Source organism: Burkholderia sp. AU32262, assembly GCF_020419985.1.
GTDB classification, from domain to species: Bacteria; Pseudomonadota; Gammaproteobacteria; order Burkholderiales; family Burkholderiaceae; genus Burkholderia; species Burkholderia semiarida.
The window spans coordinates 1-55,794 of sequence record NZ_JAIZRS010000036.1 but is presented as its reverse complement, the minus strand read 5'-3'; the positions used below and the strand labels follow the sequence as shown (position 1 = coordinate 55,794).

The following is a 55,794-nucleotide window of genomic DNA, read 5'->3' as shown; positions in this document are numbered from 1 at the left end:
GGAGCGGACGGCACGACGCGCTTCGCGGCGCGGTTGAAACGGGAAGTCAGACGGAATGGCATGTGAACGATGCTTCGCTTGTATGGATGGCGCCCTGCAGAGCGCACTGGTATGAACGGCCTCGGAGGACGCAACGGATCTTACCGAAACCCGTTGCGCGCCGCGCCCGCCAGAATTGACAGGCCGCGTCAGGCTACAGGGGATTCGTGACGGGCAAAAGTCGCGATAAACCCTTGTGCCGCAACGCGTGTGCCGCATACCGCCTGTCGCTCAGGCAGGTGCCGTGCCGCACAGTTCCCTTGCGCTGGATCAAATCCGCGATTGGCATGCCCCTGCGCACGACAATGGCGCTGTTCGCGGTATCCGGCGCCGATTTACAATCGTCACATTCACACAATAAACGTCTGGCATCCCATGTCGTCTCCATTGCAGTCGGAATCGATCCGCGCGCAAGTCGCGGAATTGCGCGAGCGCGGCTTCGTCGTCGCGCGCGGCCTCGTCGGCGAAGCGCAGTGCGCGACGCTCAGGCAGATCGCGGAGCGCCAGTTGCGGGAGGCCGCCGAGCCGATCGAATTCGAGGCCGACCTGCGCTACCCGGGCGCGCCCGAATCGAAGCATGCGCCGGGCGGGCATACGGTGCGGCGCCTGCTCGATGCGTACGCGCGCGATCCGGCATTCGCCGAGCGTGCGATCGCGCCCGAAATCGGCGCGTGGATGCGCGAGTATTTCGGTGAGCAACCGGTGCTGTCGCGCGCGCATCACAACTGCATGATGACGAAGCACCCGGCGTACGGGAGCCTGACCGGCTGGCATCGCGATTTCCGCTACTGGGCGTTCGAGCGCCCGGACATGGTGTCGGTGTGGCTCGCGCTCGGGCCGGAAACCAACGAGAACGGCGCGTTGTGGCTGGTGCCCGGCTCACATACGGCCGAATTCGGGCCGGAAGCGTTCGATGACGCGAAGTTCTTCCGCGGCGATTTGCCGGAAAATCGCAGGATGATCGACGCGGCCACGTGCCCGTCGCTGCAGACGGGCGACGTCGTGTTCTTCCACTGCAACACGCTGCATTCGGCCGGGCAGAACCGTTCCGACCAGGTGAAGTTCTCGCTCGTGTACACGTACCACGGTGCAAGCAACCGGCCGGTGCCCGGCACGCGCTCGGCGTCGAAGCCGGAAGTGCAGTTCTAGGCGCGGATCTGGCGGCCGGTGAAGCCGCCGCGGCCACGCGATGCGGCGCATCGCGAGCGGATGAAACGACGGGCGGCCTGGCCGCCCGTTTCGTTTGGCGCGGCCCCCGCGCGTGACGCGAGCCGCGGATGCGTCGCGATCAGCGCTTGCCGCCCGGCATCGCGAGGCCGATCAGGCCGATGAACGACGCGACGGCGCCGCCGACGATCAGCAGGATCGTCTTCGTCGCGGGCGAGCCGGTGAAGAAGCGCGACACGTTGTCGTTGATCGAATGGAACGACTGGCCGCCGAAATACAGCAGCACGATGCCGCCGACGAGCAGTGCAACCGAGATGACCCGGGACATACCAACCTCGCTGAAACGGTGATTCGAGACGCCGCAGTGTAGGCGAGCGCCGCGGTCGCGTCCATCGCCGTGCCGCCGTGCGCGATTCGGCCGCTTTCGCTACCATAGTCGTCGTATGACTCCTTCGCCGCCGTCGCGCCATCGGCGCGGCCGGCGCGCGTCCCTTCCCCCGATGTCCTGACGGAACAGACTCATGGCCTACGAAGCAGCTTCCGAACGTTATGCCGACATGCAATACCGTACCTGCGGCAAATCAGGGCTCAAACTGCCCGCCCTGTCGCTCGGCCTGTGGCACAACTTCGGCGATTCGACGCCGATCTCGACGCAGCGCGAGATCCTGCGCACCGCGTTCGATCTCGGCATCAACCATTTCGACCTCGCGAACAACTACGGGCCGCCGTACGGCAGCGCCGAAACCAACTTCGGCCGGCTGCTGAAGGAGGATTTCCGGCCGTATCGCGACGAGCTGCTGATCTCGACGAAAGCCGGCTGGGACATGTGGCCGGGCCCGTACGGCAGCGGCGGCGGCTCGCGCAAGTACGTGCTCGCGAGCCTCGATCAGAGTCTGCAGCGGATGGGGCTCGACTACGTCGACATCTTCTATTCGCACCGTTTCGACGCGCATACGCCGCTCGAGGAAACGGCGGGCGCGCTGGCATCGGCCGTGCAGCAGGGCAAGGCGCTCTACATCGGCATCTCGTCGTATTCGGCCGCGAAGACGCGCGAGATGGCCGACCTGCTCGCGCAGTACAAGGTGCCGCTGCTGATTCACCAGCCGTCGTACAACCTGCTGAACCGCTGGATCGAGCGCGACCTGCTCGGCACGCTCGACGACGTCGGCGCGGGCAGCATCGCGTTCACGCCGCTCGCGCAGGGCTTGCTCACGTCGAAGTACCTGAACGGCGTGCCGGCCGACGCGCGCGTGAACAAGCCGGGTGGCGGCTCGCTGAAGCAGGAGCACCTGAGCGCGGACAACCTCGAGCATGTACGCAAGCTCAACGCAATCGCCGAACGGCGCGGGCAGAGCCTCGCGCAGATGGCGCTGGCGTGGGTGCTGCGTGACGGCCGCGTGACGTCCGCGCTGATCGGCGCGAGCCGGGCGGAGCAGGTGCGCGAGAACGTCGGTGCGTTGAAGAACCTCGAATTCTCGGCGGAGGAGCTCGCGGAGATCGATCGCTACGCGACGGAAGGCGGCATCAATCTGTGGGAAAAGCCGTCCACCGATCAGGCGATCTGACCGGAACTCGATACGGCATGCGAAACATCGCGCGCCGTATCGTCGACGCGCAGGCAGTGCGTCACCTCGCTGCCGTGCAGCGAGGTGTGTCGCGCACGGCGGTGGCGCTAGATCAGCGCGGGCAGGCCTTCAACGAGCAATACCGCGACGCCGACGCCGAGAATGACGCCGAGTACGCGCAGCAGGTTGTGACGGAACTGGGTGGCGCACGGCACCGCGCCGAGAAATAGCGCTCCGGCCAGCGCCATCGGAATCAACAGGATGAAGTCGCCGATCGTGAAATAGGTCGTCATGCGTGTCTCCAGTGTCGGCCGAAGTGAGCGCTTCAGTGCGTGCCTTGGCGGCTCCATCCCTGCGGGATATCGGCCGAAGCCGGCACGCGCGCGCTCACCCCGGCCCCATGCCGGGTGTTTCTAATTGGTCCGGCCCGTTACGAGCAGGCCGGTCCATTCGAGTATAGGCAACCGGCGGCGTTTTTCGCTATCCGAACCATTAAAAATCAGCGGAAAGCCCCGGGAATCCCGCATTTTTCGTGCGAACAAGACGAACGCCTTGCACGCATCTTTCCCGTTCCTTTCGATTTTCGCGGAATCGTCGTATGTGTCCGATACGGGCCGCCGCACCCGCGGGCGCGGCGGCCGGCCCGCTCACGCGCGGTCGGATTGCGGGCGGCCGGCCGGCGCGCGGAACACGAGCGCGAGCCCGGCGATGATCGCGCCCATGCCGGCGAGCGCGAGCGGCTCGGGCCGGTTGCCGAGCCACGCGGCATCCATCAGCGTGGTGACGACCGGCACGAGATAGAACAGGCTCGTCACGTTCACGAGATCGGCGCGCTGCATCAATCGGTAGAACAGCAGTTGCGCGATCACCGAAATCACGATGCCGAGCCACAGCAGCGGCACGACGAACGCCCAGTTCAGCTCGAACGACACCGGCCGGAACGGCACGATCGCGACGCACAGCGCGAGGCCGATCGCGTTCTGCATCGGCAGCACGTCGGCGGGCGCCGCGCGCACGCGCTTTTGCAGCAGCGAGCCGACGGTCAGCGCGACGAGCGCCGTGAGCGCGCACGCGATGCCGGCCGCCGACAGGCCGCCCGTCCCGCCGCTCACGCCGCGACCGACGACGAGCGCGAGGCCCGCGAGCGACAGCGCGAGCCCCGCGATGCGCGCCGGCTGCCAGCGCCGCTCGACGATCGCGAGCGTGAGGATCGGCTGCACGCCGAGGATCGTCGCGAGCACGCCGGGCGCGATGCCGCGCTCGAGCGCGAGCAGATAGAAGATCGAATAGCCGCCCATCATCAGCAATCCGGTCAGCGCGGCCATGCGCCGCTCGCCGCGCGGCGGCAGCCAGCGTTTGCGCATGAACGCCAGCACGAGCAGGACGAGCGAGGCGAGCGCGAAACGGGCAGTGAGAAAGGCGAACGCGGAGGCGTGCCGCAAACCGAGTTCAGCGAAGATCGCGCCGCTGCTCCACAGCAGCACGAAGAGCGACGTCGCGCCATGCGCGGCAAGCGCACGTTTGAACGAAACCATGTGAATCCACCTGTCGAACGGATCGAAACGTTCCATCCGCGCGCGGCAACGTGCCGTGCGTCATGGCGCACGCACGTGCAGACAACGGGGCGAATGGAAGACGAAGAAGCCGGCGAGTCAGCCGGCGCGTGCCACCGGCGGGGGCGGCGCGGCGCAGACGCGCGGCGGTGCGACAGGAGGAGGAAGGACCGACGGATGCACGCACGCCCGCGGCCGCGAGTCGAACTGCGGCCGGGATGTTGCGCGGGCGGACGTGAGCGGATGCATCGTGTCGGAATGCGATTGAACGCGAATGAAAGCCAAAGGTACCGCAAGGCAGCCGTCGAACGCAACTGCTGTCGGCGGCGGCGCATCGCGGGTGGGGCGATGCAAGACGGCGCCGGCTCGCTGGCCGATGCGCATGCAAGCTTTCGACGACCGGAAGAAGGCGATCGGCAAGCGACGCGCGCGAGGTGATGTCAGCGCCGATCGCGGGCGTGTTCCGACGATCCCGCGCGGCGCAAGCGAAACGGGACGCGCGTTGCGTCGATCGCGCGTGCGCGGCGGCGCCGGACGGTTTCGGTAGGCAGCCGCATTCGACAGGGTATGATGGGGGTAACCGGGCGGGCAAGTGCGTGCCCGGCGCAGTGGTTGATTGGAGACATTCGACGAATTCGCGGCACTTCGCCCGCTTCTTCTTCTTTTCGCGCTTCGATAAACCGTGAACAATGGGATCACGCGCAACGCTCCGCCGAGAGCGGCGCGGATCGTGCATTTGCCGGCTCGCCAGCGGGCCGGGTTTCAAGATTCAAGAGTGGGGAACCATCATGCATATCGGGTCGATCGTCTGCACTACCCATATCGCGGTGCCGAAGGGCGCGCGCGGCATCGTCCAGCGCATCCTGGGCGACATGGCCATGGTGACCTGGTACGCGGGCGTGCCGGGTGAGTCGAAAGAACTCAACACCGAGCCGTTCTTTCTCGAGGACCTGATCGATACCGGCGAATCCGTCTTGCCGGCCGGCGCGGCGCTTCACTAAGGACGCTCGTACCGGACGCTCGTCTTTCGGTCCGGCTGGCGGCACAATGCGGGGCATGACCGACACCACTTCCGCTCCCGCTTCTCCCGCCAGCCCGCCGTTCGCCGGCCTCACGCCCGAGTGCGTGCTCGACGCGCTCGACAGCGTGCTGATGCCGGCCGGCCTGCGCACCGACGGGCGCCTGCTCGCCCTCAACAGCTACGAAAACCGCGTCTACCAGGTCGGTATCGAAGACGGCCCGCCGGTCGTCGCGAAGTTCTATCGCCCGGCGCGCTGGTCGGACGACGCGATCCTCGAAGAGCATGCGTTCGTCGCCGAACTCGCCGCGCGCGAGATTCCGGCGGTGCCCGCGCGAGCCTTCGACGGCCGCACGCTGCACGCGTTCGACGGCTTCCGCTTCTCGATCTTCGAGCGGCGCGGCGGCCGCGCACCCGATCTCGACCGCAGCGACACGCTCGAATGGCTCGGCCGCTTCATCGGCCGCATTCATGCGGTCGGCGCGACGCAGCCGTATGTCGCGCGTCCCGTGCTCGACATCGGTACGTTCGGCTACGAGCCGCGCGACTACCTGCTCGCGCACGATTTCATTCCGGATGACGTAAGGCCGGCGTACGAGACCGCGGTCGCACTCGCGCTCGAAGGCGTCGAGGCCGCGTTCGAGCGCGCGGGCGAGATCCGCCTGCTGCGCACGCACGGCGACTGTCATCCGAGCAACGTGCTGTGGACCGATGCCGGCCCGCATTTCGTCGACTTCGACGACAGCCGGATGGCGCCGGCCGTTCAGGATCTGTGGCTGCTGCTGCCGGGCGATCGCGAAGGCGCGTCGCGCGCGCTGGCGGACCTGCTCGCCGGCTACGAGGATTTCTGCGAATTCGACCCGCGCGAGCTGCATCTGGTCGAAGCGCTGCGGACGCTGCGGCTGATCCACTACGCGGCGTGGCTCGCGCGGCGCTGGGACGACCCGGCGTTTCCGGCCGCGTTCCCGTGGTTCAACACGCATCGTTACTGGGAAGCGCGCGTGCTCGAATTGCGCGAGCAGATCGGCGCGATGCAGGAAGGGCCGCTCTGGCCCGTGTGATGGACGACGGCTGCGTGCGCGGCATCCCATGCCGTGCGGCAAGGGCCGCGGCGCGACGCGCGCGGCCCGTCTACCTCAGAACTTCAGCATCAGCTTGATCAGCGCGGCGAAGCGCTTGCCGTATGGCGGCGCGAGCAGGTTGCGCGCGTTCAGCCGCGCCTGCGTGAGCACGGGCTTCATCTTCGAGAACGTCACGAAGCCGTCGTAGCCGTGATACGCGCCCATGCCGCTCGCGCCGACGCCGCCGAACGGCAAGCTGCCGCACGCGATGTGCATCAGCGTTTCGTTGACCGTTACGCCGCCGGAGATCGTTTCGTGCATCACGCGGTCGATCGTGCCGCCATCCTCGTCGAACAGGTACAGCGCAAGCGGACGCGGGCGCGCGTTGACGTATGCGATCGCTTCGTCGAGCCGTTCGTACGGCACGAGCGGCAGCAGCGGCCCGAAGATTTCCTCCTGCATCAGTTGCGATGCGGCCGGCACCCGCGTGAGCGCGCACGGCACGAAGCGGCGCGACACGGGATCGGACTGCGCGTCGGACAGCGGATGCAACTGCGCGCCGCCCGCCTGCGCGTCGCTCGCGAGTTGCTGCAGGCGTGCGTAGTGGCGCGGCGACACGATCGTCGTGTAGTCGCCGTTGGCCGACAGATCCGGATACAGCTTCGCGAAGCGGGTTCGCGCGCGTTCGATGAACGCGCCTTCCATCCCGCGCGGCAGCAGCACGTAGTCGGGCGCGATGCAGGTCTGGCCGGCGTTCAGCGTCTTGCCGGCGACGATCGCGTCGACGGCCGCGTCGAAGCGCGCATTCGGGCCGATGATCGCCGGCGACTTGCCGCCGAGCTCGAGCGTGACGGGCGTGAGGTTGTCGGCGGCCGCGCGCATCACGTGGCGGCCGACCTGCGTGGAGCCGGTAAACAGCAGATGGTCGAACGGCAGCGCGCTGAATGCGGCGCCGACCTCCGCGTCGCCGTTGACGACCGCGACGTGGTCGCGCGTGAAGGTCTTGCCGATGAGCTGCTCGAACAGCGCCGACGTGCGCGGCGTCAGTTCGGACATCTTGATGATCGCGCGGTTGCCGGCGGCGAGCGCGCAGATCAGCGGGCCGGCCGCGAGCAGCACCGGGTAGTTCCACGGCACGACGATGCCGACCACGCCGAGCGGCTGCGGCACGACCTTCGCGCGCGCCGGGCGCAGCCATTTGTTCATCGGCTTGCGGATCGGCTTCATCCAGCGCTTGCCGTGCTTCAGCGCGTCGTCGATCTCTTCCTTCGCCATCCAGATTTCCGACAGCAGCACTTCCTGCTTTGCGCGATGGCCGAAATCGGCGCTGATCGCGTCGGCGAGCGCATCCGCGTGGTCGATCAGCATCGTGCGCAGCGCGCGCAGGTGCTGCGCACGCGTGTCCCACGCCGGGTACGGTGCGCGCAGGTACGCCGCGCGCTGGTCGTGCAGCAGCGACGTCAGCGCATCGACCGACGGGCGTGCTTGCGGAGCCAGTTCGGGCAGGTCGTTCTTCATGTCGTCTCCTCCAGTTGGGCCTGGCTGGTCGGCCGGCCGTCACGCCTCACGCTCGGCGAGCGCGGCGACGCGGATCGGGTGATGCGTGTCGCGCGGCACGGGGCCGGATGCGACGGGTGCTCGAAAACCGGTTGATGCATGCGGCCGGCGTCGTATCCGCGCGACGGTGTCCGTGTCCGAAAGTCGTGCCGCACGGCACGCGCGCACGGCCCGATGCGGTGACGCGCGGGCACGCGACGCCGTCTTGCGAGCGTGTGCCGGTGCACCGCGGCAGCGTCGCGCGACGGGGCCGTGACGGCGTGTCGCCGCGCATCGTGCGACGGCGCCGAGACACCGTCCAAACGGTCGGCGACGACACGCGCCGTTCGATTTCGACCGAGGGCGCGCATCACGCCGCGCAGCGTCGCGCGGGCCGCCGTTTGAAATGAAATGCGGGCCGCGCGCTTGACCTCTGGATCACCCGGTCGGCACGCGGCCTGCAGGATCTGGCGCTGCATCGTCATTCCTCCCGTTTCGCGACGAATCGGCTTCTCGTGGCCGGTGCATCGCGCGAAGCGCATCGACACATCTTAAATTTAGTTCACGCGGGCGTTTAGAGGAATCGCTCTTGAATCGGCGCGCCGCGCACGGGACGGCCATTCCTACAATGCCCCGAGGGTCTGTTTGCAGATGGAACACGCATGCGTTGCCGCGAGAACGGCCGCTCGCGGCGTCGCGCGCCTCGCGAGCGGCCGTTCTCGTGGCAACTCCAAATTAAAAAAATCATGTCACGGGAATGCCCGAAATCGCCCATCCCCCAAGGGGACTTCCTTCGGGGCGTATGGCGGCGTCGCTCGTCGCTCCTTGCCCTACGAGCGATTTCGGGCATTCGCATGCGTGCTCCATCTGCAAACAGACCCTCCAAAGAGGAGACACGGTCGCGCGGCAGTGCCGGGCGACCTCCATGACACGACGGAGACGTGACATGCAATACGACTACATCATCGTGGGCGGAGGTTCGGGCGGAGCGAGCCTTGCCGGCCGTCTCGCCGATGCCTGCCCCGATGCGACGATCGCGCTGATCGAGGCCGGCTCGCATACGGAGCGCAACCTGCTCGTCAACATGCCGGTCGGCATCGCGGCGCTGGTGCCGTTCAAGCTCGGCACGAACTACGGCTACGAGACGGTGCCGCAGCCGGGCCTCGGCGGGCGGCGCGGTTACCAGCCGCGCGGGCGCGGGATGGGCGGCTCGAGCGCGATCAACGCGATGATCTATACGCGCGGCCACCCGGGCGACTACGACGAGTGGGCGCAACTGGGCGCGACGGGCTGGGGCTGGCAGGACGTGCTGCCGTATTTCCGCCGCGCGGAAGGCAACGAGCGCGGCGCGGATGCATGGCACGGCGCGGACGGCCCGCTCACGGTGTCGGATCTGCGCTTTCGCAATCCGTTCTCCGAACGATTCATCCAGGCCGCGCATGCGGCCGGCTATCCGCTGAACGACGATTTCAACGGCGCGACGCAGGAAGGCGTCGGCTTCTATCAGGTCACGCATCGCGACGGCGCGCGCTGCAGCGTGGCGCGCGCGTATATCTACGGCCGCAACCGGCCGAACCTGCACGTGATCACCGATGCGACGGTGCTGCGCGTCGGCTTCGACGGCAAGCGCGCGGTCGGCGTCGTCGTGTCGCGCAACGGGCGGGTCGAGACGCTCGGCGCGCGCGCGGAAGTGATCCTGTCGGCCGGCGCGTTCAATTCGCCGCAACTGCTGATGTGTTCGGGGATCGGCCCGGCCGAGCAGTTGCGCCGGCACGGGATCGCGGTCGTGCACGATGCGCCGGACGTCGGCGCGAACCTGATCGACCACATCGACTTCATCATCAACACGCGCGTGAATTCGTCGGAGCTGGTCGGCGTGTGCCTGCGCGGCATCGCGAAGATGACGCCGGCGCTCGTGCGCTATTTCTCGCGCCGCACGGGGATGATGACGAGCAACGTCGCGGAGGCCGGCGGCTTCATCAAGAGCGACCCGTCGCTCGAGCGTCCCGACCTGCAACTGCATTTCTGCACGGCGCTCGTCGACGATCACAACCGCAAGATGCACTGGGGCTTCGGCTATTCGCTGCACGTGTGCGCACTGCGGCCGTTCAGCCGCGGCACGGTCGCGCTCGCGAGCGGCGATGCGCGCGATGCGCCGCTGATCGATCCGCGCTTCTTCAGCGATTCACGCGACCTCGACCTGCTGGTGCGCGGCACGCAGGCGATGCGCCGCATCCTGTCGCAGGCGCCGCTGGCGTCGCAGGGCGGGCGCGAGCTGTACACGCGGCCGGACCAGAGCGAAGCGGAGCTGCGCGCGACGATCGTCGCGCATGCGGACACGATCTATCACCCGGTCGGCACCTGCCGGATGGGCTCGGATGCGCGCGCGGTCGTCGATCCGCAACTGCGCGTGCGCGGCGTCGACGGATTGCGCGTGGTGGATGCGTCGGTGATGCCGACGCTGGTCGGCGGGAACACGAATGCGCCGTCGGTGATGATCGGCGAACGCGCGGCGGACTTCATCGCCGCGGCGCGCAAGGGCGGCGTGCCGCGCGGCGAGGCGGCCGCGGCGGTGCACGGTTGCTAGACGCGGCGCGCGCACGGCAGCGACCATGCTCAGGCAAACGTATCGACGAGGCCGGCGCGGCTCACGGGTGCGGCGACCGGTGCGGATCGCGCGGCGTCGACGGGTGCATCGACGGCTGACGGTCCGCCGTTCCCGCGTCGCGACGGCTGGCCGCCGGCGAAGGTCTGCTGCGGGTTTTGCTGCTGTTGCTGCGACGCGAGGCCGCCGTCGCTGACGGTCGCGCTGCCGAGCCCGAGCCCGCCCGCTTCCATCGCCTCGCGCAGCTTCGGCAGCGCGGCTTCGACCGCGTCGCGCACCTGCGCGTGCTGCGACACGAACAGCGCGTGCGCGTGATTGTCCGCGACGCGCAGCACGACCTGCAGTGGCCCGAGATCGGGCGGGTTGAGCGTCAGCTCGGCGCTCTGCTGGTGCGCATTCGACAGGAACACGACCTTCTGGCTCAGCGCATCCGTCCAGTCGGCCGTGCCGACGTGCGGCGCGAGCGCGTGCGCGTTCGCGGCGGCGATCGCACCGGCAGCCGGCGACAGTTGCAGGTTCGCCTGCGCGCCGGCGGTGGCCGCCGCGCCTGCCGCGAGCGTCGCGCTGGCGGCCGGGTCGGTTGCGTTGCCGGCTGCCGCGAGCGCGTGCTGTGCGCCGGATTGCGCGTTCGCGTCGGCCTGCAGCGTCTGCGGCGTGACCTGGGCCGGCGCCTGCTGGGTGGCGAGCGCGCCTTTCGCGTCGGCGAGCGTACGGTCGAAGGTCGGCACTTTCGGCGTGAGCGGCGCGGCGGCGTTCGACGTGGTCGCGGCCGGCGCCGTCGGCGTGGCGGCGGCGCTCGTGCCGGTCGCAGGCATCGCAATCGCGTTCGCACCACCCGTCAGCTTGGCGAGCGCCGCTTGCAGCGCGTCGCGGCTCGATGCCGGGTCGGTTGGCAGGGCGGCTGCGTCCTGGGTCGCATGGTCGGCGAGCGTGGCCGCGGCGTCCGGCTGGCCCGGCATGGCCGTCTTTTGCGCGGCGGCAGCGCCAGCCGCCGCGGCGGCGGTCGTCGCGTCGGCCGGCGTCGCGGTGTCCGGACGCGCCTGCAGTTGCGCCTGCACGGCCGCGGCAGCCGCGAGCGCGGCGGCATCGGGGTTGGCGGTGGCGGTGGCGTTCGCGGCCGTGGCGTCGGTTGCGTCGTCGTCCTCCGTGCCGGACGGCTTCGCACCGGCGGCCGGCTTCGACGCAGCCTGTTTGGCCGGCACGTCCGGCGTACCGGTGCTGGGCGTGTCGCCGCGCGTGGTGACGCTTTGCTTCAGCGTCTGCGCGAACGGCACGGCGCTCGCGGCAGCCGACGCATCGTTGGCAGTGGCGGACGCGCCCGGGCCGCGGGTGGCCTTGAGTGCGGCGCCGGCGGTGTCGAGCAGCGCGCCGAGCAGGGGCAGGGGAGGCATGACGGTTCTCTCGTTCGAATGCGGTGGTCGGTTACGACGAGCGGGCCGCGTCGGCCCGCATGCGCAGGATCTTCGCGGCATGTTCGTCGGCGTCGCGCTGTTCGCGCCGGGCGTCGCGCTTCGCTTCCTGCGCGACGCCGCGCGCCTGCAGGATTTCATACGAGCCGACGGTCCGTTTCTTCTGCTGCCAGTTCGGGCGCGCCTCGTCGATGCGGACGTCGGCCGCGGCGAGCACGGTGCGCTGCTGCGCGATCGCCGCATCGAGCGTGTCGATGAACGCCTGGAAATTGCGCCAGTTGCCGGCCGGCATCCCGCTCTGCGCGGATTGCGCGAAGCGCGCGTGATATTCGTCGCGGTAGCGCAGCAGCGCGTCGAGCTGTTCGGCCGCCGCGGTGCGGTCGCGCTGCGCGGTGCCGAGCTGCTTCGCGGCCGAGTCGAGGTCTTCCTGCGCACGGTCGAGCAGCAACTGAAGGGGAAAGCCGTGGGCCATCGGGATCAGCCTCCGTAAGCGTCGAACAGCGCATCGAGCGCGGTGAGGCTCGATGCGAACGGCGCGCATTCGCGAAAGCCCTGCTGCAGGAAGGCCTCGATGCGCGGGTAAAGCGCGATCGCGCGGTCGAGCTGCGCGTCGCGGCCGGGTGCGTAGGCGCCGACCGCGATCAGGTCGCGATTGCGCTGGTAGCGCGACAGCATCTGCTTGAACTGCCGCACGTGGTCGAGATGCGTTTCGTCGATCAGCGCGGTCATCGCGCGGCTGATCGACGCCTCGATGTCGATTGCCGGATAGTGGCCGGCCTCGGCGAGCGCGCGCGACAGCACGATGTGGCCGTCGAGGATCGCGCGCGCCGAATCGGCGATCGGGTCCTGCTGGTCGTCGCCTTCGGTCAGCACCGTGTAGAACGCGGTGATCGAGCCGCCGCCTTCGGGCCCGTTGCCGGTGCGCTCGACGAGCGCGGGCAGCTTCGCGAACACCGACGGCGGATAGCCCTTCGTCGCGGGCGGCTCGCCGATCGCCAGCGCGATCTCGCGCTGCGCCATCGCGTAGCGCGTCAGCGAATCCATCAGCAGCAGCACGTGCTTGCCCTGGTCGCGGAAGTACTCGGCGAGCGACGTCGCGTACGCAGCGCCCTGCATCCGCAGCAGCGGCGACACGTCGGCCGGCGCGGCGACGACGACCGAGCGCGCGAGCCCGTCCTCGCCGAGGATCTGTTCGATGAATTCCTTCACTTCGCGGCCGCGTTCGCCGATCAGCCCGATCACGATCACTTCCGCGCTCGTGTAGCGCGCCATCGTGCCGAGCAGCACCGACTTGCCGACGCCGGAGCCGGCGAACAGGCCCATCCGCTGGCCGCGGCCGACGGTGAGCAGCGCGTTGATCGCGCGCACGCCGACGTCGAGCACATGGTGGATCGGCTCGCGATCGAGCGGGTTGATCGACGGCGCCGACAGCGGCGCGTCGACTTTCGACGCGAGCGGGCCGAGGCCGTCGAGCGGGCGGCCCGATGCGTCGACGACGCGCCCGAGCATTTCCCAGCCGACCGGCAGCCGCTTCGCGCCCGCGAGCGGATCGGCGACGGGCGCGGCCTCGAGCGGCCACACGCGCGCGCCGGGCAGCACGCCGGCGACGTCGGTGGTCGGCATCAGGAACAGGCGGTCGCCGGCGAAGCCGACGACTTCGGCTTGCGCGTGCGGCAGCGTGCTGCCGGGCGGCAGTTCGATCGTGCATTCGGCGCCGACCGACAGGCGCAGCCCGATCGCCTCCAGCACGAGGCCGGCCGCGCGCGTGAGGCGGCCGCACGGCCGCAGCGGCAGCGCGCGGTGGCTGCGCGCGGCGAGCCCGTTCAGGTGCGTGCGCCAGTGCGCGAGGTGCGGATTGTGCGGCGCGCGCGGGGCGGCGCCGGCGGCCTCGGATGCCGCGTGCGGCGAGGCGTCGAATGCGGGATCGTGCGGGGCAGCCGGCCCGAACGACGCGAGCGCGAGCTCGCGTTCGAGCGGCGTCATGCCGTCGTGCGCGAGCGCGTCGGGCGAGCGCGTCACCACGTGCTCACCTTGCCGATCGCGGCGGCGACGCGCTGCCAGCGCGTGGGCAGCGTCGCGTCGACCTCGCCGGTCGCGGCGTGCGCGCGGCAGCCGCCGCGCTCGATCGACGCGTCGGTGCGCACGTTCCAGCCGAGCGTGTCGAGGTCGTCCTGCAGATACGCCTCGACGACGGGCAGGTCGGCCGGATTCACCGCGAGATGCGGCGCGCCGGCGAGCGCCGGTTCGGCCGCGAGCACGTCGCGCACGGCGGCGACCAGCGCGGCCGGGTCGTGCTTCACGTGCTGGCGCACGACCTGCTGCGCGATGTCGAGGGCGAGCTGCGCGAGGTCGGATGCGAGATCGTGTTCGACGGCCGAGACGGCTTCGCGAAACGACGCGGCGAGCGCCGCCAGTTGCGCGGCCTGCTCGCGCGCTTCGGCCTGGCCGGCCTCGAAACCCTGTTCGCGGCCCTGTTCGAAACCGGCCTGGTAGCCGCGCGCCTGGCCTTCGACGTGGCCGGCCGCATGGCCTTCGGCGTGCGCGGCGTCGCGCACGCGCTGCAACTCCTCGGCGAGCGCGGCCGCAGCGGCCGCCGCGTCGTCGGGCGGCGGCGGGGGCGGCGGCGGGTCGAACGACGCCATCTCCCACCGCTGGTACGCGGTGAGGGTGCCCACGCGATCGCTCGCCGAATCAGACATAGGCGTCTTCCGCCTTGCCGCCGATCGCGATCGCGCCGCTCTCGGCGAGGTTGCGCACGATCTGCAGGATGCGGCGCTGCTGCGTCTCGACGTCGGACACGCGTACCGGGCCGCGCGCGTCGAGATCCTCGGCGAGCAGTTCGGCCGCGCGCTGCGACATGTTCGCGAGGAACTTCTGGCGCAGCGCGGGCGGCGCGCCCTTGAGCGCGATGATCAGCGTTTCGGACTCGACTTCCTTGAGGATCATCTGGATCGCGCGATCCTCGAGGTCGAGCAGGTTCTCGAACACGAACATCTGGTCGATGATCTTCTGCGCGAGATCGGCGTCGTACTGGCGCACGCTTTCGAGTACGCCTTCCTCGTGCACGCTCGTCATGAAGTTCAGGATCTCGGCCGCGGTGCGGATGCCGCCCATCGGGCTGCGCTTCAGGTTGTCGCTGCCGGACAGCAGGCCGGTGAGCACGTCGTCGAGCTCGCGCAGCGCGGCCGGCTGGATGCCGTCGAGCGTCGCGATCCGCAGCAGCACGTCGTTACGCAGCCGTTCGGTGAAGCACGACGCGATTTCCGACGCCTGGTCGCGGTCGAGGTGCACGAGGATCGTCGCGATGATCTGCGGATGCTCGTTCTTGATCAGTTCGGCCACCGCGGCCGAATCCATCCATTTGAGGCCCTCGATGCCGCTCGTGTCGCTACCCTGCAGGATGCGGTCGATCAGCACGCCGGCCTTGTCCTCGCCGAGCGCCTTCGTCAGCACCGAGCGGATGTACTCGTTCGAATCGAGCGACAGCGCGGTGTGCTGCTCGGCTTCCTTCACGAACTCCTGCAGCACGTCCTCGACCTGCTCGCGCGTGACGTTCTTCAGCGCGGCCATCGCCACGCCGATCTTCTGAACCTCGCGCGGCGCGAGGAACTTGAATACCTGCGCGGCCTCTTCCTCGCCGATCGACATCAGCAGCAGCGCGCTCTTGGTCAAGCCTTCAGCGTTCATCGGACACCCAGTTCTTCACGACGGTGGCGACGATCTTCGGATCCTGGCGGGCGATCGTGCGCGCGTAGTCGAGGTTGCGTTCGTAGCGGTTCTTCTCGTTTTCGAAGCCGAGCAGCAGCGGATCGGCTTCCTCCGCCGCCTTCTCCGGCGCGGGCAGGCCGTCGAGCGCGACCGTGTCCTCCGGCGCCGCGAGCGCCGGCGCGGCCGGCTCGGGCGGCGGGAACGCGCGGCGCATCGCCGGGCGCACGAACATGAAGTAGAGCGCCGCCGCGGCCGCCGCGATGCCGAGCCACTTCGCGGCTTCCTTCGCCATCGCGATCACGTCGGGCTGGCGCCACCACGGCAGGTCGGCGTACGGGTCGCTCACGGTCGAGAACGCGCTGTTCACGACGTTCACCGAGTCGCCGCGCTTCGCGTCGTAACCCATCGCGTCCTTCACGAGCTGTTCGACCTGCGCGAGCTTCGCGGGCGGCAGCGGCTGCATCGTCACGTGGCCCTTCGCGTCGGCCACCGGCTGGTAGTTGACGACGACCGCCACCGACAGCCGCTTCACGCTGCCCATCGGCTGTTCGGTATGGCGGATCGTCTTGTCGAGCTCGTAGTTGGTCGTCTGGTCCTTGCGGTCGCTGACCGGCGTGGTCTGCGGCGCGTTCTGGCCGTTGCCGGCGACGATCGGCGCGGAGGCCGGCTGCGGCGGCGTGTTCGACAGCGCGCCCGGCACGCCCGACGCGCCGCCCTGCGCGAGTTCGGTCGCGCTGCTGGTCTGCTGGCTGCGGATCGCGGCCTGCTGCGGCGTGCCGTTCGGGCCGTAGCTTTCCGAGGTCTGCTCGATCTTCGAGAAATCGAGATCCGCGCTGACCTGCGAGCGCGCGTTGCCGGCGCCGAAGATCGGCGCGAGGATCGCGTCGATGCGCTTCTGCGTGTTGTGCTCGACCTGCTGCACGTACTTGAGCTGGCTCGCGTCGAGGCCGGAAGCGGATGCGGTCTGGGTCAGCAGGTTGCCGTCCTGGTCGACGATCGTCACGTTCTTGGCCGGCATGTCGGGCACGCCGGACGACACCATCCGCGTGATCGCCTGCACCTGGCCCTCGTCGAGCACGCGGCCCGGGTAGAGGTCGACGAACACCGACGCGCTCGGCGCTTCCTTGTCGCGCACGAACACCGACGGCTTCGGAATCGCGAGATGCACGCGCGCGCCGCGCACGGCATTGATCGATTCGATGGTGCGCTGCAGCTCGCCTTCGAGCGCGCGCTGGTAGTTGATCTGCTCGGCGAACTGGCTGATGCCGAATTTCTGGTTGTCCATCAGCTCGAAGCCGACCGAGCCGCCCTTGGGCAGCCCCATCGCGGCGAGCTTCAGGCGCGTCTCGTGCACCTGGCTCGACGGCACGAGGATCGCGCCGCCGGCATCGGCGAACTTGTAGGGAACGTTTGCCTGCTGGAGCGCGGCGATGATCGCGCCGCCGTCGCGGTCCGACAGGTTGCTGTACAGCACGCGGTAGTCGGGCGCCCGGCTCCATAGCACGAGCGCGGTGATCGCGGCGATCGCGAACGCGACGGCGATCACGAACGGCAGCTTCGGGTTGCCCTTCATCCGCGAGATGCCGGGAATGCGTTCCGCGAAGCCGCCAAGCCCGAAGTCCGCGCCTGCGCCTGCGCCGCCCGCGCCCGGCAACGCGGCGGCCGCGGCGGCGCCGGGCACCGGGCTGAGGCCCGCGCGGGCGTCTGGGTTGATCAGCGAGTTGGCCTGCGAATCCATGCGTCGAGTTTCTCCGGAGCGGGACGACTGAGCTCGCTCGGACGAGCGGGCGGACAATGACACGATGCGATTATCGGGACCCGCGGCGCACTCCGATCGACCGAAAAGAGCGGGGTTTCCCCCGTACTTTCGCGGCTTTGACGCGCACCGCGCTGCTATCCTTTGTCGCGATCCGGCATGGTGCGCGTGGTGCGGCGCCAGCGGGTCGCCCGGTGTGTCCGGGTCTCTTCTCTATGTCTGGGGACAGCATGACTGCGAACGTCAGCGGAATCGGTTCGGTGTTGCAACAGATGCAGTCGATGGCCGCGCAGGCGTCCGGCGGCGTCGCGAGCCCGACGGCGGCGCTGGCCGGCGCGGGCGCGGCGACGGCCGGCACGTTCGCGAGCGCGATGAAGGCATCGCTCGACAAGATCAGCGGCGACCAGCAGCACGCGCTCGGCGAGGCGAAGGCGTTCGAGGTCGGCGCGCCGAACATCTCGCTGAACGACGTGATGGTCGACATGCAGAAGGCCAATATCGGCTTCCAGTTCGGGCTCCAGGTCCGCAACAAGTTGGTGAGCGCTTACAACGACATCATGCAGATGGCGGTGTGACGGCCATCCGGGGACGGCCGTCCGGCGACGGCTCGGGGCTTGCCGGGTGAGGCGGGCGGCCGGCATCGCTTGCCCGACGGCAGCCTCCGCGCACCTAAAGCTTTTCAAATCCCTTCCGATAACTCCGGTGAAGGCCGTCCCGTGCAACGCACGGCCGCGGCTCCTGACTAGCCAACGCAAATAACAAGGAGAAGCGCATGTTTTCCCCAGGACACGCTGGAGCCAATGCGTACGCGCGTGTCGGCGTCGAGACGGGGGTGATGGGCGCCTCCCCGCACCGGCTGATCGCGATGCTGTACCAGGGCGCACGGCAGGCGATCGCACTGGCGCGCATGCATTTGCAGCAGGACAACGTGTCCGGGCGCGGCGAGGCGATCGGCAAGGCGATCCGGATCGTCGAGAGCGGCCTGCAGGCGTCGCTGAACCGCGACGCGGGCGGCCAGATCGCCGACCGGCTCGATGCGCTGTATGCGTATATCGGCCGGCGCCTGCTCGAAGCGAACACGCAGGCGAGCGACGCGATGCTGGTCGAGGTCGACCGCCTGCTCGCGACGCTCGAGGAAGCATGGACGGGCATCGCCCCGGAAGTCGCGCGGATGGCCGCGCAACAGGTAGCGGAAGCATCACGATGAATCACAAGGCCGAATACTTCGCGCGTTACGAGGCGCTCGCCGCCGTGTCGGGCCGGATGCTGTGCGCCGCGCGCGACGCCGACTGGAGCGCGTTGCCGGAGTTGCAGGCCGAATTCATGCAACTCGTCGACGGGTTGAAGGAGGCCGATCCGGGCGTCGCGCTCGACGAGTCGGATCTCGGCCGCAAGCTCGACCTGATCCGGCGCATCCTGGCCGACGACGCCGCGATCCGCGATCTCGCGAGTCCCGACGTCGCGCGGCTGTCCGCGCTGTTCGAGGCGCGGCGCTCGACCCAGGTATTGACCGATCTGTACCGCGCGCGCGGGTAGGGCCGTGGTCCGGAGGCGGGTGCGGGGCGCCCGGGCCCGGCGCCGCACGCGGCGCGTGCCGGTCCCGCGGGCGGCACCGGCGTGCCGCGCCCCGATTCGCAACGATGTGGCTGATATAGGCAGGCTTCGATCATGACCGGTATCGACTCCGTTGCGGCCGCGCTGCTGGCGAGCCGCCTCGACAGCCTGCTGACCGGCACCGTATCGGCGCCGGCGGGCGGCGGCGCGGCCTCGCAGGTCGGCACGCCCGGCGCCGGCGCGTCGTCCCCGCCGCCGGCCGGCAGCCCGAGCGCCGCGCCGCCGGCTTCCACGCAGACCGCGCTGTCCGACGTCGGGCGCGTGCTCGACGCGATCTCGCGCTCGGGCGGCGACGCGACGCCGGCGATCGTCGGCCGGCTGCCGCTGCTCGCCGATCCCGCCGTGCTGCTCACCGGGACGCCCGTGCCGGCGCGCGCGCCGGCTGCGTCCGGTCCCGCTGCGTCTTCCACGCCGGCTTCCGCTGAAGCGTCGTCCACGGCAGCGACGCGCGATGCGGCCGCGCCGCCGCCGGTCGCGGCGTTGCGGGCGGCGTTGGCGCAGGCCGTGAGCGAAAGCGGCCTCTTCTACGAATCCCATCTCGCGCAATGGCTGGCCGGCCAGCGGCCGCTCGCGGCACTGATGCGCGAGCCGCAGGCGCGCCTCGCGACCGCGCCCGTGCCGGCCGACCCGGAAGCCGTCCCGCGCGAGCCGACCGACGTGCTCGACGAATTGCTCGCACCGCGCCCGCCGCTGCCCGCCGCCGCGCGGGCCACCGCGCAACCGCCGGCCCAGGGCGGCGCGCCTGCACGCGACCCCGCCCAGGCCGCGCCGGCGGCGGCCCGGCCGGGCGCATCGTCGCCGCCCGACGCCGCCGATCCGCTGGCCGCGCACGCCGATACCCACTGGACGCCCGCGCGTGCCGGGCTGGCCGCCGCATCGTCCGACCCGCAGGCGCAGCCGCTCGCGCCCGTGCACCCGGCCGCCGTGCCGCTCGTTCGGCAGCAGCTCGATGCGCTCGCGACCGACCAGTTTCGCTGGACCGGCGAGGCGTGGCCCGGCGCGCGGCTCGACTGGACGATCGAACCCGACGAGCCGGGCCACCGTGCACCGCGCGGCGGCGGTGACGACGACACGGGCGACGGCATCGCGTGGCGCACGCGCCTGACGCTGACGCTGCCGTCGCTCGGCACGGTGGACGCCGAGCTGGTGCTGAACGGCGCACAGCTCGTCGCGCGGCTGCGCGCGAACCAGACGGGCGCCGACCGCCTCACGCGCAACGAAGCCGCGCTGCGGCAGCGGCTCGAGGGTTCGGGGCTCAAGGTGGGCGGGCTGTCGATTCGCGCGGTCGACGACGGGCCGGACGGCTTCGACCTCTTTGCCGCCCAGGCCGCCGCCGCCGCGTACGCGCGCGGCGCGGCCGACGTGCGGGTGCCGGGCGACGACGACGAGGCGCTGTGATGAGCATGACGTCCCGCAAGCGCGCGGCCGCGCTCGTCTACGACCCGAAAGGCGGCGACGCGGCGCCTCGGGTGGTCGCGAAGGGCTACGGCCTGCTCGCCGAGATGATCGTCGCGCGCGCACGATGCGGGGCTCTACGTGCATACGGCGCCGGAGATGGTGTCGCTGCTGATGCAGGTCGATCTCGACGACCGGATCCCGCCGCAGCTCTATCAGGCGGTCGCCGATCTGCTCGCGTGGCTGTACGCGCTCGATCGCACCGAGCCCGCGCCGGACGCGGCCGCGCCGCGCTTCCCGCTGCCGCCGTTGCGCTGAACGGCCTGCCGTCGCGCGGCTTCTTGCGACATGCGGCTCGTGGTCGGCGGGATCATTCCGCCGGCATCGTGCGCCGATCGATTGGCTTCGTGCTGCAACGGACGCCTTTCTTTCGCGTTCCGGCGCGCATGGAACCCGCCGTTCCGCACGCGCACGGATTGAGCCGGCTTTTGATTTATGTAATGATATCCATTCTCATTTTCATGCTGCCCGGGCGGTGCGCACTTCCTGCGCGCCGCCCGTTGTTTTGAACGAATGGAACCTTTCGCGTGAACGCGCCCGAAACGATCGACCCGCCCAAGACGGGCATGCCGCGCGCCGGCGTCACCATGCTGCACCCGGCGGGCCGCCCGCTGAGCGACGACGAACTGGCCGCGCGCCGCCAGCGCTCGCGCCGCGCGACCTTCATCAAGTGGCTGCGCAAGGTGCACGGCTGGGTCGGGCTGTGGGGCGCGGTGCTCGGGCTGCTGTTCGGGGTGACCGGCGTGGTGCTGAATCACCGCGCGCCGCCGCTGAAGATTCCGACCGGCGAGCCGCAGGTCGAGGAGATGCAGGTCGCGCTGCCGGATCCGGTGCCGAAGACGCCCGCCGCGATGACGAAGTGGCTGCAGCAGGAACTGCATTTCGACGGCAAGCCCGGCCGCATGCGCAAGGAGCCGGCGCAGGCCGTCGCGTGGGGCGACAAGCGCGTGATGCAGCCCGAGCACTGGCAATTCGGCGTATTCGGGCCGCACCAGAACCTGCAGGCCGAGTACTGGGTCGGCAACGGCTACGTGTCGGTGAAACGCACGGGCAACACGTTCCTGACGACGCTGAACAACCTGCATCGCGGCGTCGGGATGAACCTCGGCTGGGTGCTGCTGATGGATACGATCGCAGGTTCGTTGATCCTGCTGTCGCTGACGGGCGTGCTGCTGTGGACCGAGCTGAACAAGCGCCGCACGGTCGGCGTCGTGCTGGTGGTCGGTTCGGTTGCCGCCGCGCTGGCCGCCGGCCTGACCTGATCGGCGGTGGCGCCGGCCGGCGCCGGCGCCCGGCGCGAGCACGGCCGCCCGCCGCCGCGGGTCAGAGGCCGCAGGCCGCGCCACTGTTCGCCGCGATTTCGCGCGCGGCCTTCGCGCCTTCGACCTGCAGGATCGTCGGCAGCGACACGTTGTTCTTCGCGGCGGTGATCTCGGCCAGGATCGAGATCGCGATTTCCGGCGGCGTCCGGCTGCCGATGTAGATGCCGGCCGGCCCATGCAGCCGGGCCAGTTCCGCTTCGCTCAGGTCGAATTCGCGCAGCCGCTCGCGCCGCGCCGCGTTGTTGCGCCGCGAGCCGAGCGCGCCCACGTAGAACGCGGGCGTCTTCAGCGCCTCCATCAGTGCGAGATCGTCGAGCTTCGGGTCGTGCGTGAGCGCGATCACGGCCGAACGCGCATCGAGCTTCATGTCGAGCACCGTGTCGTCGGGCATCGAGTGCACGACGCGCGTGCCCGGCACGTCCCACGCATCCGTGTACTCGTCGCGCGGATCGCACACCGTCACCTGGTAGTCGAGCCCGACCGCGATCTGGCACAGATAGCGCGACAACTGGCCGGCGCCGATCACGAGCATCCGGTAGCGCGGCCCGTGGATCGTCACGAGCCGTTCGCCGTCGAACGCGAGCCCGTCGGTCGCCTGCGCGGGCGACAGCGACGCGCGGCCGGTCGCGAGCGTCATCGTGCGCGTGACGAGGTGGCCGGCCTCGACCTGCGCGCACAGCGCGGCGATCCCGCTGTCGCGCGTGAGCGGTTCGAGCACCAGCTGGATCGTGCCGCCGCACGGCAGCCCGAAGCGGTGCGCTTCCTCGGCGGTCACGCCGTACTTGAGCGCTTCCGGGCGCGCATCGGCCGCGATGCCGCTCGCATGCACGCGGGCGATCAGGTCGTCCTCGATGCATCCGCCGGACACGGAGCCGACCACGAGGCCGTCCTCGCGCACCGCGAGCATCGCGCCTTCGGGGCGCGGCGACGAGCCCCACGTTTTCACGACCGTCACGAGCAGCACGCGCCGCCCTTCTTCGAGCCAGCGCGCGCTGGATTTCAGTACATCGAGATCGACGCTTTCCATCGTTTTTCCTGTTGCCGGACGGCCCGCCGCGCGGCGCCGTCGTTCGATGGCGGGATTATGAACCGCCCGGCGCGCGCGTGCAGGCGGCGTGCGGCTCGCGCGGGCAAATCCGGAGGATCGGGCAAGATTTCGCGACGATCGGACAGTGATCGCGCGGGCGCCGAGGGGGCGGGAGAGAAGGGGGCGTGCGGGGCCGGTAGCGGCCCCGCGCGGGAGGCGTCATCGCGCCATGACGGCGCTCAGTGCGCGTCGGGGTGGCCGTGCGCGAGCTTCGAGTGGTGCCGCGAGTACAGGAAGTAGATCACGAGGCCGATCACGAGCCAGATGGCGAACGCGGCCCACGTGACGGCCTGCAGATTCAGCATCAGGAACAGGCACGACGCGACCGCGAGGATCGGCACCACGGGCACGCCCGGGCAGCGGAACGCGCGCGGCAGCTCGGGGTGCGTGCGGCGCAGCACGAGCACGGCGATCGACACCATCGAGAACGCCGCGAGCGTGCCGATGTTGATCGGCTCGGCGAGCACGTTGAGCGGCACGAGCGCGGCGATCAGCCCGAAGAACAGGCCGACCAGCCAGGTGGTCAGGAACGGCGTCGCAAAGCGCGGATGCACGCGCGACAGCGTGGCCGGCAGCAGCCCGTCGCGCGACATCGCGAAGATCACGCGCGTCTGGCCGTAGCTCATCACGAGGATCACGGTCAGCATGCCGAGCACCGCGCCGAGATCGATGAAGCCCGCGACCCACTTCTCGCCGGCGACCTGCAGCGCATACGAGATCGGGTGCGAGATGTTCGCGTACTCGGCCGACGGCACGATGCCGGTCGCGACCGCGGCGACCGTCACGTACAGCACCGCGCACACCGCGAGCGACGCGATGATGCCGATCGGCAGGTCGCGCTTCGGGTTCTTCACTTCCTCGGCCGCCGACGACACCGCGTCGAAGCCGATGAACGCGAAGAACATCACGGCCGCCGCGCCGAACACGCCGTTCCAGCCGTGCGGCATGAACGGTTGCCAGTTCGCGGGCGTCACGTGGAACAGGCCGACCGCGATCACGAGCAGCACGACCGACACCTTGATGAACACCATAATGTTGTTGATGCGGGTCGATTCGCGGATGCCGATCGACAACAGCGTCGTGATCACGATCATCACGAGGAACGCGGGCAGGTTGAACCACGTGGTGACGCCCGGCACCGCGCCCGGCGCGGCCGTCAGCACGGCCGGCAGCGTGAGCCCGAAGCCCTGCAGCAGCGACTGCAGATAGCCCGACCAGCCGACCGACACGGCCGACGACGCGAGGCCGTACTCGAGCATCAGGTCCCAGCCGATGATCCACGCCACCAGCTCGCCGAGCGTCGCGTACGAATACGTGTAGATCGAGCCGGCGACGGGGATCGTCGACGCGAACTCCGCGTACGACAGCGCGGCGAGGCCGCACGCGATCGCGGCGATCACGAACGACAGCATCAGCGCGGGGCCGGCCTGGACGGCGCCGGTGCCCGTCAGCACGAAGATGCCGGTGCCGATGATCGCGCCGATGCCGAGGAAGGTGAGGTCGATCGCGCCGAGCGCTTTCTTGAGCCCGGCGGCTTGCGCGCCGGCGATCATGCGATCGACGTTTTTCTTGCGGAAGAGAGACATTGCGGAGGAATCGCCGGCACGCGCGGGCAGGGCGCGCCGATTGAGTGAAAACCCGTAATTTTAGCCGATTTGGCGTGCAAGCCCTGCTGCGGTGCAGCGGCGCGCCGCGGAATCGGCCGAGAAAACAAGCGCTTGCGTGCGCAACGGGCGCGCCTGGGCGCGGCGCGGCATGCGCCGCGTCGCCGGATCGGACGAATTCGAACTGGCCGGGGGATCAGGCGCCGGCCGTGGGCGCCATGTCGACGAGCTGGTTGCTCATCACGTAGAACGTGAGTTCCGCGTTGTTCGACAGCCGCATCTTCTCGAGCAGCCGCGACCGGTACACGCTCACCGTCTTCACCGACAGCGACAGCGTGTTCGCGATATCGGTGAGCCGCTTGCCCGACGCGAGCATGCAGAGCGTCTGGTATTCGCGATCGGACAGCTTCTCGTGCGGCAGCGGCTCGTTCTCGAACGACACGTATTCGGCGAGCGCCTCGGCCATCGCGGGGCTCACGTACTTGCGGCCGGCCGCGACCTGCTGGATCGCGCCGATCATCTGCGCGGCGTTCACCGTCTTCGACAGGTAGCCGGACGCGCCTGCCTTCAGCGCGCGCACCGCGTACTGGTCCTCGCGGTACATCGAGAACATCAGCACCGGCGTGCGCGACAGCTTGCGCTTCAGGCGCTTGAGCAGCTCGATGCCGTTCGTGTCGGGCAGCGAGATGTCGAGCAGGATCACGTCGAATTCCTGCTTGTCGACGGCGGCCATCGCATCGCCGCCGTTCTCGGCCTCGGTCACGTCGCGCGCGACGCCGCGGTCGATCAGCAACTGGCGGATCCCTTGCCGGACGATCGCGTGATCGTCCACGAGCAGGATGTTCAGGCTCATCGCGGCCTCACGAAAGCGACGTGCGACGTGCCGCGACGGGCACCGCGAGCAGCGAATTCCACGCGAAGCGCGCGATGACGCGCGTGCCGCGGCCGGTTGGCGGCGTGACCGTCTCGAAGCTGCCACCGAACGCCTCGCAGCGCGCGCGCATGCCGGCGAGGCCGTAGCCGTTGCGGCGGTGCCGGGCGAAACCGGTCCCATCGTCGGTGACACTCAGCGACAGATGGGTGCCGTCGGTGACGATCCGGACGTCCACCGACGTCGCGCGGGCGTGCTTCGCGACGTTCGACAGCGCTTCCTGCGCGACGCGGAACACCGCGAGCGCACCGGCGCCGGCGATCTGCGTCAGGCGCGCGTCGGCCGCGCACACGAAGCTCGTGCGCAGGCCCGTGCGCGCCGCATGGGTGTCGATCCACGACGACAGCGCGCCGACCACGCCTGCGTCCAGCGCCGGCGTATCGCGTTCGTCGATGAGCCGGCGATTCGCGTCGGTCGCGGCGTCGAGCGCCTGCTGCGCCAGCGCCAGCGCGCGCAGGCAGCCTTCCGGCGCGTCGGCCGGCAGCCACGTTTGAACGTTTGCGAGCGCGAAGCGGGCCGCGGTCAGTTCGGCGCCGAGCCCGTCGTGCAGCTCGCCGGCCAGATGGCGGCGGGCCGCTTCGTCGGCGGCCAGAAGCTGGGCGGACAGGGCGGCGATCCGTGCGGCGGACGCGTCGCGTGTCGACGCGGCGTCGGCCATGGGCGGAGTAGCAGCGCGGCCAGGCATGCGCTGCCGTGACGGGAACGGGGCGTGGGCGCCCGAGGGCGCGTTAAGCGACGTATCCATGACTCTCCTGCTCTCAGAAAGCGGTTCAGACACCGGCTGGCTGCGTGCGCTGGCTGCCGTTTCGATGACGGTCGCCGCCAGAGAATCGCTCCATGCCGAGGTAACAAAAGTTACATCTTGTAACACATGCATCCGACCCTTCCATGCTCTTCCGAACGGCAACCACGCGCGCCGAATAATATCTCAAAACTACTGAAAACGTCATGTCGGGCGGACATTTAAGGGTAAATGTGAATAATCGGAATGAAGGTGTTGTAGGAAAAACACTGACATCCGACCACCGGGCGATGACGTATCCAAATGTAACTATTTGAGATGGAATGGTCCCAGTTTGTTACGAATTCGCCAAGTGGGGACGAAAAAAACCGGAGCTTTTGCTCCGGTTGTTGATGACGCGCAATGAGGGCCCGATCCCGTTATTGGCGGGAACGGCCCTGCGGGATCGGTCAATCCACGAACGCGCGCTCGATCACGTAGTGGCCCGGCGCGCTGTTCTTGCCTTCGACGAGGCCGGCCTGCTTCAGCAGCTCGGTCGTGTCCTTCAGCATCGCGGTGCTGCCGCACAGCATCACGCGGTCGTTTTCCGGCGAGAACGCCGGCACGCCGAGATCCGTGAACAGCTTGCCCGTCGCGATCAGGTCGGTGATCCGGCCTTCGTTGTCGAACGCTTCGCGCGTGACCGTCGGGTAGTAGACGAGCTTTTCCTTGATGATGTCGCCCAGGTACTCGTGGCCCGGCAGGTCATGCTTGATGTAATCCATGTACGCGAGCTCGCCCTTCAGGCGGCACGTGTGGGTCAGGATCACCTTGTCGAAGCGGTCGTAGATGTCCGGATCGCGGATGATCGACATGAACGGCGCGAGGCCCGTGCCGGTCGACAGCATCCACAGCGTCTTGCCCGGCAGCAGGTTGTCGGCGACCAGCGTGCCCGTCGGCTTCTTGCCGATCAGCACCGTGTCGCCCACCTTCAGGTGCTGCAGGCGCGACGTCAGCGGGCCGTTCTGCACCTTGATGCTGAAGAATTCGAGATGCTCTTCGTAGTTCGGGCTGACGATCGAGTAGGCGCGCGCGAGCGGCTTGCCGTCGACTTCGAGGCCGACCATCGTGAATTCGCCGTTGTTGAAGCGCAGGCTCGGCTCGCGGGTGCAGGTGAAGCTGAAAAGCGTGTCGGTCCAGTGATGGACGGATTGGACGGTGGCGGTGTCGTATTTGCTCATGGCTTTGAAAACGGACGCGCGTAGCGGACGCGTGTAACGGGCCCAAAAACGGGCAAAAAAACCGAGTGCGTCGGCCCGATCGCGGATCGGCCGGCCGGCGCGTCGGACACGCGCCTTCTCGATGACAGACGTTTGAGGAACTCGTTATTTTACCCTGCTTGGGGCAGATGCGGGCTTGACCCGCGCGGCCGCGCGGATTTGGCGCAACGCATCCTTTCAATGGGCTTTCGGCGATCGGCCGCGCTCGACCATGCGTTTCGCGCCGAGGCCGACACGTTCGGGCGGCGCGTTGACGGCAGCGCGCGGCCGCCGGCGCGTTACTGCGGATCGAGGCGCAGCCGCGCGATGTACGGCAGGTGGTCCGACAGCCAGGCGGCTTCGCCGGACGGCGCGCGCCATTCGAGCGGCGTCAGGCCGCGCACGAACATCTTGTCGAGCGCGAGCGCCGGCGAGAACGCGGGGAACGTGCGGCCCGATTCACCGAGCAGCGTCGCGACCTCGGACAGCCCGATCTCGCCGAACAGCGCGACCGAATCGTTGCGCCAGTCGTTGAAGTCGCCGGCGAGCATCAACGGGCCGTCGCCCGCGTTGCGCACGATCCAGTGCGCGATCCAGTGCATCTGGCGCAGCCGCGCGGCGCGCGTGAGCGCGAGGTGCGCGCACAGCAGCGTGACCGGGCGCGCGCCCGCGAGCGTCGCGCGCGCAACCAGCAGCCCGCGCCGCTCGAAGCGGTGCGCGGAGATGTCCCAGCGGCCGCCGAGGTCGAGCGGATGCTGCGACAGGATCGCGTTGCCGTGCCGCCACGACGGCTTGAACACGTTCGGCCCGAGCGCGATCTGCCAGTCGAGCGCCTGCGCGATCTCGGTGGCCTGGCAATGCCACACGTCGTCGACCGCGTCGTCCATCGGCGAGCCGAAGCCCGGTGCGAGCATCGGGCGCGGCATGCGGCGCGCCATCGCTTCCTGCAGAAAATACACGTCGGCGTGCATCGACTGCATCCAGTCGCGCATCGCGTTCCACGCGGTGAAGCCGAGCGGCGAGCGGCCCTTGTGCAGGTTCCAGCTCACGGCGGTGATTTCGTCGGGCGCGGCGTGCGGCTCGGCGAACGGCAGGGACAGGGCGTCGGCGGACATGACGCTCAATCCTTCGCGACGTGCGCACGCACGCGGTACACGAGATGCGGATGCTGCTCGACGAGCGTCCAGTCGGTCCATGCATCGCCCCCGACCGCCAGGCCGGGGTGGCTCGCGACGATCTGCCGCGGCGCCGCGGGCACGCACGCATCGCCATGCGTCGCATTGTCGTCGTCGAGCGTTTCCTGCACGTCGAGCCCGAGCGACACGGTGTGCGCGCTGGCGTCGACGGCGAGCGGGGCGACCGTCACCGAGCGCGAGCGCTCGGTCGGCACGACGCGCGCGGCATTGCCGCAGCCCACCGGCACGGAGGACGGATAGCGATGGGTATCGGTGCGGGACTGCCCCACGGTGGTGTTTTGCTGGAACGTGTCGATCGTCTGACCGTCGCGCACCACCTGGATTTCCCATGCGACGACGGCCGGCGCGGGGCTCTGCGCATGGGCGGCGAGCACGATGCTCGCAAGCAGGACGGCCAGGCCGTGTTTCAGCATGAAACGTCTCCGGAAACGCGCGATAGCGGGGAACGGACGCACATCTTACGCCCGATCGATTTCGGCCGTGATGTGACAGGACGTGCCGCGGCAGGTTCGCAGCACGATGCGGTCCTGCCCGACAAGTGAGGCCGCGTCATGCGTTTTCAAGCGAAAAAGCGCGTGAACTCGGCGACGCTCGCGCGCTCGGTGACGAGGCGGTTCTCGATCGCGTCGGGGTCCGCATGGCCGAGCGCCATGCCGCAGACGAACTGCTCGTTGGCGGGAATGCCGAGGTGTTCGGCGACGATCCGGTGAAACGGCACGAACGCGGCCTGCGGGCAGGTGTCGAGGCCGCGGGCGCGCGCCGCCGTCATCACGCCCTGCAGGAACATCCCGCAGTCGAGCCACGCGCCCTGCGCCATGATGCGCTCGAGCGTGAAGAACAGCGCGACCGGCGCGTCGAAGAAACGGAAATTGCGCGCGTGCTGCGCGTGCATGCGCGCCTTCTCGTCGCGGCGGATGTTCAACAGCCCGTACAGGTCCCAGCCGACCTTGCGGCGCCGGTCGAGATACGGCGACACCCATTCGCGCGGGTAGTAGTCGTATTCGGCGACGTATTTCTCGTCGCGCGCGGGATCGTCGTAGGCCGCGGTGAGCGCGGCCGCGAGCGCGTCGCGCGTCGCGCCCGTGGCGACGTACACGCGCCACGGCTGGATGTTGGTGCCCGACGGCGCGCGGCTCGCGGCTTCGAGGATCGCCTCGATCGTGTCGCGCGGCACGGGCGTCGGCAGGAACGCGCGGACCGCGCGGCGCGACTTGAGCGCGGCGTCGACGGCATCGACCGCATCGACGCAACGGAGCGCGTCGGCGTCGACGCGCGGGGAAGCGGGGACGGACATCGGCAACCCTTCGGGCGAGGTGTCAGGCGAGGTGCGGAGCGGCATGCGCGCGGCCGCGATCGGCGAACCCCGCGCGAGCGTCGTGAATTTCCGATGATACGCCGCGGCGCGCGGCCGTGCAGCGTGCGCGCGCTGTTAGCAGCAGACGCGCCCGGCTGCTTGCTTGCGCGGCGATGCGGGATCGCTACACTGAAATCGTAAGGGTCTGATGCATGTATGACGGCAAGTGCAGCGAGGTGAGTATGACGACGGCGATGGTGAAACATGAACTGGCGGTGGCGTCCTTCAGCACGGTGTACGACCTCGAGCAGGTCGAGACGGCGCTGGGCGACCTGAACGAGAGCGCGAGCGACGCACTGCGCTCGACCTACGAGAAGATGCTCAAGACGGGGAATCTGCGTTTCTGCGTGAAGCCGAACCGGATGCCGTCGTTCGACGCGCTCGGCGAGGCGTTGCCGAATTTCGGCGAGCCGCTCGACGACGTGCGCAAGCAGATCGCGCTGTGCCTCGAAACGGACGACCGGCTCGAACTGATGCCGATCCTGCTGCTCGGGCCGCCCGGGATCGGCAAGACGCATTTCGCGAAGGCGCTCGCGCAGCTGCTCGGCACCGCGTATCACTACGTGCCGATGAGTTCGCTGACGGCCGGCTGGATCCTGTCGGGCGCGTCGTCGCAATGGAAGAACGCGAAGCCCGGCAAGGTGTTCGATGCGCTCGTGAACGGCAGCTACGCGAACCCGGTGATCGCCGTCGACGAGATCGACAAGGCCGGCAGCGATGCGCAATACGATCCGCTCGGCGCGCTGTACGCGTTGCTCGAGCACGACACCGCGCGCGCGTTCGTCGACGAATTCGCGGAAGTGCCGATCAACGCGGGCAACGTGATCTGGATCGCGACCGCGAACGACGCGCAGGCGATTCCGGAGCCGCTGCTCAACCGGATGAACGTGTACGAGATCGCGCCGCCTGATGCGGCCGGCGCGCGCCGGATCGCGCAGACGATCTACGACGAGATCCGCACGTCGCATGCGTGGGGGCGGCGCTTCCCCGAGACGCTCGGCGACGATGCGCTCGACGTGCTGGCCGCGACGCCGCCGCGCACGATGCGCCGCGCGCTGCTGCACGCGTTCGGCGCGGCGCGGCTCGACGGCCGCGATGCGATCGGGCCGGCCGACATCCGCGCCGACGAAGGCGCGGCGAAGCGCCGGCCGATCGGCTTCTGACGCGGCCGGGCGCGCACGGCCGCGGCGCGCGCGCGTGGCGTTCGTGGCGCGCGCGCCCGCATCGTCGGCCTCGTCGCGATGCGCGGGCGTTCGGCAAGCGGGCGAACCGGGACGTACAATCGTCCTCTCTCCCTTCGACGCGCGAGCAGCGCGAAAAGCCATGGAGCAGACGGATTGTGTCGTGATCGGCGCGGGTGTCGTCGGTCTGGCGATTGCACGCGAACTGGCCGCGCGCGGGCGTGAAACGATCGTGCTCGAGGCGGCCGACGCGATCGGCACGGGCACGAGTTCGCGCAACAGCGAGGTGATTCACGCGGGGCTCTACTATCCGCGCGGGTCGCTGAAGGCGACGTCGTGCGTGCATGGGCGCGACCTGCTGTACGAGTTCTGCGACACGCATCACGTGCCGCACCGGCGCACCGGCAAGCTGCTCGTCGCGACGAGCGCCGCGCAGGTGAAGCAGTTGAAGGCGATCGCCGCGCGCGCGGCCGAAAACGGCGTGCTCGACCTGTTGCCGCTCACGCGCGCCGAGGCGCAGACGCTCGAGCCCGCGCTCGAATGCGTCGAGGCGCTGTTCTCGCCGTCGACCGGCATCGTCGACAGCCATCAGCTGATGCTCGCGCTGCTGGGCGACGCGGAACGCGACGGCGCCGTATGCGCGCTGCACGCGCCGGTCGAATCGATCGACGTGCTGCGCGGCGGGCGCTTCGTCGTGCGCACCGGCGGCGCCGTGCCGGCCGAGATCGACGCCGCGTGCGTGATCAACAGCGCGGGGCTCGGCGCGCAGGCGCTCGCGCGCCGTACGCGCGGCCTCGATCCGCGCTGGGTGCCGCCGCTCTATCTCGCGCGCGGCAATTATTTCAGCCTGTCCGGCCGTGCGCCGTTCTCGCACCTGATCTACCCGATGCCCGAGCGCGCGGGGCTCGGCGTGCACCTGACGTTCGATCTCGGCGGGCAGGCGCGCTTCGGCCCGGACGTCGAGTGGTGCGATTCGCTGCGCTACGAAGTCGATCCGGCGCGCGCGGGGGGCGTTCTATGCGTCGATCCGCGCGTTCTGGCCGGGCCTGCCCGACGATGCGCTGCAGCCCGCGTACGCGGGCATCCGGCCGAAGCTCGCGGGGCCCGGCGAGCCGCCGGCCGACTTCATCGTGCAGGGCGCCGCGCAGCACGGCGTGCGCGGGCTCGTGAACCTGTTCGGCATCGAGTCGCCGGGGCTGACCGCGTCGCTCGCGCTCGCGCAGCGCGTGGGCGACATGGTGTCGCGCGCGTGACGCATGGGCCGCCGCCGCGCGGGCCGGCCGCGTGAAGCGCGTGTGAAGCCCGTGTGAAATCCCTTATCTCCGGCATTTCGGCGCGCACATTTATTCGCTTGAGCGTTATTCTGTTGGACGCCGTCGCCAGAACGGCTTTCAAACCGATAACGTTGGAGCGAGTCCCCCATGAAAACATCCCGTCGGAGTTTCCTGATTACGAGCATTGGTGCCGTGTCCGCGCTGGCGCTGTCGCGCGAAGCACTGGCCGATGCGCCGATGCTGTCGGAAACCGATCCGACCGCGGTGGCGCTCGGCTACAAGGCCGATGCCACGAAGGTCGACAAGACGAAGTACCCGAAATACGCCGCGGGCCAGGATTGCGCGGCCTGCATGCTGTACCAGGGCAAGAAGGGCTCGGCTTCGGGCCCGTGCGGCGCATTCCCCGGCAAGCAGGTGTCGGCGAAGGGCTGGTGCAGCGCCTTCTCGAAGATGGGTTGAGGCCCGTGCGGCATCGTGCGATGCCGCAATGCGGCGAAAACCGCAAACGCCCGCCGTCGTTCGATGGCGGGCGTTTTTTTAATGCTTGAAAACGGTTCCGTCGCTTTCTACACTCGCTGCACGCCAGCGCGCCGCGGCACCCCGCGCGCCGAACCGCCCGATACGGCGAATCCACGAGGACGAGGCACGCATGGCGACGATTGCGAATTCAACGAAAACGACCCGGCCCGAGCGCGCGCTGAACCGGCGTGCCGTCGTGGCGGCCGTGATCGGCAATGCGCTCGAGTGGTACGACTTCACGGTGTTCGGCTTCATGACGGTCGTGATCGCCGAGCTGTTCTTCCCCACCTCCAGCGAATACTCGTCGCTGCTGCTCACCACCGCGACGTTCGGCGTCGCATTCTTCATGCGCCCGATCGGTGGCATCGTGTTCGGCCTGTACGCGGACCGCGCGGGCCGCAAGGCCGCGCTGTCGCTCGTGATCCTGCTGATGACGGCCGGCATCTTCCTGCTCGCGATCGCGCCGCCGTATGCGGCGATCGGCATCGGCGGCCCGCTCCTGATCGTGCTCGGCCGCCTGCTGCAGGGCTTCTCCGCGGGCGGCGAATTCGGCAGCGCGACGGCGCTGCTGATCGAGGCCGCGCCGTTCTCGAAACGCGGCTTTTACGGCAGCTGGCAGATGGCGAGCCAGGCGGCCGCGCTGCTGATCGGCGCGCTCGTCGGCGCGGCCGTCACGCGCGGGCTGTCGCCCGACGCGCTGCGCAGCTGGGGCTGGCGCGTGCCGTTCGTCCTCGGGCTCGTGATCGGCCCGATCGGCTTCTACATCCGCCGCCATCTCGCGGATTCCGAAGCATTCCTGCATGCGCAGCAAAGCGCGCGCCGCGCGACGCTCGGCGAAGTGTTCACGCGCCACCCGCGCGAGGTGCTGTGCGGGCTCGGCTCGGTGATCGCGCTCACCGTGACGATCTACGTACTGATCAGCTATCTGCCGACGTTCGCGGTGAAGCAGCTGAAGCTGCCCTATGCGGAATCGTTCTACGCGGTGATCGCGGGCAACCTGCTGCTGATGGTGCTGTCGCCGGTCGCGGGCGCATGGTCGGACCGCATCGGCCGCAAGGGGCTGTCGCTGTGGTCGCTCGTGCTGACGCTCGCGCTGATGTATCCGCTGTTCGCGTGGCTCGACGCGGCGCCGAGCATCGGGCGGCTGATCGCGGTGCAGGCCGTGCTGTCGGTGACGCTCGCGGGCTACTACGGGCCGTTCGGCGCGATGATCGCCGAGCTGTTCCCGGCCAACGTGCGCTCGACCGGGCTGTCGATTGCGTACAACGTCGCGGTGATGCTGTTCGGCGGCTTCGGGCAGTTCATCGTCACGTGGCTGATCAAGGTCACGGGCACGCCGCTCGCGCCCACCTACTACGTGATGGCGGGCATCGCGCTGTCGATCGTCGCGGTCGCGTTCGTGCCCGCGCGCAGCGCCGACCTCGATGCGCCGGCGTGAGCGCGTGACGGATCGAATGCCGTCATTACATCGTTTCGCAAAACGCAACGATCGGCGGCCGAACGACGAAGATCGCGTGTCGCACCTTCGTGTTCGCGTCCGGATTGTTTAGTCGCCGAACGAAACACGCGCGAAATGAACGGAATCGCCGCTCACGCGCGCTGTCGCATTTTTTACCCACACTAAACATCGGCAAAAACCCGGCGGGCGTCTAGAAGAGTTTTTTCTCCAGCTTGTTGCAGAATCGCTAGCTCAAGTAATATCCGCGTACGCCGGCTCCCTGGCGGGACCGGTTCCGATCTGGAGACCTGGAGGAAACATGGAATACAACCGTCTGTTGCACACCCTGCGTGTTACCGCCATGGCAGGCGTGGCAGCGGCATCGCTCGGCGTCGCGGGTTCTGCATTCGCACAGATCCCGAACAAAACGCTCGTCTACTGCTCAGAAGGCAGCCCGGCGGGTTTCGATTCCGCGCAATTCACGACCGGCGTCGATTTCACCGCCGCCACGTTCACCGTCTACAACCGCCTCGTCGAATTCGAGCGCGGCGGCACGAAGGTCGAGCCCGGCCTCGCCGAGAAGTGGGACGTCTCGTCCGACGGCAAGGTGTACACGTTCCACCTGCGCCATGGCGTGAAGTTCCACACGACCGACTTCTTCAAGCCGACGCGCGAATTCAATGCGGACGACGTGCTGTTCACGTTCCAGCGCATGCTCGACCCGAACAATGCGTTCCGCAAGGCGTACCCGGTGTCGTTCCCGTACTTCACCGACATGGGCCTCGACAAGCTGATCACGAAGATCGAGAAGGTCGATCCGTACACCGTGAAGTTCACGCTGGCCGAGCCGAACGCGCCGTTCATCCAGAACATGGCGATGGAATTCGCGTCGATCCTGTCGGCCGAATACGGCGACCAGCTGATGAAGGCCGGCAAGGCCGCCGACATCAACCAGAAGCCGGTCGGCACGGGCCCGTTCATCTTCCGCAGCTATACGAAGGACGCGACGATCCGCTTCGACGGGAATCCTGATTACTGGAAGAAGGGCGAAGTGAAGCTGTCGAAGCTGATCTTCTCGATCACGCCGGATCCGGGCGTGCGCGTGCAGAAGATCAAGCGCAACGAATGCCAGGTGATGAGCTATCCGCGCCCGGCCGACATCGCGACGCTGAAGGCCGACTCGGGCATCGACATGCCGTCGCAGCCGGGCTTCAACCTCGGCTACCTCGCGTACAACGTCGAGCACAAGCCGGTCGACAAGCTCGAAGTGCGTCAGGCGCTCGACATGGCGATCAACAAGAAGGCGATCCTCGATTCGGTCTACCAGGGCGCCGGCCAGGCCGCGACCGCGCCGATGCCGCCGACCCAATGGTCGTACGACAAGAACCTGAAGATGGCCGCCTACGACACCGCGAAAGCGAAGGCGCTGCTCGCGAAGGCCGGCTTCCCGAACGGTTTCGAGATCACGCTGTGGGCGATGCCGGTGCAGCGCGCGTACAACCCGAACGCCCGCCTGATGGCCGAGATGATCCAGGCCGACTGGGCGAAGATCGGCGTGAAGGCGAAGATCGTCACGTACGAATGGGGCGAGTACATCAAGCGCGCGCACGCGGGCGAGCAGGACACGATGCTGATCGGCTGGACGGGCGACAACGGCGATCCGGACAACTGGCTCGGCACGCTGCTCGGCTGCGAGGCGATCAAGGGCAACAACTTCTCGCACTGGTGCTACAAGCCGTTCGACGAGCTGATCCAGAAGGGCCGCACGACGACGGGCCAGGATGCGCGCACGAAGCTCTACACGCAGGCGCAGCAGATCTTCGCGCAACAGCTGCCGTTCTCGCCGATCGCGAACTCGACGGTCTACCAGCCGGTGCGCAAGAACGTGGTCGACATGCGTATCGAGCCGCTCGGCTATGCGCGTTTCGACGGTGTCAGCGTGAAGTAACGGGGCTGGCGTAAGCTGTCGTCATTGAGAAAACCGGCTTGAAACCATCCGGCGGCGAGGGGCCAGAAGCCCCTCGTCGCCGGTCGCACATTTCCCACAAGAAAATACGAGACGCATCATGTTCAGATTCGTGTTGCGCCGCGTGGGGATGGTGATCCCGACCTTCATCGGCATCACCATCCTGGCGTTTGCGCTGATTCACCTGATACCGGGCGACCCCATCGAAGTGATGATGGGCGAGCGCGGCGTCGATCCCGCGATGCATGCGGAGGCGATGAAACGCCTCGGGCTCGACCAGCCGCTGCCGCTGCAGTATCTGCACTACATCGGCCGGGCGCTGCACGGCGACCTCGGCATGTCGATCATCACCAACACGAGCGTCGCGGGCGAATTCTTCGCGCGCTTCCCGGCGACCGTCGAACTGTCGCTGTGCGCGCTCGTGTTCGCCCTCGCGGTCGGGCTGCCGGCCGGCGTGATCGCCGCGCTGCGGCGCGGCTCGGTCATCGATCACGGCGTGATGGGCACCGCGCTCACCGGCTATTCGATGCCGATCTTCTGGTGGGGGCTGATCCTCATCATGGTGTTTTCGTCGACTCTCGGCTGGACGCCCGTGTCGGGGCGCATCGCGGTCGAATACGATTTCCCGCACCCGACCGGCTTCATGCTGATCGACGCGCTGCTCGCGCCGGACGAAGGCGCGTTCAAGTCGGCGGTGAGCCACCTGATCCTGCCCGCGATCGTGCTCGGCACGATCCCGCTCGCGGTGATCGCGCGGATGACGCGCTCGTCGATGCTCGAAGTGCTGCGCGAGGACTACATCCGCACGGCTCGCGCGAAGGGGCTGTCGCCCGTGCGCGTGGTCGTCGTGCATGCGCTGCGCAATGCGCTGATTCCGGTCGTCACCGTGATCGGCCTGCAGATCGGCACGCTGCTTGCTGGCGCCGTGCTGACCGAGACGCTCTTTTCGTGGCCCGGCGTCGGCAAGTGGCTGATCGATGCGATCGGCCGCCGCGACTATCCGGTCGTCCAGGGCGGCATCCTGCTGATCGCGACGCTCGTGATCGTCGTGAACCTGGTCGTCGACCTGCTGTACGGCGTGCTGAATCCGCGCATCCGCCACACGAGGTAATTCCATGAGCAATCTGCAAAATACCCTGCCGACCGAATCCGCGCCGGCCGGCGGCCGTGCGCTCGCGCTGCGCGAGTTCTGGGCCAACTTCTCGCGCAACCGCGGCGCCGTCGGCGCGGGCATCGTCGTGATCGTGCTGATCGCAGTCGCGCTGCTCGCGCCGCTGATCGCGCCGCACAGCCCGGTCGAGCAATATCGCGACTACGTGAAGATTCCGCCCGCGTGGCTCGCCGGCGGCAACTGGCAATTCATCCTCGGCACCGACGAAGCGGGCCGCGACATCCTTTCGCGGCTGATGTTCGGCGCGCGGATGTCGTTCTGGATCGGCTTCGTGTCGGTCGTGCTCGCGCTGATTCCCGGCATCGTGCTCGGGCTCGTCGCCGCGTTCTTCCAGAAGTGGGCCGACACGCCGGTGATGCGCATCATGGACGTGCTGCTCGCGCTGCCGTCGCTGCTGCTCGCGGTCGCGGTCGTCGCGATCATCGGCCCGGGCCTCACCAACACGATGTTCGCGATCGCGATCGTCGCGCTGCCGGCCTACGTGCGCCTCACGCGCGCGTCGGCGCTCGGCGAGCTGCAGAAGGAATACGTGACCGCGTCGCGCGTGGCCGGCGCCGGCACGCTGCGCCTGATGTTCTCGCAGGTGCTGCCGAACTGCACGGCGCCGCTGATCGTGCAGGCGACGCTCGGCTTCTCGTCGGCGATTCTCGACGCGGCCGCGCTCGGCTTTCTCGGCCTCGGCGTGCAGCCGCCGACCGCCGAGTGGGGCGCGATGCTGGCCTCCGCGCGCGACTACATCGACAACGCATGGTGGATCGTGACGATGCCCGGCCTGTCGATCCTGATTTCGGTGCTCGCGATCAACCTGCTCGGCGACGGGCTGCGCGACGCGCTCGATCCCAAACTGAAACGGATGGCGTGAACATGAGCAGCCAGAATCTTCTGACCATCCGCAATCTCGCGGTGAATTTCAACGGCCTGCCCGCAGTCGACCGGATCAACCTGTCGGTCGCGCCGGGCGAGGTGGTGGGCGTCGTCGGCGAATCGGGCTCGGGCAAGAGCGTGACGATGATGGCGCTGATGGGCCTGATCGACGCGCCCGGCAAGGTGACGGCCGACGAGGTCACGTTCAACGGCGTGGATCTCCTGAAGGCGTCGCCGAAGGCGCGCCGCAGGATCGTCGGCAAGGACATCGCGATGGTGTTCCAGGACGCGCTGACGAGCCTGAACCCGAGCTACACGGTCGGCTACCAGATCAAGGAAGTGCTGAAGCTGCACGAAGGGCTGCGCGGCGACGCGCTGCACCGGCGCGCGCTCGAGCTGCTCGACCAGGTCGGCATTCCCGATGCGAAGAACCGCATCGCGTCGTTCCCGCACCAGATGTCGGGCGGGATGAACCAGCGCGTGATGATCGCGATGGCCGTCGCGTGCAACCCGAAGCTGCTGATCGCCGACGAGCCGACCACCGCGCTCGACGTGACGATCCAGGCGCAGATCATGGATCTGCTCGTGAAGCTGCAGAAGGAACGCGGAATGGCGCTCGTGCTGATCTCGCACGATCTGGCCGTGGTGTCGGAGGTCGCGCATCGCGTCGCGGTGATGTACGCGGGCGAGATCATCGAGACCAACCGCGTGCCCGACATCTTCCGCGCGCCGCATCATCCGTACACCGAAGCGCTGCTCGCGGCGATTCCCGAGCACAATCAGGGGGGGCGCGTCGCCTTGCCGCATTGCCCGGCATGGTGCCGGGCCGCGATGATCGCCCGTCCGGGTGCCTGTTCGCGCCGCGCTGCAAGTACGTCGTCGACGATTGCCGCAAGGCGCGGCCGGCGCTCGACACGCTGGTGCCGGCCAACGATGCGATGCGCGCACGCTGCATCAAGCCGCTCAATGTTTCGAACCTCGACCTGACGGCTTTGCATGGGACCGGAGTAAGCGCTAAAGCGCAAACTCCGGTCGACAGGAGTTCACGATGAATGTAAATCAAGAAGTCCGTGCCACGCCGCACGACGAGGAAGCGGTACTGGTGGCCGACGGACTCGCGAAGCACTACACGGTGAAGCGCGGGATGTTCGGCCAGGGCACGGTGAAGGCGCTGAACGGCGTGTCGTTCTCGCTCAAGCGCGGCAAGACGCTTGCCGTCGTCGGCGAGTCGGGCTGCGGGAAGTCGACGCTCGCGCGCCAGCTCACGATGATCGAGGCGCCCACCGCGGGCAGCCTCGTGATCGACGGCAAGAACGTGGCCGGCGCGAGCCGCGACACGGTCGCCGACCTGCGCCGCCGCGTGCAGATGGTGTTCCAGAATCCGTTCGCGTCGCTGAACCCGCGCAAGACCGTCGAGCAGACGCTCGCCGAGCCGCTCGAGATCAACGCGAACCTGACGGCCGCCGAGCGCGCCGCGCGCGTCGCGCAGATCATGCGCACGGTCGGCCTGCGGCCCGAGCACGCGAAGCGCTATCCGCACATGTTCTCCGGCGGCCAGCGCCAGCGGGTCGCGATCGCGCGCGCGATGATCCTCGATCCGCGCATCGTCGTCGCCGACGAGCCGGTGTCCGCGCTCGACGTGTCGATCCAGGCGCAGATCCTGAACCTGTTCATGGATCTGCAGGAGCAGTTCAAGACGAGCTACGTGTTCATCTCGCACAACCTGTCGGTGGTCGAGCACGTCGCGGACGACGTGATGGTCATGTACTTCGGCAGCGTCGCCGAGCTCGGCGACAAGGCGACGATCTACGCACGGCCGCGCCATCCGTACACGCAGGCGCTGATGTCGGCGACGCCGGCGATCTTCGAGGAAGACCGCCGCGTGCAGATCAAGCTGCAGGGAGAACTGCCGTCGCCGCTCAATCCGCCGTCGGGCTGCGCGTTCCATCAGCGCTGCCCGTACGCGATCGAGCGGTGCCGCGTCGAGGAGCCGCAACTGCGCGAAGTGGACGGCCGGCGCGTGGCCTGCCATCGCGCCGAGGAAGTCGGGGAGGCGAATGCCTGAAGCGTTGGCGGCGCGCGTGTCCGGCGCGCGCCGTGCGGGGGCAGGCGGCGCGCGCGCAATGCGCGCGTACCGCGACGCGCGGCGCTGGAGCGTGCGTACCGTCACGGGCGCGGCGCTGGCCGGCGCGTGCGTGGCGGCCAGCGTCGTGGCCCCCGTCGAACCGGCGCGTGCCGAAGGGCGTGCGCCGGCGACCGCGCCGATTCATCCGTCGCAGGTTCCGCCGCCCGGCATGAGCCTGCCGGGCTTCCATGCGCCGGCCGTGTCCGACGGCACGGTGTCGCGCGGCACCGTGCGCGTGCAGCCGGCGCGCATGCCGTTCTACGTCGCGACCAGGGGCAAGGTCACGCTCTACGTGCTCGGCACGCTGCACACGGGCGATCCGTCCGACTACCCGAGCGCGCAGCCGTTCCGGCCGCCCATTCTCGCGGCGCTCGCCGCGTCGCCGACGCTCGCGCTCGAGCTGTCGCCCGACGATCTGCTCGAATCGCAGGACGATGTGTCGAAGTACGGCGTGTGCCGCTACCCGTGCCTGCAGCGCCTGCTGCCCGAGCCGCTGTGGCAGCGGCTCGCGGCGCGCCTGCGCGGCAACCCGGCCGCGCTCGCCGAGATCCGCAAGATGCGGCCGTGGCTCGCGGCGCTCGTCGTCGAGACGTACGATTCGCTGTCGGCCGGCCTGCAGACCGAATACGGCACCGAGGCGCAGCTGCAGAACGTGTTCCTGAGGAAGAAGGGCGGCCGCGTGATCGGGCTCGAGACGCTCGCCGAGCAGATGCGCGCGTTCACCGGGCTGACGCTCGCCGAGCAGCGCGAGATGCTCGCGCAGGACATGGTGCAGACGCCCGCGCAGAACGCCGACGACATCAAGGCGCTGCACCGGCTGTGGCGAATTGGCGACGCCGATGCGATCTCGGCGTGGGCCGTCGCGAAGAGCGAACGGCTCGCGCGTTCGAAGGCGTTGTCGGCGTCGCTCGACAACAAGATCGTGTACGAGCGCAACCGGCGCTTCGTTGCACGGATGACGGCAATCGCCGCGCCGAACCGGCCGCTGTTCGTCGCGATCGGCGCGCTGCATCTGGGCGGCCCGCGCGGCGTGCTCGAATTGTTGCGCCAGCAAGGATACCGGGTCGACGCGAACTGATCGCGCCCGGCTGCTCGCCGTGATCATCCCCTGTTTGATCGACGACTCGCGCGCCGCGCGACGCGCCTGCGCGGTGGCGCCGGTCGATAAGGAAAACCCTTGAATCGTCGGAAAATAGCGTTTAAAACGATTGACATCCCGTTCGGCCGATCTCTATTCTTCATCCCACAAGTTGAAAAAATGAAAAGAATAGATAAGTTCTACGGGGTAGCAGAAATAAAGCGCGGGGTGAGCGTCGCCGGCACGTGAAGCACGTGCCGGCCGCGGAGAGTCTGCATGCACGGCGGGGCCAACGTCGTCTACAACACATGCATGCGGGCCGACTTGCACATAAGCGACGTTCCGTCGTCTGACCGGGGAAGGCAGTGATCGGGCGGCGGCGGACGTTTTTTAATCCGGAATATTTTTCCGGTCACCGTCGAAAGACGGTTTCGGGGGGTGAATCGACAGACGGCGAAGCCGCGGCGATTGCACCAACGGAAAAGCGCCGCGAGGGCGCTTTTTTCTTTGCCTCGACGAACACGTGCGGCCCGCGGCAATGTGCCGAATACGCCGAATACGCGAATGCTTCGTTACGCGCGTTCGTCGGCCTGCAGCGCGCCGGGCGCCACGACGTCGACGCCGGCGGCCTCGAGCGCCGCGCGGATCCGCTTCGCGAACGCCAGCGCATGCGGCCCGTCGCCATGCAGGCAGACGGTCTGCGCATTGAGCGGCACCCACTCGCCGCTCAATGCGCGCACCTGCCGGTTGCGCACCATGTCGAGCGTGCGCGCGAGCACCGCGTCTTCGTCGTCGATCAGCGCGCCGGGCTGACTGCGCGGCACCAGCGAGCCGTCCGCGCGGTAGCCGCGATCGGCGAACACTTCTTCCACCGCCGCGAGCCCCGCATGCCGCGCGGCCGCGATGAACACGCTGTTCGCGAGGCCGAACACCGCGAGCGACGGATCGAAATCGTGGATCGCGGACACCACGGCGTCGGCGATCATCGGGTCGCGCGCGGCCTGGTTGTACAGCGCGCCGTGCGGCTTCACGTGCGCGATGCGCCCGCCCTCGGCCTGCGCGATCGCCGACAGCGCGCCGAGCTGGTACAGCACGCCCGCATAGATGTCGCCGGCCGGCAGCTGCATTTCCTTGCGGCCGAAATTCTCCGGATCGTGAAAGCTCGGGTGCGCGCCGATCGACACGCCCTTGCGCACGGCCCAGCGCACGCAGTCGCGCATCGCGTTCGCGCCGCCTGCATGCCAGCCGCATGCGATGTTCGCCGACGTGACGAGGTCGAGCAGCGCCTCGTCCGATCCGCATCCTTCGCCGAGATCGGCATTCAGATCGATTTCCATATGTTCCTCGTCCACTGGTTGCGTGGCGCGTCTTTCGCTGCTGCTTCCGCCATTGTCACGCCGCGCGCGATCCGGCGCGGCGGCGCGCCTCCTCGCGCATTTCGATCGCGACGTCGATCTGCCGCAGGTACGCCCGTTCCGCGACGAGGGCGGCACGCGCGGCATCGGGCGTCGTGCGCACGAAGCGGATCGGCAGGTTGAGCCGCGCCTGCGCGAGCTTCCACAGATCGGCGCGGATCACCGTGCCGATCTTCGGGTAGCCGCCGGTGGTCTGCGCGTCGTGCATCAGCACGATCGGCTGGCCGTTCGGCGGCACCTGGACCGTGCCGGGCAGTACCGCGTGCGACAGCAGCTCGACCGGCCGCTCGCGCGCAAGCTCGGCGCCGGCGAGGCGATAGCCCATCCGGTTGCTGTTCGCGGTGACGAGCCATTCCTCGTCCCAGAACGCCTGCTGCGCATCGGCCGCGAACGACGCGTAGTCGGGGCCCGGCAGCACGCGCACGGGCATCGCCCACGGCGCATGCGCGGGGCGGTGACGGCGCGGCGGCTCGTCGACCCGCACGAACGCGCACCACGCGGGCGCCTTCACGCCGAATTCGGGCGCATCGGGCGCCAGGCAGCCCGCGCCGGCCGGCGGCACGCCGACCGGCAGGCGATCGCCGTCGCGCAGCGCGCGGCCGCCGAGGCCGCCGAAGCGCGACGCGAGATCGGTGCTGCGCGAGCCGAGCATCGGCAGCACGTCGATGCCGCCCGCGATGCACAGGTAGCCGCGCATCCCGCGTTTCGCGGCCGGCAGCACGAGCGTCTGCCCGGCGTCGACCGGCAGGCTCCACCACGCGTGCACGGGCTTGCCGTCGAGCGTCGCGCCGAATTCGGTGCCGGTGATCGCGATGCGCGTGGCGCGCGGGAAGCGGAACGCGGCGGGGCCGATCGTGATTTCGACGGCCGCGGCGTCGGGGCGGTTGCCGACGAGCCGGTTGCCGACCTCGAGCGCGAGGCCGTCGAGCGCGCCGCCCTGCGCGACGCCGAGATGGCGCATGCCGCGGCGCCCGAGATCCTGCACGGTCGACAGCGGCCCGGCCCGCACGACTTCGATGGTGCCCGGTGCGTTGCCCTGGGTCATCGTGTGTCGACTCCGGCGATGGTGAAGCGTACGCGGTCGCCGGGCAGCAGCAGCGTCGGCTGCGGCCGCGCCGGATCGAACAGTACCTGCGACGTGCGGCCGATCAACTGCCAGCCGCCGGGCGACGTGGCCGGGTAGATGCCCGTCTGCGCGCCGCCGATGCCGACCGAGCCGGCCGGCACCTCGAGCCGCGGCGCCGCGCGGCGCGGCGTGTGCAGCGACGCGTCGAGGCCGCCCAGATACGCGAAGCCCGGCTGGAAGCCGACGAAGAACACGACGTAGGCGCCGCCCGCGTGGCGCTCGACGACTTCATCGGCCGACAGGCCCGTGTGCGCGGCGACGGCGGCCAGGTCGGGGCCGGCGGCCCCGCCGTATTCGACCGGAATCTCGACCTCGCGGCCGTCCGCGTGCTCGACGTCGGCCGTCTCCCACGCGTCGCGCAGCGCGGGCGTGAGCGAGTCGGCCGTCGCGGCGAGCGCGTCGAACACGATGGTCAGGTTGTTCATGCCGGGGACGACGTCGATCACGTCGGGCCATGCGCGCGCAGCCTCCGCCACGGCCCAGACGCGGCGCTGGCAATCGAGCGTGGCGGGCGGCGGCACCTCGCAGACGAGGGCGGCATCGCCGAGCGGATAAATGCGGGGTTGCGTCATCGGACTGGCACGGTTCGGACGGCAATGTTAGCGCACATTGTCAATAAAATATCGACAACTTCTCAATAAGCGTTTTCGCCTAGCTCGTCGGCTGGGGCTTCTGGCGTACACTCGGGCACATCCTGTCATCCGGCTTGCGCCGCCTTTCCATGAAGCGTCCTGCGACCAAGATCGTGTCATCCGAACACCTCGTTTCCGAATCGAGCGCGGAGCTGTCGGAGCTCGAATACGGGCTCATCATGGCCGGCAACGCGTTCAACCGCTGGATGGTGCGCTGCATGTCGGCGGCGGGCGCGAAGGACATGACGGCGGTCGAGGTCTCGCTGCTGCATCACGTCAGCCATCGCGAACGCAAGAAGAAGCTCGCCGACATCTGCTTCGTGCTCAATATCGAGGATACGCACGTCGCGACCTATGCGCTGAAAAAACTGATCGCCCGCGGCTATGTGAAGAGCGAGAAGAGCGGCAAGGAAGTGTTCTTCTTCGCGACCGACGCGGGCCGCGAGCTGTGCCTGAAATACCGCGAGGTGCGCGAGCACTGCCTGATCGAGACGCTGAAGGACAGCGGCCTCACCAACGAGCAGATCGGCGACGCGGCGCAGTTGCTGCGCCACGCTTCGGGCCTCTACGACACGGCCGCGCGCGCGGCGGCGTCGCTGTAGGCGCCGGCGCAAAGGGGCGCGCGCGGCGATGCGCTCACGGGCGCATGGCGACGATCGCGGCGCCGCGCGCGGCATTATCCGGCGCCCGGGTAAAGCGCGCCGTCGGTGACGATCCAGCGCAGCGCGAGATCGTGCGCTTCGGCCGGCAGCGCATCGACGCGGCATGCTTCGTACGCGATGCCGACCGTCACGGGCAGCGCGTCGCCCGGCCACGCGGCGAGCGTGCGGTCGTAGTAGCCGCCGCCGTAGCCGAGCCGGTAGCGCTGAAGATCGAATCCCACGCAGGGAATCAGCAAAAGATCGGGCACGACGACGATTCCCGACGCCGGTTCGGGAATCCGGTGATGGCCTTCGCGCATCGGCGTGCGCGCATCCCACGCGTGAAAGGCGAGCGGCGTGTGACGCTCGCCGATCACCGGCAGCGCGGCGCGCCGGCCGGCGCCCGCCGCGCACCATGCGAGCACCGCGTCGCGCGCATCGAATTCGCCCGGCAGCGGCCAGTAGAACCCGACCGTGCGCGGCGCCAGACGGTCGAGCAGCGCGCGCAGCCGCGCGTCGAGCGCGGCGTTCGCGGCGGGTTGCGACGCGGCGTCGCGACGGGCGCCGGACAGCGTTTTGCGCAGCGCAACCTTCGGGTTCGGCACAGGGTTGCGTGCTATGCTTTCGCTCACTTCGTGCTCCATTCAAAACGATGTCGAACAGCCTTTTCCGAGTATATCGCGCGCTCGCGCTGACGCTTTCGGCCGCCGCGCTCGTCGCGGGCACGGCCGCATGCGCCGCACCGAACGACGACACGCTCCCCGGGGATGACCAGATCTTCGTGCAGCTTCGCGAAGCCGCACGCCGCAACGACGCCGCGAAGGCCGCGCAGCTTGCGTCGATGATCCCGAACTATCCGGTTCCGTCCTACGTCGAGTATTTCCAGATCAAGCCGCAGTTGTTCGATTCGACGGGCCGCGCGCGCGTCGATGCGCCGGACGCGCCCGTGCAGTCGTTCCTGCAGCGCTACGACGGGCAGGCGATCGCCGATCGCCTGCGCAACGACTACCTGCTCGTGCTCGGCGCGCGTCACGACTGGCGCAATTTCGACGACCAGTACAAGCGCTTCGTGCTCGACGACGACACGCAGGTCAAGTGCTATGCGCTCGAATCGCGCGCGGCGCGCAACGAGAACGTCGCCGACGCGGCGCGCGCGCTGCTCGTCGAGCCGAAGAACTACGGCGACGCGTGCGTCGACCTGATCACCGCGCTCGCCGTCAACCAGCAGTTCACGAGCGACGACGTGTGGCAGCAGGCGCGCCTCGCGTACGAGCAGAACTACACGACGCTCGGCGGCAAGATCGTCGACGCGCTCGGCCCGCGCCCGGCCGGCTTCGACCAGGCGACGAGCGCGCCGCCGCTGTATCTCGCGCGCGGCGTCGGCCCCGACGCCGCGTCGCATCAGCTCGCGCTGATCGCGCTCGGCCGCATGGCGCGCAACGATCCGGACGCGGCCGCCGGGATGCTGACGACGGTCGCGCCGTCGCTCACCAAGCAGGAACAGGCGATCGCGTGGGGCGCGATCGGCTACCAGGGCGCGATCAAGCGCTCGCCGATGGCATCGGTCTGGTACGCGAAATCGGCGAACGCGCCGCTGTCGAACCCGGGCTACGAATGGCGCACGCGCGCCGCGCTGCTCGCCGGCAACTGGCCGATGGTGCGCTGGTCGATCGAGCAGATGCCGCCGTCGCTGCGCAACGATCCGGCGTGGATCTACTGGCATGCGCGCGCGCTCAAGCAGAGCGGCGACACGCTGCAGGCGAACCAGGAATTCGAGCAGGTGGCCGGCCAGTTCAACTTCTACGGGCAGTTGGCCGGCGAGGAGCTCGGCCAGCGCACGACGATTCCGCCGCGCACGAAGGTGAGCGACGCCGAGATCGATGCGATGAGCAAGATCCCGGGCTTCGCGCTCGCGCAGCGCTTCTATGCGCTGAACCTGCGCCTCGAAGGCAATCGCGAATGGAACTGGCCGCTGCGCGGGATGACCGATCGCCAGCTGCTCGCGGCCGCCGAATACGGCAAGCGCGTCGAGCTGCTCGACCGCACGGTCAACACGGCCGACCGCACGAAGGCCGAGCACGACTTCACGCTGCGTTATCCGTCGCCGTACCGCACGACCGTCGAGCGCTATGCGCAGTCGACGGGCCTCGACGTCGAGTGGGCGTACGGGCTGATCCGCCAGGAATCGCGCTTCATCATCAGCGCGCGTTCGTCGGTCGGCGCGGGCGGCCTGATGCAGCTGATGCCGGCGACGGCCCAGATGGTCGCGAAGAAGCTCGGCATGGGCACGATCTCGCGTGCGCAGATGCACGACATCGACACCAACATCCAGCTCGGCACCTGGTATCTCGCGGACATCTACAACAACTTCGACAGCTCGCCGGTGCTCGCCACCGCCGGCTACAACGCGGGCCCGGGCCGGCCGCGCCAGTGGCGCCAGGTGTTGACGCAGCCGGTCGAAGGCGCGATCTTCGCGGAGACGATTCCGTTCAACGAGACGCGCGACTACGTGAAGAACGTGCTGTCGAACACCGTCTACTACGCGGCGCTCTTCGAGGGCAAACCGCAGTCGTTGAAGAAGCGTCTAGGCATGATCTCGCCCTGATACATGAACTGCCGCGCGAGACGCGGCAGTGTTCTTTCGAGGCCCACATCATGGATCGCCAGACCGTCGCGCTGCTGGGTGGTACCGGCTTCATCGGCAGCCGGCTCGTCAATGCGCTGATCGACGCCGGCAAGCACGTGCGGATCGGCACGCGGCGGCGCGACCACGCGCGCCACCTGCAGATGCTGCCGGTCGACATCGTCGAGCTCGACGCGCTCGACACGCGCACGCTCGCGCGCTTCGTCGCCGGCGCGCACGCGGCGATCAACCTGGTCGGCGTGCTGCACGGCGGGCGCGGCACGCCGTACGGGCCGGGCTTCGAGCGCGCGCACGTCGCGCTGCCGGCCGCGCTCGCGACGGCCTGCACGGAGGCCGGCGTGCGGCGTCTGCTGCACATGAGCGCGCTCGGCGCCGATTCCCACGGCGCGAGCATGTACCAGCGCTCGAAGGGCGACGGCGAAGCCGCGCTGCATGCGGTCGCGGCCACCGATTCGCTCGCGCTGACGATCTTCCGTCCGTCGGTCGTGTTCGGCCCGGGCGATGCCTTCCTCAATACGTTCGCGACCCTGCAGCGCACGGTGCCCGTGCTGCCGCTCGCGATGCCCGACGCGCGCTTCCAGCCGGTGTTCGTCGGCGACGTCGTGCGCGCGTTCGTCAACACGCTCGATCTCGCGGGCGCGCACGGCAAGACCTACGAGCTCGGCGGCCCGACCGTCTACACGCTCGAGCAACTGGTGCGTTACTGCGGCACGCTGGTCGGCCGGCAGGCACGCATCGTGCGGCTGCCCGACGCGCTTGCGCGGCTGCAGGCAAGCGTGTTCGAATGCCTGCCGGGCGAGCCGGTGCTCACGCGCGACAATCTCGCGACGATGTCGGTGCCGAACGTGCTGTCGGGGCCGCTCGCGCCGGAACTCGGGCTCTCGCCCGCGAGTCTCGAAAGCATCGCGCCCGCGTATCTCGGCGAAGCGACGAAACGCTCGCGGTTCGACTGGTTCCGCTCGCGTCGTTAGCCCGCGCGCCGGGCGACGTCGGCCGGCCCCTTTCTTTTCCTTTTTCGCGTTTTCGGGAACCCCGTCATGAAGCTCGTCATTGGAGACAAGAACTACTCGTCGTGGTCGATGCGGCCGTGGCTGCTGCTCGTGCATTTCGGTATCCCGTTCGACGAGATCGTGGTCGAGCTGCGCCGCGACGACACGGCCGCGCGCATCCGCGAATACTCGCCGACCGGCAAGGTGCCGTGCCTCGTCGACGATCACGGCTCGGCGATCTGGGATTCGCTCGCGATCGCCGAGACGCTCGCCGAGCGCTATCCGCAATTCCCGATGTGGCCGGCCGACCCGCTCGCGCGCGCGCATGCGCGCTGCATATCCGCCGAGATGCATTCGGGCTTCGCGGCGCTGCGCACGCAGGTGGGCATGAGCATCCGCGCGTCGATGCCGGGGCGCGGCGCGACGCCGGAAGCGCTCGCCGACGTCGCGCGCATCGACGCGCTGTGGAGCGAATGCATCGAGGCGTCGGGCGGGCCGTTCCTGTTCGGCGAATTCGGCATTGCCGACGCGATGTACGCGCCCGTCGTGATGCGCTTCAACACGTACGCGCCGGCGCTGTCGCCGGAAGCCGCCGGCTATGCGGCGCGCGTGACGGCGCTGCCGGCGGTGCGGCAGTGGATCGACGGTGCGCGCCGCGAAACCAACGTGATCGCCGAATACGAGCCCCAGTGATGAACATCTACGCAGTAGGCGGAGCGATCCGCGACGAATTGCTCGGCGTGCCGGTGCAGGACCGCGACTACGTGGTGGTCGGCGCGACGCCCGAGCAGATGACCGCGCAGGGCTTCCGGCCGGTCGGCAAGGATTTCCCGGTGTTCCTGCATCCGCAGACGCAGGAGGAATACGCGCTGGCGCGCACCGAGCGCAAGACGGCGGCCGGCTATCACGGCTTCCAGTTCCATTACGCGCCGGACGTGACGCTCGACGAGGATCTCGCGCGGCGCGACCTGACGATCAACGCGATGGCGCGCGAGGTGAGCCCGGATGGCGCGCTGGTGGGCCCGGTGATCGACCCGTTCGACGGGCAGGCCGACCTGCGCGCGCGCGTGTTCCGGCACGTGAGCGACGCGTTCGTCGAGGATCCGGTGCGGATCCTGCGCATCGCGCGCTTTGCCGCGCGGTTCGCGGATTTCACGGTCGCGGACGAAACGCTCGCGCTGATGCGGCGCATGGTCGACGCGGGCGAGGTCGATGCGCTCGTGCCCGAGCGCGTATGGCAGGAGATCGCGCGCGGGCTGATGGAGGCGAGGCCGTCGCGGATGTTCGCGGTGTTGCGCGACTGCGGCGCGCTCGCACGCATCCTGCCCGAGGTCGACGCGCTGTGGGGCGTGCCGCAGCGCGCCGATTACCACCCGGAAGTCGATACCGGCGTGCACGTGATGATGGTGGTCGACTACGCGGCGAAGCAGGGCTATTCGCTGGCGGTGCGCTTCGCGGCGCTCACGCACGATCTCGGCAAGGGAACGACGCCCGCGGACGTGCTGCCGCGCCACGTCGGCCACGAAGGCCGCAGCGTCGAACTGCTCAAGCCGTTGTGCGAGCGGCTGCGCGTGCCGAACGAATGCCGCGATCTCGCGCTGGTGGTCGCGCGCGAGCACGGCAACCTGCATCGTGTGATGGAAATGGGCGCGGCCGCGCTGGTGCGGCTCTTCGAGCGCAGCGACGCGCTGCGCAAGCCGGCGCGCTTCGCCGAACTGCTGCAGGCCTGCGAATCGGATGCGCGCGGCCGGCTCGGGCTCGAGGCGCAGCCGTACCCGCAGGCCGAGCGGCTGCGCGTCGCGCTCGCGGCGGCGCGCAGCGTCGATGCCGGCGCGATCGCGCGCGGCATCGGCAGCGACACGGAGAAGATCAAGGATGCCGTGCACCGCGCGCGGATCCAGGCTGTCGCGCAGGCGCTCGCGATCGGCGAGTAGGCGGCGCGGAACAGCGCGCAGGGCGTGCGCGCCCGTCGGCCGTTACGGTTTCTTCCTGCGTGCCGGGGTCGCGGCCGCCGGGCGTTTGCCGGCGGCGGTGGCGCGCGCCTTCGCCGTCCCCTTCCTTTCGGCTGCGCCGGCCCTCGACGGCCGTGCCGCGGCGGCGTCGCGGCCATTCCGTTCGGGAGCCGGCGCGCGGCGGCGCACGCGCGGCGCGCCAGCGGCCGGCTGCCCGATATCCGTCGTCGCGGGCACGCATTCCGCACCGCTGTCGTCGAACAGCGGCAGCGTGCTGACGGTGATCAGCTCGGCCGGCCCGTCGCCGACGTTGGCCACGCGATGGCGCTTGCGCGCGTCGAAGTGCAGCGAGTCGCCGGCCGTCAGCGGGTAATGCTTCTTGCCGACCGTGTAGCAGACGCGGCCGGCCAGCACGTACACGAATTCGTCGCCGCCGTGCGCGACCCATTCGGACCGGTAGCCTTCCAGCATCTGCACCTTGAGCGCGTTGATCTGGCTGCCGTCGAACGTGGTGGACAGCCGCTCGTACCACTGCGACGCGGCGTCGAGCGCGTACGGCCGGCGGCTGCCCTCGTGCGAATCGGGCTGCGCCTGGCGCGGCTGGTCGATCAGCGCGCCGAGCGGCACGCCCAGCGCCTTCGCGACGTTGACGAGCGACGACAGCGAGATGCCCGTCAGATGACGCTCGACCTGCGACAGGAACCCCACCGACAGTTTCGCTTCGGACGCGACTTCCAGCAGCGTCTTCTTCGCTTCCCGGCGCAGGCGGCGAATGCGCTGGCCGATACGCATGAGGTCTGAATCCATGAATCTCTTTCGTGTGGCAACGAGTCGGGACGCGGGCGAAGGGGCCAAGCGGCCGCCGGGGCGGGACGGCGGCGGGGCCGGCGCATTGTACCGCGCGGCGTCGCCGGCCGAATTGGCGTTGTGCCGGGATCCGCGGGCGGGGCGCCGATTTTAGTCCTACGAAAATTTTGGCTTGACCTCGATTTCAGCGTGCTCTAGATTCTGTCGCGCATCAAACAAAGTTAAGTGAGACAAAAATTTTACCGTGGCCTGCCGCCTGAACGGCGGCGCGGCCGCGGCCGCGCGTCGTGCCGTGCGTGACCTGAACCGCGGCGACGTGTCATGTCAGGCAGGCGCGACGCCGCGACATGCTTCCGGCCGCCGACAGCAACGAATAACGGGCATCCGATGATCGATCGACTGAAATACAGCTTCTCCGGCCTTCCCCCGTACGACGCGTCCGTCGCCGACACGCAGGCCGGCCTGTCGCGCCTGCTCGATGCCGCGCGGCTCGACGCGGTGGTGATCACGTCGCAGGACGAATACGTGACCGAATACCTGCCGCGCGGCAACAACCCGCGCTACGCGGTGTCCGGTTTCGACGGGTCGGCCGGCTGCGGAATCTTCCTGAGCGCGGCGACCGCGCAGGCGCTCGATCTGCCGCCGTTCGTGCTGTTCGTCGACGGCCGCTATCACTTCCAGGCCGACGAGCAGTGCGATCCGGCGCGCGTGCGCGTCGAGAAGCTCGGCATCGACGTGACGATCTGGCAGGCGATGGCCGACTGGCTGCTCGCGCACGCGAGCCGGCTCGCGCGGGTCGGCTACGACGCGCGGCGGATCAGCGTCGCGCAGCGCGACCGGCTGTTCGAGCAGACACGGGCCGCGTCGCTCGACTGGGCGAGCCTCGCCGATCGCGAGATCGATCGCGCGATCGCGCTGCCGGGCTGGAACGTCGAGCGGCCGATCTTCGAGATTCCGGCCGCGATGACCGGCGCGAGCGTCGCGCAGAACCTCGACGCGCTGAACCGCCGGCTCGCCGCGCATACCGGCGCGGCCGACGGCAGGACGGCGTTCTTCACGTGCGCGTCGGACGATCTCGCGTATCTGCTGAACAGCCGCGGCTATCACATCCCGAATGCGTCGTCGCACCTCGGCTTCCTGTTCGCGATCGGCGGCCAGGTGGCGCTGTTCTTGCCGGAAGGCTGCGACCGCTGCGAGGTCGCGCTCGATTCGTATCCGGCGCTGCACGTGATCCGGCGCGACGTCGCGGCGCTCGAACGGTTTCTGGCCCGGTTCGCGGTCGAGCACGTGTGCTACGGCTTCGAATCGGTGAACTGCGCGCTCGTCGACGCGGTGAAGCGCGTGTGGCCGCACGCGCGGCATGCCGATTTCAACCCGGTCGAGGCGATGCGGGCAAGCAAGACGCCGGCGGTGCTCGAGCGCTTCCGCGACGCGTTCGCGCGCAGCTCCACGGCGATCGCCGAGACGATGCGCTGGGCGAAGACCGGCGAGCCGGGCGTGCGCCACACCGAGTACGACCTCGCGCGCAGGATCAACGACGCGTACGGCGCCCGTTCGGCGGTCGCGCTGTCGTTCCCGTCGATCGCGGCGAACGGCGCGAACAGCGCGTTCGCGCATTACACGGCAGCGAGCACCGACGTCGAGCTGACCGAGGGCGAGCTCGTGCTGCTCGACAGCGGCGCGTACTACGAAGCCGGCTTCGCGACGGACTGCACGCGCGTCGTGCTGCGCCGCACGCGGCCGGAGACGGTCGCGCAGCCGTGGCAGCGCGAGATCTACACGGTTGCGCTGAAGGCCTGCATCAAGGGGCTCGTCGCGCGCTTTCCGGCCACGGCGACGGGCGGCGACGTCGATGCGCTGGTGCGCCAGGTGTGCCGCGATCATGGCCACGATTTCGGCCACGGCACCGGCCACGGCGTCGGGATCCACGTGCACGAGGGCGGCGTGCGGTTCGCGCCGGGCGCGACCTACGGGCTGGTGCCGAACGCGGTGATTTCGGTCGAGCCGGGCATCTATCTGCCGGGCAAGGGCGGCGTGCGGATCGAGAACATCGTGATCGTGCGGCCGGACGACGCGCAGCCGGGCACGGTGACGTTCGAGAACATCGTGACGGTCGGCTACGACTGGGACCTGATCGATGTCGATCTGCTGGACGACGCCGAGCGCGCGTACCTGCGCGACTACGAGCGGCTGTGCGTGGAACGCGGCACGCAGGTCACCGCGTGTCCGCTGTTGTAACGAAGGGGAAAGCAGGGAGCGCGGCCGCGGGGCGGCCGCGCGGCGCGGCGCCGGTCAGCGCGTGAGCGCCGACACGCGCCCGTCGGGGCCGTACACGCCGGCTGGCGCGGGCGCCGAGCGCAGCACCGCGAGCGCGCGCTCGTTGTAGTCCATCCGGATCCGGATCAGCATCCCGTTGTTCGCATTGGCCTGGCGCGCGCGTTCGGCGGCCTGCTGCAGCAGTTGCCAGCGGCTCGCGAGGCGCGCATCGCGCTCGGCCGCCTGGTCCATGCCTTTCTTGCCGGCCGGAAAGCCGAGCGCGGAAAGCTGCGTGTCGCGCGTGCGTTCGAGCTGCGCGAGCCGGTCGATCAGCGCGCTTTTCTTCTCGACGATCCCCGGCAGCATCTCGAGCGGCTCGGCCGTCGTCAGCGCCTTTTCCTCGTAGACGAGCAGGGACGCGAACGCCTCGACCGTCGCGTGTTCGTCGTTGACCGTGGCCAGCAGCTCTTCTCTCATCGCGTCATGCTCGTCACGCCGGTGCGCGCAGTGCTGCGCGCGCCGGCAAACCGGGGTGACCCGGCCACGAGGCCGGGGATTAGCTGCCCGGACGCTGCTGCTGCAGCAGTTCGCGGGCGGTGTTCAATACGCCGTCGGCAATCTTGTTCGCGTCGATCGTCAGCGTGCCGTCGTTCAGCGCGTCCTTGATCGACTGGACCAGGCCCGCGTCGATATCGGCGTCGCCCGATGCGGACACCGAACGCAACTGGCCGGACAGACCCGACAGGTTCACGGTCGCGTCGCCGCCGGTCGATCCTGCGTCGGCTGCCGGTGCGGACGGCTGGTCCGTGCCGGACGGCGCACGGGCCGCGCCGTTGCCGGTCGGCGCGAGGGGGCTCGGTTTCGGAGTGGAATCGATCTTCACGATGGGTTTCCTGTACGGTTTGACCCAGATAACGGCCGGGTCGGCCCGAACTTTAGCATCGCGAGCCCGACAGGCTCCGAATAAACAATTCTTTACATTTTTGCGGCCGATCCGTCCCTACAGCGGAATTTCCACGGTGCCGGCGTCCTTGACGATCGCCGTGACGATCTGGCCCGCCGCCATCCGCACCCGCACCGACTGGCCGGGCGCCGCATTCGCGAGCGCGCTGCCCTCGGCCGAAATCGTGAAGCCGGGGCCGGCCGCGACGACCCGCACCGTCTGGCCGGCCGACACCGACGCCGCGCTCTTCAGCATGTCCTGCCGCAGCGGCAGCCCGGCCGAGATGCGCGCGAGCGCGGTCGCGCCGATCGCCTGCGCCGGATCGGTGATCACCGCGAGCGGCAGCACCGTCAGGTCGCCGTCGCGCGCGACGAGATCGGCCGCGGAGAGCGGCTCGCCGGGCGCGATCTGGCGCGCGGCGACGTAATAGGTAGCCTGCACGGCGACCTTCGCCTGCAGGTAGACGGTCCACGGCCGTTCGCCCGCGCAGCGCACGCCGACCGTCGTGCGGCCCCACAGGCGCGCGCCGGTCGGCAGGAACGGTTCGAGCGTCGTGCACGCGGCGAGCCCGCGCGGAAAGGCGGTCGTGACCGTCGCGGTGGTCTTGCCGGGCAGGCCGGCGATCTGCTGCTGCAGGAACGCGAGGGCCGCGCGCCGGATCGTTTCGGGATCTTGCTGGCCGGGCGGCGTCGCGGGCGGAGACGTGGCGGCAGCCGGGGCCGGGTTGGCGGAGGCGGCCGCCGTGCGCGGCGCCGCCGCGACCGACGCGGCGCGGGCCGCCGCGAGGCGGGCCGATGCTGCCGGTGGCCTGTC

The 55,794-nt window shown here is 69.2% G+C and carries 52 protein-coding genes and 3 pseudogenes (1 of these 55 only partly in view); 27 read left to right on the top strand and 28 right to left on the bottom strand.

The features are described from left to right. A protein-coding gene (locus LGN10_RS30250; RefSeq protein ID WP_059583988.1) for a hypothetical protein crosses the window boundary here: on the bottom strand, window positions 1-62 show its beginning. It extends 280 nt beyond the left edge of the window; only the first 62 of its 342 coding nucleotides appear in the window; it begins with the start codon at window positions 60-62; its stop codon lies beyond the left edge, outside the window. Between the two features lie 352 nt (window positions 63-414). On the opposite strand from LGN10_RS30250, the gene LGN10_RS30245 reads away from it, so the two are divergent. Next, a complete protein-coding gene (locus tag LGN10_RS30245; protein WP_059583986.1) occupies window positions 415-1,188 on the top strand; it encodes a phytanoyl-CoA dioxygenase family protein in 774 nt (257 codons plus the stop codon). A gap of 139 nt (window positions 1,189-1,327) precedes the next feature. Here the strand turns inward: LGN10_RS30245 and LGN10_RS30240 are convergent, their stop codons facing one another. Further along, the gene (locus tag LGN10_RS30240) at window positions 1,328-1,534 is read right to left on the bottom strand and encodes a DUF3185 family protein (RefSeq protein WP_059583985.1); all 207 of its coding nucleotides are present in this window, start codon (window positions 1,532-1,534) and stop codon (window positions 1,328-1,330) included. A gap of 193 nt (window positions 1,535-1,727) precedes the next feature. Here LGN10_RS30240 and mgrA point away from each other — a divergent pair, with 193 nt between their 5' ends. Then, window positions 1,728-2,771: an L-glyceraldehyde 3-phosphate reductase gene (mgrA, locus tag LGN10_RS30235; RefSeq protein WP_060312242.1), complete on the top strand. Its 1,044-nt coding sequence runs from the start codon at window positions 1,728-1,730 to the stop codon at window positions 2,769-2,771. Between the two features lie 107 nt (window positions 2,772-2,878). On the opposite strand, the gene LGN10_RS30230 is transcribed toward mgrA, so the two are convergent. Then, a complete protein-coding gene (locus tag LGN10_RS30230) occupies window positions 2,879-3,064 on the bottom strand; it encodes a hypothetical protein (protein ID WP_006482800.1) in 186 nt (61 codons plus the stop codon). Between the two features lie 354 nt (window positions 3,065-3,418). Next, window positions 3,419-4,306, bottom strand: a complete 888-nt coding sequence (locus tag LGN10_RS30225; protein WP_226225971.1) for a DMT family transporter — start codon at window positions 4,304-4,306, stop codon at window positions 3,419-3,421. Window positions 4,307-5,112: 806 nt separating this feature from the next. Here LGN10_RS30225 and LGN10_RS30220 point away from each other — a divergent pair. Both LGN10_RS30220 and LGN10_RS30215 read left to right on the top strand, forming a co-directional pair. Then, window positions 5,113-5,325: a hypothetical protein gene (locus LGN10_RS30220; protein ID WP_006477514.1), complete on the top strand. Its 213-nt coding sequence runs from the start codon at window positions 5,113-5,115 to the stop codon at window positions 5,323-5,325. 46 nt (window positions 5,326-5,371) lie between these two features. Further along, entirely contained in the window at window positions 5,372-6,403 is a 1,032-nt protein-coding gene (locus tag LGN10_RS30215; RefSeq protein WP_226225970.1) for a serine/threonine protein kinase, read from the top strand. A 75-nt stretch (window positions 6,404-6,478) separates the two neighbouring features. Here the strand turns inward: LGN10_RS30215 and LGN10_RS30210 are convergent, their stop codons facing one another. After that, window positions 6,479-7,921: a coniferyl aldehyde dehydrogenase gene (locus LGN10_RS30210; RefSeq protein WP_226225969.1), complete on the bottom strand. Its 1,443-nt coding sequence runs from the start codon at window positions 7,919-7,921 to the stop codon at window positions 6,479-6,481. Further along, window positions 7,918-8,418, bottom strand: a complete 501-nt coding sequence (locus LGN10_RS30205) for a hypothetical protein (protein ID WP_226225968.1) — start codon at window positions 8,416-8,418, stop codon at window positions 7,918-7,920. The genes LGN10_RS30210 and LGN10_RS30205 overlap by 4 nt, the downstream gene beginning before the upstream one ends. Before the next feature lie 467 nt (window positions 8,419-8,885). Between LGN10_RS30205 and LGN10_RS30200 the strand changes: the two genes are divergently transcribed. Further along, the gene (locus LGN10_RS30200; protein ID WP_226225967.1) at window positions 8,886-10,526 is read left to right on the top strand and encodes a GMC family oxidoreductase; all 1,641 of its coding nucleotides are present in this window, start codon (window positions 8,886-8,888) and stop codon (window positions 10,524-10,526) included. Window positions 10,527-10,555: 29 nt separating this feature from the next. On the opposite strand, the gene LGN10_RS30195 is transcribed toward LGN10_RS30200, so the two are convergent. Genes LGN10_RS30195 through fliF form a run of 6 tightly spaced genes read right to left on the bottom strand, consistent with a single transcriptional unit; the run spans window position 10,556 to window position 17,399 of the window. Next, window positions 10,556-11,935 (bottom strand): flagellar hook-length control protein FliK, encoded by a 1,380-nt coding sequence (locus LGN10_RS30195; RefSeq protein WP_226225966.1) that lies wholly within the window; start codon window positions 11,933-11,935, stop codon window positions 10,556-10,558. 31 nt (window positions 11,936-11,966) lie between these two features. Then, the gene (fliJ, locus tag LGN10_RS30190; RefSeq protein ID WP_059583972.1) at window positions 11,967-12,425 is read right to left on the bottom strand and encodes a flagellar export protein FliJ; all 459 of its coding nucleotides are present in this window, start codon (window positions 12,423-12,425) and stop codon (window positions 11,967-11,969) included. 5 nt (window positions 12,426-12,430) lie between these two features. After that, window positions 12,431-13,936 (bottom strand): flagellar protein export ATPase FliI, encoded by a 1,506-nt coding sequence (fliI, locus tag LGN10_RS30185; protein WP_264160265.1) that lies wholly within the window; start codon window positions 13,934-13,936, stop codon window positions 12,431-12,433. Between the two features lie 32 nt (window positions 13,937-13,968). Continuing rightward, window positions 13,969-14,652, bottom strand: coding sequence for a flagellar assembly protein FliH (gene fliH / locus LGN10_RS30180; protein ID WP_059583968.1), 684 nt, complete (start codon window positions 14,650-14,652; stop codon window positions 13,969-13,971). Further along, window positions 14,645-15,640 (bottom strand): flagellar motor switch protein FliG, encoded by a 996-nt coding sequence (gene fliG, locus LGN10_RS30175; protein ID WP_050014223.1) that lies wholly within the window; start codon window positions 15,638-15,640, stop codon window positions 14,645-14,647. The genes fliH and fliG overlap by 8 nt, the downstream gene beginning before the upstream one ends. After that, window positions 15,630-17,399, bottom strand: coding sequence for a flagellar basal-body MS-ring/collar protein FliF (gene fliF, locus LGN10_RS30170; protein ID WP_059583966.1), 1,770 nt, complete (start codon window positions 17,397-17,399; stop codon window positions 15,630-15,632). The genes fliG and fliF overlap by 11 nt, the downstream gene beginning before the upstream one ends. Before the next feature lie 248 nt (window positions 17,400-17,647). On the opposite strand from fliF, the gene fliE reads away from it, so the two are divergent. The 6 genes and pseudogenes from fliE to LGN10_RS30140 all read left to right on the top strand — a co-directional run bounded on the left by fliE (window position 17,648) and on the right by LGN10_RS30140 (window position 21,748). Continuing rightward, window positions 17,648-17,992: a flagellar hook-basal body complex protein FliE gene (gene fliE / locus LGN10_RS30165; protein WP_059583964.1), complete on the top strand. Its 345-nt coding sequence runs from the start codon at window positions 17,648-17,650 to the stop codon at window positions 17,990-17,992. A gap of 197 nt (window positions 17,993-18,189) precedes the next feature. Beyond that, window positions 18,190-18,624: a flagellar export chaperone FliS gene (fliS, locus tag LGN10_RS30160; protein ID WP_059583963.1), complete on the top strand. Its 435-nt coding sequence runs from the start codon at window positions 18,190-18,192 to the stop codon at window positions 18,622-18,624. Beyond that, window positions 18,621-18,953, top strand: a complete 333-nt coding sequence (locus LGN10_RS30155; RefSeq protein ID WP_059583960.1) for a flagellar protein FliT — start codon at window positions 18,621-18,623, stop codon at window positions 18,951-18,953. The genes fliS and LGN10_RS30155 overlap by 4 nt, the downstream gene beginning before the upstream one ends. A gap of 132 nt (window positions 18,954-19,085) precedes the next feature. Continuing rightward, a complete protein-coding gene (locus LGN10_RS30150; RefSeq protein WP_226225965.1) occupies window positions 19,086-20,429 on the top strand; it encodes a flagellar hook-length control protein FliK in 1,344 nt (447 codons plus the stop codon). After that, window positions 20,429-20,744, top strand: a pseudogene (locus LGN10_RS30145) (EscU/YscU/HrcU family type III secretion system export apparatus switch protein). Before LGN10_RS30150 ends, LGN10_RS30145 begins: the two are co-directional and overlap by 1 nt. A 269-nt stretch (window positions 20,745-21,013) precedes the next feature. Then, a complete protein-coding gene (locus LGN10_RS30140) occupies window positions 21,014-21,748 on the top strand; it encodes a PepSY-associated TM helix domain-containing protein (protein WP_099316906.1) in 735 nt (244 codons plus the stop codon). Window positions 21,749-21,809: 61 nt separating this feature from the next. On the opposite strand, the gene LGN10_RS30135 is transcribed toward LGN10_RS30140, so the two are convergent. From LGN10_RS30135 to LGN10_RS30100, 8 genes are all read right to left on the bottom strand, one after another. Continuing rightward, complete coding sequence (locus tag LGN10_RS30135) at window positions 21,810-22,835, bottom strand: XdhC family protein (RefSeq protein ID WP_226225963.1); 1,026 nt, start codon at window positions 22,833-22,835, stop codon at window positions 21,810-21,812. A gap of 239 nt (window positions 22,836-23,074) precedes the next feature. Further along, window positions 23,075-24,481, bottom strand: coding sequence for an amino acid permease (locus LGN10_RS30130; RefSeq protein ID WP_226225962.1), 1,407 nt, complete (start codon window positions 24,479-24,481; stop codon window positions 23,075-23,077). A gap of 214 nt (window positions 24,482-24,695) precedes the next feature. After that, window positions 24,696-25,352 carry a response regulator transcription factor RqpR gene (rqpR, locus tag LGN10_RS30125; RefSeq protein ID WP_059583947.1) on the bottom strand — a complete coding sequence of 219 codons (657 nt, stop codon included), beginning with the start codon at window positions 25,350-25,352 and terminating at the stop codon, window positions 24,696-24,698. A 7-nt stretch (window positions 25,353-25,359) separates the two neighbouring features. Next, the gene (gene rqpS, locus LGN10_RS30120) at window positions 25,360-26,175 is read right to left on the bottom strand and encodes a quorum system sensor histidine kinase RqpS (RefSeq protein WP_226225977.1); all 816 of its coding nucleotides are present in this window, start codon (window positions 26,173-26,175) and stop codon (window positions 25,360-25,362) included. Window positions 26,176-26,621: 446 nt separating this feature from the next. Next, window positions 26,622-27,392, bottom strand: coding sequence for a ferredoxin--NADP reductase (locus LGN10_RS30115; protein WP_059583944.1), 771 nt, complete (start codon window positions 27,390-27,392; stop codon window positions 26,622-26,624). Window positions 27,393-27,709: 317 nt separating this feature from the next. Then, window positions 27,710-28,525 (bottom strand): endonuclease/exonuclease/phosphatase family protein, encoded by an 816-nt coding sequence (locus LGN10_RS30110; protein WP_226225960.1) that lies wholly within the window; start codon window positions 28,523-28,525, stop codon window positions 27,710-27,712. 5 nt (window positions 28,526-28,530) lie between these two features. After that, window positions 28,531-29,019 (bottom strand): hypothetical protein, encoded by a 489-nt coding sequence (locus LGN10_RS30105; RefSeq protein WP_226225958.1) that lies wholly within the window; start codon window positions 29,017-29,019, stop codon window positions 28,531-28,533. Between the two features lie 146 nt (window positions 29,020-29,165). Then, window positions 29,166-29,900 (bottom strand): nitroreductase, encoded by a 735-nt coding sequence (locus tag LGN10_RS30100; protein ID WP_059584035.1) that lies wholly within the window; start codon window positions 29,898-29,900, stop codon window positions 29,166-29,168. A 242-nt stretch (window positions 29,901-30,142) separates the two neighbouring features. On the opposite strand from LGN10_RS30100, the gene LGN10_RS30095 reads away from it, so the two are divergent. The 10 genes and pseudogenes from LGN10_RS30095 to LGN10_RS30050 all read left to right on the top strand — a co-directional run bounded on the left by LGN10_RS30095 (window position 30,143) and on the right by LGN10_RS30050 (window position 41,576). Continuing rightward, window positions 30,143-31,123, top strand: coding sequence for an AAA family ATPase (locus LGN10_RS30095; RefSeq protein ID WP_059584034.1), 981 nt, complete (start codon window positions 30,143-30,145; stop codon window positions 31,121-31,123). 160 nt (window positions 31,124-31,283) lie between these two features. Beyond that, window positions 31,284-32,394: pseudogene (locus tag LGN10_RS30090) on the top strand (NAD(P)/FAD-dependent oxidoreductase). 168 nt (window positions 32,395-32,562) lie between these two features. After that, window positions 32,563-32,874: a high-potential iron-sulfur protein gene (locus LGN10_RS30085; RefSeq protein WP_021163765.1), complete on the top strand. Its 312-nt coding sequence runs from the start codon at window positions 32,563-32,565 to the stop codon at window positions 32,872-32,874. A 190-nt stretch (window positions 32,875-33,064) separates the two neighbouring features. Beyond that, entirely contained in the window at window positions 33,065-34,372 is a 1,308-nt protein-coding gene (locus LGN10_RS30080) for an MFS transporter (protein ID WP_059583938.1), read from the top strand. Between the two features lie 319 nt (window positions 34,373-34,691). Beyond that, window positions 34,692-36,320 carry an ABC transporter substrate-binding protein gene (locus LGN10_RS30075; protein WP_059583936.1) on the top strand — a complete coding sequence of 543 codons (1,629 nt, stop codon included), beginning with the start codon at window positions 34,692-34,694 and terminating at the stop codon, window positions 36,318-36,320. 118 nt (window positions 36,321-36,438) lie between these two features. Then, on the top strand, window positions 36,439-37,449 hold the full coding sequence (locus LGN10_RS30070; protein ID WP_059583935.1) for an ABC transporter permease subunit: 1,011 nt from the start codon (window positions 36,439-36,441) through the stop codon (window positions 37,447-37,449). 4 nt (window positions 37,450-37,453) lie between these two features. After that, window positions 37,454-38,371: an ABC transporter permease subunit gene (locus LGN10_RS30065; RefSeq protein WP_006489141.1), complete on the top strand. Its 918-nt coding sequence runs from the start codon at window positions 37,454-37,456 to the stop codon at window positions 38,369-38,371. Between the two features lie 2 nt (window positions 38,372-38,373). Next, a pseudogene (locus LGN10_RS30060) lies at window positions 38,374-39,425 on the top strand (ABC transporter ATP-binding protein). Then, window positions 39,422-40,438 carry a peptide ABC transporter ATP-binding protein gene (locus LGN10_RS30055; RefSeq protein WP_059642483.1) on the top strand — a complete coding sequence of 339 codons (1,017 nt, stop codon included), beginning with the start codon at window positions 39,422-39,424 and terminating at the stop codon, window positions 40,436-40,438. Before LGN10_RS30060 ends, LGN10_RS30055 begins: the two are co-directional and overlap by 4 nt. Continuing rightward, window positions 40,431-41,576 carry a TraB/GumN family protein gene (locus tag LGN10_RS30050; RefSeq protein ID WP_104011822.1) on the top strand — a complete coding sequence of 382 codons (1,146 nt, stop codon included), beginning with the start codon at window positions 40,431-40,433 and terminating at the stop codon, window positions 41,574-41,576. Before LGN10_RS30055 ends, LGN10_RS30050 begins: the two co-directional genes overlap by 8 nt. A 572-nt stretch (window positions 41,577-42,148) precedes the next feature. Here LGN10_RS30050 and pxpA read toward each other — a convergent pair. Genes pxpA through pxpB form a run of 3 tightly spaced genes read right to left on the bottom strand, consistent with a single transcriptional unit; the run spans window position 42,149 to window position 44,689 of the window. Next, the gene (pxpA, locus tag LGN10_RS30045; protein WP_059642477.1) at window positions 42,149-42,913 is read right to left on the bottom strand and encodes a 5-oxoprolinase subunit PxpA; all 765 of its coding nucleotides are present in this window, start codon (window positions 42,911-42,913) and stop codon (window positions 42,149-42,151) included. Window positions 42,914-42,968: 55 nt separating this feature from the next. Continuing rightward, window positions 42,969-44,036: a biotin-dependent carboxyltransferase family protein gene (locus LGN10_RS30040; RefSeq protein ID WP_226225956.1), complete on the bottom strand. Its 1,068-nt coding sequence runs from the start codon at window positions 44,034-44,036 to the stop codon at window positions 42,969-42,971. After that, a complete protein-coding gene (pxpB, locus tag LGN10_RS30035; protein WP_226225954.1) occupies window positions 44,033-44,689 on the bottom strand; it encodes a 5-oxoprolinase subunit PxpB in 657 nt (218 codons plus the stop codon). Before pxpB ends, LGN10_RS30040 begins: the two co-directional genes overlap by 4 nt. A 149-nt stretch (window positions 44,690-44,838) precedes the next feature. Here pxpB and LGN10_RS30030 point away from each other — a divergent pair, with 149 nt between their 5' ends. Continuing rightward, window positions 44,839-45,351 (top strand): winged helix DNA-binding protein, encoded by a 513-nt coding sequence (locus LGN10_RS30030; protein WP_059583924.1) that lies wholly within the window; start codon window positions 44,839-44,841, stop codon window positions 45,349-45,351. A gap of 74 nt (window positions 45,352-45,425) precedes the next feature. Here LGN10_RS30030 and LGN10_RS30025 read toward each other — a convergent pair whose 3' ends face one another. Then, window positions 45,426-46,034, bottom strand: coding sequence for a 5-formyltetrahydrofolate cyclo-ligase (locus LGN10_RS30025; protein WP_059642468.1), 609 nt, complete (start codon window positions 46,032-46,034; stop codon window positions 45,426-45,428). Between the two features lie 8 nt (window positions 46,035-46,042). Between LGN10_RS30025 and LGN10_RS30020 the strand changes: the two genes are divergently transcribed. The 4 genes from LGN10_RS30020 (at window position 46,043) to LGN10_RS30005 (ending at window position 50,957) form a co-directional block, all read left to right on the top strand. Beyond that, on the top strand, window positions 46,043-47,995 hold the full coding sequence (locus LGN10_RS30020) for a lytic transglycosylase domain-containing protein (RefSeq protein WP_060966543.1): 1,953 nt from the start codon (window positions 46,043-46,045) through the stop codon (window positions 47,993-47,995). Between the two features lie 50 nt (window positions 47,996-48,045). After that, on the top strand, window positions 48,046-49,005 hold the full coding sequence (locus tag LGN10_RS30015) for a complex I NDUFA9 subunit family protein (protein ID WP_124863657.1): 960 nt from the start codon (window positions 48,046-48,048) through the stop codon (window positions 49,003-49,005). 66 nt (window positions 49,006-49,071) lie between these two features. Beyond that, a complete protein-coding gene (locus tag LGN10_RS30010) occupies window positions 49,072-49,716 on the top strand; it encodes a glutathione S-transferase family protein (protein WP_226225953.1) in 645 nt (214 codons plus the stop codon). After that, a complete protein-coding gene (locus tag LGN10_RS30005) occupies window positions 49,716-50,957 on the top strand; it encodes a multifunctional CCA addition/repair protein (RefSeq protein WP_059583916.1) in 1,242 nt (413 codons plus the stop codon). Before LGN10_RS30010 ends, LGN10_RS30005 begins: the two co-directional genes overlap by 1 nt. Before the next feature lie 42 nt (window positions 50,958-50,999). On the opposite strand, the gene LGN10_RS30000 is transcribed toward LGN10_RS30005, so the two are convergent. Next, window positions 51,000-51,782: a helix-turn-helix domain-containing protein gene (locus tag LGN10_RS30000; protein WP_124658830.1), complete on the bottom strand. Its 783-nt coding sequence runs from the start codon at window positions 51,780-51,782 to the stop codon at window positions 51,000-51,002. A gap of 387 nt (window positions 51,783-52,169) precedes the next feature. Between LGN10_RS30000 and LGN10_RS29995 the strand changes: the two genes are divergently transcribed. Then, the gene (locus tag LGN10_RS29995; RefSeq protein WP_226225951.1) at window positions 52,170-54,020 is read left to right on the top strand and encodes a M24 family metallopeptidase; all 1,851 of its coding nucleotides are present in this window, start codon (window positions 52,170-52,172) and stop codon (window positions 54,018-54,020) included. 54 nt (window positions 54,021-54,074) lie between these two features. Here LGN10_RS29995 and LGN10_RS29990 read toward each other — a convergent pair whose 3' ends face one another. The 3 genes from LGN10_RS29990 to flgA all read right to left on the bottom strand — a co-directional run. After that, window positions 54,075-54,515, bottom strand: coding sequence for a flagella synthesis protein FlgN (locus LGN10_RS29990; protein ID WP_006477557.1), 441 nt, complete (start codon window positions 54,513-54,515; stop codon window positions 54,075-54,077). Between the two features lie 79 nt (window positions 54,516-54,594). Further along, window positions 54,595-54,921 (bottom strand): flagellar biosynthesis anti-sigma factor FlgM, encoded by a 327-nt coding sequence (gene flgM, locus LGN10_RS29985; protein ID WP_059642451.1) that lies wholly within the window; start codon window positions 54,919-54,921, stop codon window positions 54,595-54,597. Between the two features lie 117 nt (window positions 54,922-55,038). Further along, window positions 55,039-55,794 (bottom strand): flagellar basal body P-ring formation chaperone FlgA (gene flgA / locus LGN10_RS29980; protein WP_226225949.1); only part of this gene is annotated, 756 nt, incomplete at its 5' end.

Excerpts from the sequence above, each read along its gene's own strand:
- LGN10_RS30245 (WP_059583986.1), top strand. The coding sequence starts at position 415 with ATGTCGTCTCCATTGCAGTCGGAATCGATCCGCGCGCAAGTCGCGGAA.
- LGN10_RS30240 (WP_059583985.1), bottom strand. The coding sequence starts at position 1,534 with ATGTCCCGGGTCATCTCGGTTGCACTGCTCGTCGGCGGCATCGTGCTG.
- mgrA (WP_060312242.1), top strand. The coding sequence starts at position 1,728 with ATGGCCTACGAAGCAGCTTCCGAACGTTATGCCGACATGCAATACCGT.
- LGN10_RS30230 (WP_006482800.1), bottom strand. The coding sequence starts at position 3,064 with ATGACGACCTATTTCACGATCGGCGACTTCATCCTGTTGATTCCGATG.
- LGN10_RS30225 (WP_226225971.1), bottom strand. The coding sequence starts at position 4,306 with ATGGTTTCGTTCAAACGTGCGCTTGCCGCGCATGGCGCGACGTCGCTC.
- LGN10_RS30220 (WP_006477514.1), top strand. The coding sequence starts at position 5,113 with ATGCATATCGGGTCGATCGTCTGCACTACCCATATCGCGGTGCCGAAG.
- LGN10_RS30215 (WP_226225970.1), top strand. The coding sequence starts at position 5,372 with ATGCGGGGCATGACCGACACCACTTCCGCTCCCGCTTCTCCCGCCAGC.
- LGN10_RS30210 (WP_226225969.1), bottom strand. The coding sequence starts at position 7,921 with ATGAAGAACGACCTGCCCGAACTGGCTCCGCAAGCACGCCCGTCGGTC.
- LGN10_RS30205 (WP_226225968.1), bottom strand. The coding sequence starts at position 8,418 with ATGCAGCGCCAGATCCTGCAGGCCGCGTGCCGACCGGGTGATCCAGAG.
- LGN10_RS30200 (WP_226225967.1), top strand. The coding sequence starts at position 8,886 with ATGCAATACGACTACATCATCGTGGGCGGAGGTTCGGGCGGAGCGAGC.
- LGN10_RS30195 (WP_226225966.1), bottom strand. The coding sequence starts at position 11,935 with ATGCCTCCCCTGCCCCTGCTCGGCGCGCTGCTCGACACCGCCGGCGCC.
- fliJ (WP_059583972.1), bottom strand. The coding sequence starts at position 12,425 with ATGGCCCACGGCTTTCCCCTTCAGTTGCTGCTCGACCGTGCGCAGGAA.
- fliI (WP_264160265.1), bottom strand. The coding sequence starts at position 13,936 with ATGACGCCGCTCGAACGCGAGCTCGCGCTCGCGTCGTTCGGGCCGGCT.
- fliH (WP_059583968.1), bottom strand. The coding sequence starts at position 14,652 with ATGTCTGATTCGGCGAGCGATCGCGTGGGCACCCTCACCGCGTACCAG.
- fliG (WP_050014223.1), bottom strand. The coding sequence starts at position 15,640 with ATGAACGCTGAAGGCTTGACCAAGAGCGCGCTGCTGCTGATGTCGATC.
- fliF (WP_059583966.1), bottom strand. The coding sequence starts at position 17,399 with ATGGATTCGCAGGCCAACTCGCTGATCAACCCAGACGCCCGCGCGGGC.
- fliE (WP_059583964.1), top strand. The coding sequence starts at position 17,648 with ATGACTGCGAACGTCAGCGGAATCGGTTCGGTGTTGCAACAGATGCAG.
- fliS (WP_059583963.1), top strand. The coding sequence starts at position 18,190 with ATGTTTTCCCCAGGACACGCTGGAGCCAATGCGTACGCGCGTGTCGGC.
- LGN10_RS30155 (WP_059583960.1), top strand. The coding sequence starts at position 18,621 with ATGAATCACAAGGCCGAATACTTCGCGCGTTACGAGGCGCTCGCCGCC.
- LGN10_RS30150 (WP_226225965.1), top strand. The coding sequence starts at position 19,086 with ATGACCGGTATCGACTCCGTTGCGGCCGCGCTGCTGGCGAGCCGCCTC.
- LGN10_RS30135 (WP_226225963.1), bottom strand. The coding sequence starts at position 22,835 with ATGGAAAGCGTCGATCTCGATGTACTGAAATCCAGCGCGCGCTGGCTC.
- LGN10_RS30130 (WP_226225962.1), bottom strand. The coding sequence starts at position 24,481 with ATGTCTCTCTTCCGCAAGAAAAACGTCGATCGCATGATCGCCGGCGCG.
- rqpR (WP_059583947.1), bottom strand. The coding sequence starts at position 25,352 with ATGAGCCTGAACATCCTGCTCGTGGACGATCACGCGATCGTCCGGCAA.
- rqpS (WP_226225977.1), bottom strand. The coding sequence starts at position 26,175 with ATGGATACGTCGCTTAACGCGCCCTCGGGCGCCCACGCCCCGTTCCCG.
- LGN10_RS30115 (WP_059583944.1), bottom strand. The coding sequence starts at position 27,392 with ATGAGCAAATACGACACCGCCACCGTCCAATCCGTCCATCACTGGACC.
- LGN10_RS30110 (WP_226225960.1), bottom strand. The coding sequence starts at position 28,525 with ATGTCCGCCGACGCCCTGTCCCTGCCGTTCGCCGAGCCGCACGCCGCG.
- LGN10_RS30105 (WP_226225958.1), bottom strand. The coding sequence starts at position 29,019 with ATGCTGAAACACGGCCTGGCCGTCCTGCTTGCGAGCATCGTGCTCGCC.
- LGN10_RS30100 (WP_059584035.1), bottom strand. The coding sequence starts at position 29,900 with ATGTCCGTCCCCGCTTCCCCGCGCGTCGACGCCGACGCGCTCCGTTGC.
- LGN10_RS30095 (WP_059584034.1), top strand. The coding sequence starts at position 30,143 with ATGACGACGGCGATGGTGAAACATGAACTGGCGGTGGCGTCCTTCAGC.
- LGN10_RS30085 (WP_021163765.1), top strand. The coding sequence starts at position 32,563 with ATGAAAACATCCCGTCGGAGTTTCCTGATTACGAGCATTGGTGCCGTG.
- LGN10_RS30080 (WP_059583938.1), top strand. The coding sequence starts at position 33,065 with ATGGCGACGATTGCGAATTCAACGAAAACGACCCGGCCCGAGCGCGCG.
- LGN10_RS30075 (WP_059583936.1), top strand. The coding sequence starts at position 34,692 with ATGGAATACAACCGTCTGTTGCACACCCTGCGTGTTACCGCCATGGCA.
- LGN10_RS30070 (WP_059583935.1), top strand. The coding sequence starts at position 36,439 with ATGTTCAGATTCGTGTTGCGCCGCGTGGGGATGGTGATCCCGACCTTC.
- LGN10_RS30065 (WP_006489141.1), top strand. The coding sequence starts at position 37,454 with ATGAGCAATCTGCAAAATACCCTGCCGACCGAATCCGCGCCGGCCGGC.
- LGN10_RS30055 (WP_059642483.1), top strand. The coding sequence starts at position 39,422 with ATGAATGTAAATCAAGAAGTCCGTGCCACGCCGCACGACGAGGAAGCG.
- LGN10_RS30050 (WP_104011822.1), top strand. The coding sequence starts at position 40,431 with ATGCCTGAAGCGTTGGCGGCGCGCGTGTCCGGCGCGCGCCGTGCGGGG.
- pxpA (WP_059642477.1), bottom strand. The coding sequence starts at position 42,913 with ATGGAAATCGATCTGAATGCCGATCTCGGCGAAGGATGCGGATCGGAC.
- LGN10_RS30040 (WP_226225956.1), bottom strand. The coding sequence starts at position 44,036 with ATGACCCAGGGCAACGCACCGGGCACCATCGAAGTCGTGCGGGCCGGG.
- pxpB (WP_226225954.1), bottom strand. The coding sequence starts at position 44,689 with ATGACGCAACCCCGCATTTATCCGCTCGGCGATGCCGCCCTCGTCTGC.
- LGN10_RS30030 (WP_059583924.1), top strand. The coding sequence starts at position 44,839 with ATGAAGCGTCCTGCGACCAAGATCGTGTCATCCGAACACCTCGTTTCC.
- LGN10_RS30025 (WP_059642468.1), bottom strand. The coding sequence starts at position 46,034 with ATGGAGCACGAAGTGAGCGAAAGCATAGCACGCAACCCTGTGCCGAAC.
- LGN10_RS30020 (WP_060966543.1), top strand. The coding sequence starts at position 46,043 with ATGTCGAACAGCCTTTTCCGAGTATATCGCGCGCTCGCGCTGACGCTT.
- LGN10_RS30015 (WP_124863657.1), top strand. The coding sequence starts at position 48,046 with ATGGATCGCCAGACCGTCGCGCTGCTGGGTGGTACCGGCTTCATCGGC.
- LGN10_RS30010 (WP_226225953.1), top strand. The coding sequence starts at position 49,072 with ATGAAGCTCGTCATTGGAGACAAGAACTACTCGTCGTGGTCGATGCGG.
- LGN10_RS30005 (WP_059583916.1), top strand. The coding sequence starts at position 49,716 with ATGAACATCTACGCAGTAGGCGGAGCGATCCGCGACGAATTGCTCGGC.
- LGN10_RS30000 (WP_124658830.1), bottom strand. The coding sequence starts at position 51,782 with ATGGATTCAGACCTCATGCGTATCGGCCAGCGCATTCGCCGCCTGCGC.
- LGN10_RS29995 (WP_226225951.1), top strand. The coding sequence starts at position 52,170 with ATGATCGATCGACTGAAATACAGCTTCTCCGGCCTTCCCCCGTACGAC.
- LGN10_RS29990 (WP_006477557.1), bottom strand. The coding sequence starts at position 54,515 with ATGAGAGAAGAGCTGCTGGCCACGGTCAACGACGAACACGCGACGGTC.